Here is a 57,671-nt window from a genome sequence, read left to right as displayed (position 1 = left end):
AATATATTGGACAAAAGGGTGATCCTGATACCTTAGCTCCTGAGTGGGAAAGTCTGCTTAAAGCTTATAAATGTAAAATTAAAAAGAAGAAAAAGAAAAGTTCTGAATATATACACTATTTGGAGCATGAAATAAAAAAATATTTAATTCCCAAAATAGCTAATGAAACATTTCAATTATTATTTGGCGATAGAATGTTTTGTCTTTCATTTAATAAGTTAATTGCAGATTATATTAAAGATCTTAAAACAGAAGATTTTCCAGCTTATTTAAAAAGTGATGGAAAAGTAAAACGTTGCAGTTATTTCCCAACTTGGGTGCAAAAAGCAGTTTTTTTAAGAGATCGAGGATGTTGTGCTATTTGTTTGAATGATTTGAGCGGACTCCTAAAAACTGATTTTAATAAAGAATTAGATCATATTGTTCCTTTAAATTTAGGTGGAGTTAATGATATATCTAATCTGCAATTGCTTTGTAAAAAATGCAATAATAAAAAGTTAGGTAATAAGATTATTACTTCAAAATTTTATCCGGTATATTTTCCTGTTGAGATTTAGAGTTACTAATGTTTGGATTATAAATGATTCTATTAAAGATTCTCACCTATTAACTAACCTACCGTCAATTGCTGACTTTGGAATATTATAATATATCAGACTATAAATTCAAAGGAGAAATCGTGGCAGATCCTGATTTCTTTAATTGGAATACTTGGAAAAATTCTTTTATTTAATTTGTAAGCAATTTTCAATACTTGTTTTTTTTAACATCTATACATTTTGAAAATGGAAGTCAATTGCGTGTTTTATACGGAGATAATTTTACTTCAAAATTTATAATTTAGTCTAGTAAATAATTAAAGTTAAATCTAAATATTATGAACTTAAATCAAACTATACAATGTTCTGTATGTATTGGACCTATAACTTTAATGTCCAGGAACTAATTGCTGGTGTTAGTTTCGAATGTCGAGACTGTAAAGCAGTAATTAAAATTTCCCCATCAAGTATGAACCAAGTAAAACAATTCTATGAAAATTTTATCAATCTGAAAGATAAAAAGGCGAAAAAAGTTGATACATTCTCAAGCAGTGAATTTCTTGAAGTTGTTGATAAAATATAGTATCCGCAGTAAGCTCTGATGGATTCTTTATATTTATGAACGTTATATTTTAGCTCATCTTTTTTCTCGGTGATCCAATTTCATATCCTGTGGGTATTGTTACCTAAACAATAATAGATAAATTAGTAAATTAACGGTTCACCTTTTAACTATTTTATTAAATGAGAATGTCAAAAAGAAATAAACATAATATTCGTAAAACGGCTTCATCAAAGCAAACTAGTGGAGGAGGATTTGTTTTTGAAGATAAGGCTTCTGCTTGGTTTATATCACATTTTTTATCAAATAGGCCTATTTTTGATAGCGAGATCGGATATATTAATAAGATCAGTTATCAAGTGCGATCTGATGGATGGTTATTGGACGATTTCTTAATTAGTACTAATTATAAAGGTATTGGAAGAAAAATTGCAGTTTCGTGTAAAAGTAATGCTCAAATAAGTGGGGCAGGTCCAAACAAAGAGTTATTAGCTGATCTCTGGAATCAATATCTGAATATTGAAGAGAGAGTTTTTTGTGCTGATACCGACTACTTATGCATTATCAATGCGCGGCTATCTATAGAAAATTCATCCAATCTAAATAATTTATTGAGACTTGTAAAAGAATGTGATCCTCATGATTTACATGAAAGAATTAATTCTGATGACAGGTCGATTTCACAGAGTGTCAAAAGAATTTATCACGGATTTCATTGTCCTTTGGTAATTGGAACTAAACAAAATATTACTACAATTGATACGATAATGCTACTTAGCCGAATTTTGTTTATTGAATTTGACTTTGAAAATGATCATTCTAAAGACGAAAGTAATATTGTTGAAATCTGTAAGGGTTGTCTGGTTAGCTCTTCTCAAATTGAAGCAGAGAGTCTATTTAAAGCCCTATGTGCTTTAAGAAGCGAGCAGGGGCCATTATCAGGCTTTCTTGATTATGATAAAGTAATATTAAAACTAAAAGACTATTTTAACCTCAAAGGCTTTCCTGATCATTACGATGATTGGGGGAAAATTATCAGGCAAAGTAAATCCAAAATGGATTTAATTCCAGATAAAATTGGAAATAAAATTTCTTTTGCTACTGAAAAAGAGATTCAAGAAATAGACGAATTGTTTGCAGATATAAATAATATTTTCATTTTAGGAAAATCCGGCTATGGGAAATCAGTTTTAGCAAAAAAATATATTCTTGAAAAGTTAAAAGAAAATGACAAACTCATTTGGATTGATTCTGAAGTTGTCCAAAACAAAAGTATAGAAGACTTTTTTGGACTAAAGCATAATATTGTTGATATTGTAAATAATATACAATCGAAAGGATATCTGATTATTGATGGTGTAGACAGGTTTTTTAAAGATACAGAATTTGATTTAATAGTCCCTATTTTATCGTCAATTAAAACGTCAGGTAAATGGAAAATATTTTTTACTTGCCAAATGGAGGACTATGAGAGTGTACTGGATAAAATTCGAAGAAAAAATCTTGTCATAACCGGAGCAGATTTAAAATTAAATATTGACGTACAAAAATATATTCCAAAGCTTATTAAATCTTTTCCGGAAATATCAGATTTATTTAGACATCAGCATCTAATACCTATTTTAAGCAACTTAAAATATTTGGATTTACTAGCCCATAATGTTTCGGGAAATTCAAACCTTACCGGATTAGAATTTATTGGAGAGTCAACAATAATCGATTGGATATGGAAGTATGAAATAGAGCCTAACGGGACGAAAGGTTCTAGGTTTATTCAGGATTTCTCTGAAAAGCAGGCGCAAAGACTAACCTCGGGTGTTCCTATTTCAGATTTCGGAGTTGCCGAAGTAGAACCTGTAGATGACTTCAAAAAATCGAAAATTCTATATGAATCTCAAGATAGATTATATCTTATCCATGACTTGTTCGGAGATTGGGCAAGGTATAAACTAATCAGAGCCAATAAAGATCAGATAAAACCTTTTCTTCTATCGAAAGATATTATCTCACCGTTATGGTGTAAAGCTATACGTCTATATGGAATCTTTTTACTTGAAGGCAATAATAATTCTTCTAAATGGGTCAATCTTTTTACTTTAATGGATTCTGCTGAACCTAAAGAAAAGATAATTCAGGATCTTCTTTTAGAATCTGTTATTTTTTCTGCAAACCCATACAAATATTTAGATTCCCTCTGGGATTTCTTTAGTGAGAACGATGGTGCTCTGCTTCATAGGTTTCTGGATCGATTTCTTCTTAAAGCTACTGTTCCTAATAAGACTATTATGAATTATGTACAAGAAAATGGTAAATTTAGCATTGCAGAAGCATCTTCTTACTACAGAACGCCGAACCATCAGTACTGGTTTGATGTTCTTGAATTTATAATTTCTAAAAAAAATGATTTTATTACTCTCGCTAAAGAGAAAACTATAAAAATTGTAAAACTTTGGCTTGAGTACACTGCAAATAAAGTTCAATACAGAAAAGAGTGCTCTGAAATAGCTTTGGAAGTTGCCAATTGGATGTTTGAGTTTAAGCATAATGGAGGTTATGTTGGAAGACATGTAGATCAGGAAATTTACAAAGCATTTCTACTAGCCGTTGACGATTATCCTGATGAAGTAATAGAACTGGCGTTAAAACTTTGTAAGAGAATAAGGGTTGAGAGAGAAATAAAAAGTAAATCATCTTTGCAAGAGGAAAAAAATACTCGAAAATCCTTTTTCGAGTATGAAATTGTAAGGGATAAGCAGCACTGGCCTGACGGACCGTATGAAAGTGTTGATGATGCTTTTGAAAAAGTTTGCAAGTATGACTCTGCTTTTTTTCCGATGATAGTCAAGTATCCCCACGTAGCTTCCGAAATTTTGCTAGCTCTTTTTATTGACGAACCTAAAAACTTGCGTTTTGGATACGAATCGAATTATAATCTCGATATTAATACTTCCGGACGGTGGTTTCCTCCTTTTTACGACCGCGGTCCTTTTTTAGAATTTTTAAAATACAGGCCTGAGGCAGGTCTTTCGTTTATTATTAAGCTTATTAATTTTGCTACAGTTCAATGGTCTAATAAGTTTAATAAAGAGGAGGTAGAAATACCGAAGATCAAATTAGATATCGAAGGTGAGATTAAGGAATTTATTGGAGATCATAACGTATATTATTGGTTTCGAAATAACACAAGCGCTCCCGATACTATTGTCAGTGCTCTAATGGCTTTAGAGAAATTTTTGTATGACAGTAGTGACAATGATACTAATGTTGAAAAATATGCCGAATTAATTTTAAAAGAAGGCAACTCTATAGCCTTACTGAGTATTTTGATAACGACTGGAAAATATAATCCACCACTATTTTCAACAGTATTACAACCATTACTTGAAGTATATGATTTTTACCGTTGGGAAAATAGTTACGGTGGTGCCTTGAATTCATCAGGTATGCAAATGATGGGATCTTTTGATCACGATACATTTGAAAAAGCAAAAGAATGGAATAATATGGTTCATAGAAAATATTCTCTTCTAGATGTCTCAGTATTTTTATTTTTAAATAACCATATTGTTAGGAAAGAGTTTGAGAATATAAAATTACAGTGGAAAGCGTTATTACAAGAGTTCTATTCGAAGGGGTATTGGGAAGTTTTTCTTGAAAGGCTCATTTCTTTTTTTAATATAGATAACTATATTTTAGTTGAGAGTCCTCAAGGTGACTACTACAACTATATTGAACCTGAAGAGGAAGTTCAAAGATATAAAGAGATTAGAGAAGAGTCGGATAATTCAAATGCTGATCGTGTATTTCCTTTTGTATGCTTTCAGGAGCTGGAAAAATCTGATGAATACTCCACTGAAGAATGTATGGAGCTATGGCATAAAGTCCAACAGTATGCATTGATAGATGATGAAACTCCTTACAGCTTTTCATCCGGAAAACATCAGATGGTTTTAGGTGGATGTGCATTGCTTTTGAGGCATAAAAAAGTTTGGGAGGAGAATTATCCTCAAGTCATGCAGTGGATTATCGATTATACTCAAGAAACAATTAATAATTATAAATTTGACTATAATCACATTAGTCATAATTATGGTGGGTATTCCTGGTCAGATTTTGCTGCAATCATTATATCAATGCTGTGGTTGTCTGAAACTTCAGAGGCAAAAATTCGCCTTATGACCGCAACTTTACTTTTGAATAGTCCTTATGAGGCTATTTCAGCATTTATTAAGGAGTTTGAAAAGAATTTTAAATGGTCTGATCCGAAGTTCGTACAAGTACAAAATCTCTTAATATCTTGGAGCGCTGTTCTATACAAAGATGCAAAAATATCAAAGCAAAATTTTTTATCGCAGACAAAGTCAAAAAGCAACTTAAAAGCCGAAAAAAATAATTTGATAAATGATTTTAAAAATAATAAAATGAACACTACTTTAATTGAGTGGTCAAATTTAAGAATAATTGAACTAAAGTCTAAAAATCGCTATTGGGATAATGATTATGATGTTTCAAACGGACATAATCCTGGAATCGATACTCAAATGTTATGGCATATTTTTCTAAAATTGCCTGACATTAATGAATGTAAGGGGAGAGAAAGAGATCACTTGTTAAAGATTTGGAAACAGCTGTTTGATCAAGTTATTTATGAATTGGGAGAAGTGCCCGAAGATCTAAAACAATTTGACAATTATCCTTCTCAATTTCATCTGTGGGTTATTGAGAGTATTGCAATCATAATTTTGAAAACCAATGAAAAGGACGAGGTGCAAGCAGAATATTTTTCCGATGGCATCATGCAGTACGGTTTTCTTGCAGCAGATCTGGTAGAACACTTTTGCAGCTCTTTCTTTGTCCATCACTTGGCACATAGCGATTTGCATAGTAGCTTTTTAAAGCAATGGGAAGTAATGCTTGATTTTGCTACTAAGTCTCCCGCTTGGAAACTCAAACGTCATTATCGAAAAGATAATTTATGGGAAACTTTAATGGGAGTTTCTGCTCTGGTTTTGTCATATTGGAATGATGATAAATATTTCAGTTTCTTTAAAAAAATTGCGGCTCGGGATATAAAGATTATGCAAAAGAAAGCATTGAATCCTCATATTATTTTCAGATTAACTCAAATTTTAAAAACTAAGCCCGGATTAACTGTTTTAAATGAAGGTCTTGAGATTATTAATAAATATATAAATTTTTGCAATGAGGAAGAAAAGACAGAACTACCGGAAGGTTTGATTAGAGTTCCTTTTGAATATAAAAACGAACTTGCACAAATGGCGAGTCACTTATGGGAAAAGAATAAGCCCACGATTATTAATAACCCTGAAGCTCTTAACAATTTTAAAAAAATAGTTTTGTATTTAGTTGCTAAGCAAAATCCGATAGGATTAGAATTACAAAACAGAATTATTGAGTAAGATTTACTTTTTCATAAATTAGCTAAAACTAGTAGCTTTAAATATTATGAACATTAGTGTTAAGGCATATCCTGCAAAAGATGGAGATTGTCTGTTAGTATGCTTTGGTATCGATGATACGAACCAAACTTATCTCCTGATCGACAGTGGATATAATGATACTGTTACAAATCATCTAATTAAAGACTTGGAAAGAATTAATAGAGAAGGTCACGTATTAGAAAAGTTTATTATTACACATATCGACAAAGATCATATACAGGGAGCAGTTGAATTTCTCAAGTGTAATAATTCTTCTAAAATCATTGATATTAAACAAATTTGGCATAATACCTATCGACATCTCTTCAATGGGGAACCTGATCCTTCAGAGAAAAGTAATGATAAGATTCTTCAGCAAATTATCAGACGAGGATATCCAAAAGACAAGGTCAACAAAGAATCTAAAGTTATCAGTGCATCGCAAGGTACAACGGTTGGTGCTTTAATTTTAAAAGGAGGATATCATTGGAATACGGACTTTAATCAGCTTGCAGTATCTGTAAACAATGGAAAACGAATTAAAGTCAATGATGATGCATCAATCTATCTTCTATCACCGGATAATGATAAGTTGGACAAACTCAAAAAATTGTGGGCTGGCGAATTGAAAAAATTTGGTGTCAATTATATACAAGGAGGTTCATCATTTTATGATGATGCATTCGAGATGCTTTTATCTTGGGAAAAAGAACAGCCAAAGTTATTTCCGAAGCAGATTTCAAGAAAAAAACAGACAATTGAAGAACTGCTTGAGAAAAATTATCATGATGATAACACGGCTACCAATGGCAGTTCTATTGCCTTCGTACTCCAAATTAGAGAAAGAAAATTGTTGTTTTTAGCCGATGCTCATCCTGATATAGTTGTCAGGTCTTTGGAAGAGTTTCAGAGCGAAGGTATCATCATATTCGATTTAATTAAAGTTTCACATCATGGTAGTTTTAGAAATATTAGCAGTGAGTTGCTAAATAAAATAGACTCAGAATCATATTTAATATCTACGAACGGAGGACGACATAATCATCCTGATAAAGAAACACTTGCCCATATCGTTACACGAAAAACAAAATTTAAAAGACAATTATTTTTCAATTATAAAACTGAGAATTCGATTTTTTTCGAAAATGAAGATTGGATGCTTAAATATAATTATTCAATCCATTACCTTGAAAACACATTTTATACAATTACTTTATGATAGAAAGAATTTTACATCCTCAAGAAATAGAAGCAGCAACGGTTCAAATCAATTCTGAAAGTAGTTCAAGCTCTGCATTTTTTGTAAGAACAACTGGTGCAGAAAAAGTATTAATCACCTGTAATCACTCTCTCCCGGAAAACGAAAATATTAATGTTACAATTAATGAATCAGAAATTTCTGCGAGCATAATTGAAAGAATTCCGGAATGTGATGTCGCTTTAATAAAGCTTAATTCAGAAGTAACAAATATTAGTTTTATTCCAATAAAGAGTATTGATATACCTTATAATCAAAGCTGGCAGTCTTATGGGTTTCCAAAAATAAGAGTTAACACTGGAGGAAGTTATAACGGAATTGTTTCCAGAATTGATAATTCCAAACAAAATGCGTGGGATATTGATCTTCAATGTGACCAGTATAAAGATTTAGAAGATTTTGAAGGTCTATCAGGTTCTCCTCTGGTTATGGATGGCTACGTTACAGGAGTTATAGGTTACGACAATGTAGGAACGTTAGGTGCTACCAGTATTAAAAGAATTACCGAATGTTTAGAGAGAAATAATGTTTTATTTATTACTGTCAACGAAATATCAATACCTCAATCGTTAGAAAGTGATATTGCTAAAAGTAAACCTAACGTTAATGTAATTGATAGTATTAATGAAGTTATTCAAAATGGGCCAAAACAAAATTTTTATTTATTAACCGGAAGTCCTGGATCTGGAAAAACGACGATTGCAGCCCAATTGAATTTACAAGATGATAATTACATTATACTTGATCGATATTTTGTAAAGGTTCCTGAAAATGAAGAGTATCCTACACAGATAAGAGCAACGCCTGATTTTTTTATGAGATGGATTGAGGAAGTTTGCTATCGTTCCCTATATAATACTATTCCTCCAAAACCCTCAAACGATGATTCGCCAAGTAACAGAATATTTAATATTCATCAAGCTATAAAAAAACTATCTGATAATTTTCAGCAACAAGGAAAGACTGCATTCTTAATTATAGATGGCTTAGATGATGTAGGCTCAGATAAAATGGAAGAATATCTGTCTGTATTGCCTCAGCCGCTTCCTCTAAATTTTAAGATTATATTTTCTTGCGTATCAAGTAAGACTCTTCCAAATTCTTACCAAGCACTAATAAATACAAATAATGAAATAAAGATTACTCCACTGCCAATTGATGATACAGAAAAGTTCTTGTCGGAAGAATTAAAAGGCAAAAATTTATCAACAACTCAGATAAATGAACTTGCGGAAAAGTCAGAAGGTCATCCACTATACCTCAGATATTTGATTAATTATATTTTGCAGACAGATGACCTTACTGAGATTGATGATTGGATTAATAAAATTCCGGTAATTAGTGGTGAGATTGAAAATTACTACAGCAGGGTATGGCAGGATATCGATGACCAAACAGACGAAGTGTGGCTTGCAGCAACTTTGGCGAGGCTGAGGGTTTCTGTTGACAGACAATTGCTAAAGGAAATTGTACCTGATGCGACTAGACATCATTTTTTGAAGAGTTTCCAAAAAATTCAACATTTACTGCGGAATGAAGAGTCAATAAGTATTTACCATACTTCTTTTTCAGATTACGTCAATGAAAGAACTAAAGATATTGAAGTAAAAATACATGAAAATATAGGAAATTTTATAATTAAAAATCCTCATACTCACTTTGGAATTTCTGAAAGAGTATATCACTTAGGCAATGCAGGCGATGACAGTAAAATAGATGCGATTGAACAATGTAGCCAAGATTGGATTGATGAATGTGCTGTAAACAGCATCAATCCGGATGTAGTGTTATCTGATGTTAAAAAAATCGTTGGAATTGCTGCCGATTTTGGGCTAACACATAAAGTTATTTCCTTATTGCTATTGTCACAGAGGTTAAACTTCAGATACAATACATTATTCCGTGAGAATGCTATATTTCTTGTAAACGCTTTATTGGCTCTCGGTAAACCGGAAGAAGCTATTCGCTATGTTGTCAGAAATAAAACCTTAACTGTATCAGATGGTGACGGTCTTTATTTACTGCAAAAATTTTTTGAATACGACGCATATGACGAAGGAGAAATTTTGCTGAATACAATCAAGCGGACTTGTGATAATATTATTGCAAAAGAATTTGATACTGAATCATTTAATCGCTACTTAAGATTGAGATTTCCTGCCACTACTTTATCTTCCAACTTAGATACGGAGGAGGCATTTCATGAATTTGGACATATTCAGAAAGCTGCTATTAATTTAATCGAAGAATCAGGGAATTCAAAAGAATTGATCCACTCGTTTAAAGACGAAGTCGGCTCTTACAATACAGGATATTTTATTTGGAGATTTAATATGGAGCCTTATTCGAAAAAGTTGGAAGCGAACGGGTTTAATTTTAATGATAAAGTCAGTGGCTTTTTAGCACTTAGTATTTTTCATGCTTTGGAGTTTCAGGAAAAAAGCCCTGATAGAATAGAAATGGAGAATCTTCCACTATGGATAGAAGATTTGGAATATGTAACAGAAAAATATGGTTTTCACTCTGATTATCATTTTTATTTATTATATACTTTGGTAGGAAGATCTAATAAGTTAGAACTTATCGAAAGAATTCACACTGAATTATTTTCAAGTTCATATTTTTTAAATATAAGAGAAGAAAATGGAGTAGATCTAGCTCCTCGAAATATCCATCACTTTATGATTTACCAAGAAAGTCTTGGTTTTTTAGATAATGACAATAAATTTCCTAAGTTATCGGCGTATGGATTTTATCGTGACTGGGAAGAAAGCTTGAAATCAGTATTTGGATATTTATGCTTTCTATCAGGTAAAGTTAAACGCTCTTTGATAGAAAAGAAAAAAGATGAAATTAAATCACTGGAAGAAAAGCTGAATGAGCTAATATATAGCTTAATTCCGGACTTACGAAATAGAGTTTTTTGGCAGAGGAGCTACTCTTTGCCTGAAAAACTTTTTCCTACAATATTTAAAAAATTTACAAATCTATTAATCGACGCATTTCCTCATAAAATCGAAGAATTTGTTGAGAAAATATTGCAAAAAAAACATTATCAGTTAGGTTTATACACCGAAGGGTACATTGAAAGTTTATTTGTTATTTCTCGTGAGTTAGCAAGAGATGGGAATCATAATGTATCCTCATTTAAAGTAGCAAAAATACTTGAAAAACATATTTTAACGACGGTTGAAAATCGATGGGAACGAAATGAATATCTGTTAAGACTTATTGAATTATACGCTATTTTAGAAAATGAGGATAGGGCAAAATCTGTTTTTAAAGAAATGATAAATACATCAATGGGACCTACTTGGTATAAAGAAGATCAATTGGGCATCATTAATACTGCGGTATCCAATATTATTCCTCAGAATGGAGATCTGTCATATTTGAAAAATTTTGCCGCGCACCTTGATTATGCATCGGGGGAGATGACTTTTCAAAGATATATTAAGCAGCAACAGGAGCAATTTGTAGGTGATTTGACTAAAATTGGACTTTTAAAACAAGCTGTAGAATACCTTCAATATCTAATATTACCAGATTATGGTACTGTTATCAATAATGCCGAATCATTTAATGTAGATATGCCGGAAAAAGGGGAAGGTTATATATTGGGTGCAAACGCAATCGAGGAACAGAGTGCGGTATTAGCATTAATAAAAAATTCAAATCCTGAAAATTCCTTAGTTGTTTGGGCACTTAGTGAGTTATGTATTTTAGGAGCAGACTATCATTTGACGGATTATGCAAAAGAGCATGCGAAGATTATAAACAATTTTGAGAACTCTGACCCTTCCAAATTGGAAACTATTTTTAGAAGATGGTCTAAATTCATTGTGTCTGAGTTTAATGATGAATATCGTAGAGAATATCTATTAGAATTTTTTGACAATATAAATTCATCGAACCATGTGCTCGCTGAAAAATATTTGGAGGAAGTAGGGATGACGAACCTAGAGTTAAATGTAGGAGGTCTTGATCCAGATGTACACCGAAAGGAAAAAACTGACGATCCTCTGAACGCTTTAGTTGTTGCTAAAAAAAATGCACAACAAAAACTTGATACAGAAAATAAAAGTGAGGCTAGAAAATTAATCACTAATGCATTAGAGGAAATTCAAAACAAAAAATATGGTGTTTGGGCATATAATTATTCTCATAAAATAACCGATCTAAGAAATCTTTACACACAGAGTTATAACAGTTCTTCTGAACTGATTAAAAGTTTGAAAAACCTTATTCTTAACGAACCTTACTATGACGAATGGATTATTGTTGACCATATAATAAAATTTCTTCAAAACAGTAATGATGAAAATGAGAAAACCTTAGTACTTCAGGCAGTTGATGAACACCTTAGTTTGATGATAAAAACTCCGCAACAGTACTATGATAAATATAATTGGATAACTAAATTATCTCAAGACGACTCCGATCTACGGGAGGGAAAAATATTATTAGGCTTATTAATTTGGTTTTTAAATCATCCATCATTAACTGTGAAAAATCGAGTGATTGAGATTTTAACTTGGCTGGGAACTGTTATTCCTAAAAATGTGGTTGAAGGGTTGATTGAAGAAATACTATCTAACGGGTATAAAGTTTCGAGAGAACTTTCAGCTTCTATAATTCATCAACTGTCAAATTTAAATCCAATCGGATTTTCTCAAGAATTTAAATTATTGATAGAGAGTAACTTAAATAAACTCTTGCAACAGGAGCATTTTATGATAAAAAATTCACTGTTGGATGCTATGATTGAACAACAAAATTTGGGCATTTCGGACTTTGATAATATGATTAAGTTGTTTGAGGACTCTTTTGTCAAGGGTCCTGCCAACAGTGGAGAAATATTTTTTGATGAAACTTATTTGCACCCTATAGATGAATTTTTATACGCTCTTAATGATTTAGGAATATTGAATAAAGAGTTTGCTAAGAAACTTATTTCAAATATTGAAAATCTTTTACCTTTATCTATAGAAGATTGCCAAAAAGCCAGTGAATATATTGATAGAAGCTTTAATGACCATAATAATATTCCATTAGTATCTGACCTTGAAACTTTATTAAAGTATGCCCTGAATACCGCGTTAGGCTCTTGTACAAGTTTGGAATCAAGAAAAGAGGTTGCAAATATCTTAAGATTCTATCAACCTACATTTCCAGAGAATCGATTAAGTGCAGATTTCAGAAATTATAATGAGTCTTTTGAAAATGAGATAAAGCATTTATTTGAAACAGGTAAACTTAATTTTGGAAAATTAAAAATCAATGGGGAAATCCCTTTAAGTTACTTTAGTGTAATCAACGATGAAATAAAAAGAAATAAGCAAGAAATAATTGATATCGTAGGGTATCTGGTGCCTTTGTCAGATACTAATAGAAGAAGCTCATCATATCCTTGGCCCTCTTTTTTTGAGAACGAATATCCGATAGATATGCCGGAAAGTGAAAATGGACAAATAGTCCCATTGTTCATTAAATGCGATAATGTAGTCGATGTTACGGGAAGTGACTTAGTTCCGGCAGTTTTAAATAAAAAGGTGATGGATATCTTACCAGACCTGCAGAATGATATAAATTCGAAATTTTGGAGAGTTGGAAGAAATTGGGGAAATAATAACAGAGGAACTTCTTCTAATATCGGGTATTTCTCAACTATACCACTCAATAAAATTGATAGTATAAAATCAGAATATAAACTTGTACTGAGAATATTTTATGGATATAATTCCTATATCGTCGATATATTCGATCAAAAAATATCAAATTTATGATTACACCAGATAATAGAAAACAATTTGAGAGACATATTCACATTTTAGCTGAATCCATTGAAAAGGGAACATTTAAATCAATTCCAGATCATAGAATAATAATGAGTTTGCTGAAGACTAAAAAACTTCCTAATAAGAGAGTAAATTTTATAACTGTAGATGAGCGGTCAAGATTATTGGCAAACTCCTTAGCTAATTTTGACAGACCTGAATTTAAAAATAATAAAGATGCCGGATAATAGAAGAGAATTGGAAAGAAACTTAAGCTTGCTTTTAGAAAAGAACATGAATGTAACTAATTTTAAGATGTTAAATGCAGCTGAAAAAGCAAGGTATTCTCCTAACGGAAGAATGAACCTTCGAACAATTACACAAACTATAGCATTGACAGCAAACACAGCAGCAAAAATATTAGAAGATAAGAAGCATAGTAGAGAAGAGTTATAATGTAATGTCAATTATGATCTTCCATCACTATTAATTATCCACTTTGACGGTTAATTTCTTGCATTTTCCTTTACAGGTTTAAATTGGGTTTTACAATTTTTTTAAAACTGCAGGCAACTGTAAATAAGAGATTTAAGTTTTTGTTATATTTGTTAGAACAGTAATATTTTAATTTTACTGTTTTCATATATTATTAATAACCATTATAGTTTATGCCCTTCAACCTTATAGATACAGATTGTTCCCCGTTAGTCATCGATTACGAATATGAGATAGATAATAAAGATTTATTGGCGGAATACGTAGGGGAACTGCTACTAGGACACCACCTCCATATTAACCGCATTATAAATTCATTGAGTACTGTTTTACCTGTGCATCCGAATGACTCTATTGATAAGGTGATTAACAAAATTACATCAGCCACTATTGAAAAACGAGATGGATGGATTTTTCAGATGATATCCTGGATCGTTTTAGCAAAGAGGTATACTGGTGAAAAATTTTTTTCTAATTATCCACATTTTGCACCAGCCCAACATGGAATTGATGGTTTAGCTCTGATTCTAAATGAAAATGATGGTTTGAGAAATATAATTATAACCGAAGATAAGTGTACTACTGGACCAAGAGGTAAAATTACTCAGCAGGTTTTTCCTGAATTTAGAGAGTTTGAAAATGGGGAGAAAAATAATGCTTTGGTATCAATAATTTCTATTTTAATTGGTCAACTTGATGCAGGAAATATATTACAAAATGTTCAGAACGATATTTTTGATAATAAGTATCGAATTTATCGTATAGGGATAACCAGAGAAGGGAGGCATAATGATAATGAAGGTAGAAAAGCTTTATTCAATAATTACGATGATTGTGTTTCTGGGAATACTTCTGAACGTAGAAGTGGAGCAACTATTTATCTTGATGATATGAGAAATTGGATGCAGGACTTTTCAGATAAAGTTATTAATTATTTACAGTCTAAAAAGTCTTGATATGTATAATAGTACTACTGAAAGAAAGATAAAAGATATACCTGATATTGCAGATATTGACATTAATAGGCTGCCGCAGGAATTAACAAAGATATATGCTCAGATTGTCAGCTTGAAACGTCAAGTAGCAGATGGAACGCTTAATTTTCAAAGTGAAATTTTGATTTCTGGACTAAAACTATTGAGAAAGTTAGCAAATAATCTTGAAACTATTTTGTTAACGATTCCTGATCATGAGCAAAAAGAATCTATAGCTTTTGTTGCTGCTACGGCAAATAATCTTATCCATAAGATGGGGTTAGACAATGAAGAGCATGAAAACTTGTTAGAGACCGATTCTATATCTGCTTATATAGCATCGATAATTCTTTTTTTAATTGGCAATAGCCAGGCAGACGCTGCAGAAACAGCTTTGTCATTAAGAAGAAGTGACGCGGAAGGCCCAACGCACAGGAAATTGATTTCATGTATCATCTGTTTAGCTACCGGGAAAGTAGCCGAAATAGCTGAAAATACTCTCATTGAAGAAGAGATATTTAATGCTGATGATTTGGAAGAAACTGCTCTAAACTATTTATGGAGAGAAATAGGGCTTGGTATGGTACAAATCGGCCAACGATTAGCACTTCAATCTACAGGAGAACGGCAAAATCATTTTGACAAGGTAATAGAGCTTTCAATATCAGACATTGGCCGTTTTGAGCAAAGAAGTACTTTTTCAGGACCTTATCGTCTTGCAAAATTATTAAAGCTATTAGAAGAAGATATATTAACGAGAGCGGTCATTAACATTCCGCCTCCATTTGGTGTCAATCCAGTACTTTGGACTAATTTTTTGGAAAACCTGGCAAAAGAGCGTCCATATTTGTGGGAGAATCATAAAGATGTAATAAGTACTGATTTTCTAGATCCTGGCCAATCTGCTGTATTAACATTACCTACCGGAGCTGGAAAGTCAACTCTATCGGAATTAAAAATAGCATCGTGTTTATATTCTGGAAGAAAGGTAATCTATTTAGTTCCTACCCATGCTTTAGAAGATCAGGTAAATAAGAATTTAAGACCATTATTTAGTGAATTTGAATCAGTTAATATTGAATTTGGAAGTGAGTTTACTGATTTTGAGGAGGTAGTCGGCTTTCCAATTGTCGTTATGACACCTGAAAGATGTCTAACTTTTCTCAACATCAATCCTGATTTTTTTAGTAGAGTAGGATTGGTGGTTTTTGATGAATTTCATTTAATACATGGCACAAATATAAATAAGGATAGAAGATCTGTTGATGCAATGTACTGTCTTTTGTCTATATTCAATCTAGCTCCTCAAGCTGATTATTTATTAATATCAGCTATGGTTGAAAATGGTAGTGAAATTGCTTCATGGATTTCGGAAGTTACGTTAAGAAAATGCCATGTTTTTAGTTCTACATGGAAACCTACTCGTCAACTTCATGGATGCCTGATATTTGAGGAACGAAAAATAAAGGAGCTGAATGGCATTATTAATGAACATAGAAAAACTGCTACAACCAAAGCTCCTCCTGCTAAACTAAAAAATAGGATGATTATTGATCCTTTTTGTTTTTTTAGTCTAAAAAATATTTGGGAAACAGAAGATGATAATGATTATCTAAAATCTCAAATTCTTTCTCATAGTACATTGTTGGGTATTGGTGGTAGATGGCAACTCACAAGTAATAGAAATTTCATTGCAGCCGACCTAGCAGTACATTTTTCTAGTTTAGGGCTCAAAACACTTGTATTCGTAGATGATCCGAGAATAACCAACTCCACATCACGTAAAATTGCTGAAGCTCTAACTGACAGGCATAATTCATATCATGATTATATTAAAATCAATCAAAAGTTGGTGGATGGTATTACCCTTGAGCTAGGTGATTTTAGACATTCGTATTTTTACGATTGTAAAAATGTTGGAGTGCATCATGGTTTGCTGTTACCTACCGAGAGATCTTTAATCGAAGGATATTTTAAATCCACTGAAGGTTCTGTAGTTCTTGTAGCAACAGCTACTCTTGCCCAGGGAATTAATTTACCTGCAGAAATAGTTATAATTGCTGGCGATGACCGATACGATGAAGATGGTGAAAATAGACAGCAGGTCGATCCTCACGAATTGTTAAATGCAGCAGGGAGAGCGGGAAGAGCAGGACTTTCCTCACAAGGCGCTGTTATTTTGATTCCAGGTAAGATTGTTACAATTCAGGATTCCACTATTTCTGAAAGATGGTGGCAGTTAAAGGATGATGTGTTTTCAAAAGGAGATCAATGCCTTACGATAAAAGATCCTTTGGAATACTTTTTAGATACAATCCAAGAGAATAAAGATGATTTAAGTGTTGATCAAAAGAATATATTGTATAGGTTTGTACCAGAAAATGTATCCCATACTGCCAGTAAAGATTTGTTAGAAAAATCATTGTATGCTTATAAGGCGACTATACAAGGAAATAAAGCGCAGTTTGATGAACAGGTTAGAAAATTACTAGATAGGCGAAATGAACTGGATAGTTTAACAGATGAGTATTTATGGCAAAAAGAGATAGCAATTAAGACGGGAGTTGAGCCATTGATTATTCACGAGTTGGGAAATGCCATTGATCGGGGAGGTCTCGAAAATCTATTATCTAGATCAGTAATAGAATTAATAGAGTGGTTTTTTACATGGATAAAGGATAATCCATCTTTCTTGTTAAAGATATTTAGCAAACATACTACATTAGAACAAATTAAGAAAGTTCTTGGATTAAAACCGGAAGCAGAAATCTCTGATATAACAAATCGGATTGATTTAATGAAAGATATTCTTCAGCATTACGTACTAGGAATTCCTTTAAATGAGTTGGATGCCAAAATTCCAAATGTGAATAGACCTGATAGAAGCGCTTATTTAGGTAAGGCCCGCAAGTTTGTTAATCGACTGGTTCCTGAACTAAGTTTTGGATTGGGATTATTATCAATGGTATTACTGGAAAAAGCAAAACAAAATAGCATTGAAAATGCAAACATTTCGTGGGATGTAAGAATCTTAGCGAGTTGCGTTAGGGAAGGATTTGACTCTGCTTCTAAATTATTTTATAAGAAAGACAATAATTTGTTAATGAGAGTAGAAACACATTTAGCTTTTAGTCAATCATTAAGATTGTAGCTTTATGATATTAGCCATGTTAAAACTAGATGACATTTTTGCATTTTGAGAGAATTCTACTGTGAACAGCAATAAAAAAAATAACTAATACCAGAATAAGAAACACATAAACGTAATGAATCAATTTCAAATTACCTCTCAACCAAGACATCTTCGATATATGTTTTTTGTCGATATCGATTATCCCTATGAAAAACTTATTAAGCTAATACATCATAACCAAAAGCAGTGGGGCGGAAGATATAACCCTATCATACCTGTTAAAGAAGGGGCCATAGTTCAAAACTATTTGGATATGATAAAGCACTACGATCCAGATTATATTTTTTATTCGAATAGTGTAGATCCCGATGTCGTACGGAAGCTTGGATATTTTAATCCAACAGGATACTTTAATTTGGAAAAAGAGCCAAGAGAATTAGATACTTTAGGAGTGGATGCATTATATCTGGTGTCTCAGTTCGAGCATGGCTACAGTATTCTTTTATCGGAGGGAATTGACAAAACCGAAAGTCCTCTTCTAGACTTTTTTCATACAAACTTTGGTTTACATTCTAATGCTTCAATAGGAGAAGAAAAAATAACAAAAAGACTTAACCAAATAAGGATTACTAAAGATAATTTTGATGAGCTTAATCAGATTATTTATTTGCACAAACCAATTATCCAATCATTTTTATCGAGACGACATCTAAACACAAAAATACTCCGGAGCTTTGGACATACATCATATGAGTCTTCTGAGATTGTAATAACCAAAGATAAATCGAGTACTATAGATCTACTATATTATTGGAACCGACAGCTTTTTCAATGTTATAATGTATTTTACTTTACAATTGAAGAGTTACAGTTAGTGACTCAAGACCAATATTTTGGTGGCGTTTTAAGTAATTTGACGAGTAGTAACACCATTGAGGTTATTTCTTTTACACTAAAAAAGGAAGAAGTAGAAGATTTAATGCAAAAACATTTAAGACCACTTGTCCCACATAAAACCATCAGGTATAAGGAAGTGCAAAATTTTCCATTTACAGTGTCGGATAGTAAGGGATTACATGAATATCAATACGAAGAGCGGCAAAGTATTCAAACTTTGGTGTCTGAAGAAAATCTCCTTTTTATTCCACCGTTGAGTTTTGCAGATAAAATTGGTTTCTACCCGCAAAAATGGGCAATTGACATTGAAATTTATCAAATCAATAAGCCTAATCGAAATTTACTTAGATTTCCATTAACTACCAATACCCAATACATTGTTAAAGCAATGGATGGCAGAATTAGTAAAAACAGGAATATATCTTATTATGTTCAAAATTCTGCTGCTGATTCGGGATCTGTTAAAATAGATATCCCAGAGTTTTCGGTACTTTTACAACAGCTAATACTAAGTCCTGTCTTTCAAGGCACTACCTCCAATACTAAGTATGTAGCTATAGGGCCACATGATAGCAGTAATAGATTGCTTTCTTTTATCCGGACATTTAAAGATGATTTTCATGTGATCGACGATTTTTTTAAAGATAAATTTTGGGTAGATGTTTTTGTAGAACTATGTACTAGTGAAAAGCCAGCAGGAGATGCCATTTCTTTTCTAGATATTTTTAGGAAATGTACTAAGGTATATGAAGATCATGTTGGATTACTTGGAACTAGAGAACAGACTTTTGCTAATTCGGAAAATTTGAGTTTAGGTTTAAAGCAATTGTTAAAAACACTTTGTGAACTTTCTATTTTCCTTCAGGGATTTAAATTGAAATGTACTAAATGTTCTTCAATTTTTTGGTATCATTTGAGGGATACGAGCAATACGGTAAATTGTAAAGGATGTTTAAAAGATTTTAATATACCTATTGAAGCTGAATTTTCTTATAAATTAAATGACCTAATAAAAAATAATATCTTTCAATCTAAGACACAAAGAGACGGAAATCTAACTGTTATCAGAACACTTGTTAATTTTGCAATCAGAAAAAGCAACAGGTCTTTTTCATATAGCCCTCAGTTGAACCTTTATGCCGATGTTCACTCGAGAAAGCCAGCAAATGAAATAGATGTTGTTGCTTTAGTAGATGGTAAATTTATCATTGGCGAGGCGAAACACAGCAGTAAAGAATTTAGTGCTAATAGTAATAAATCGTTAGATTCACTTATTGAAATAGCGAAAGATATACGGCCTGATAAGATTGTACTTTCATGCTATAAAAATGAATATGGAAAACTCGAGAAAGCTAGAAAGTACTTACAACATAGTTTTAGCAAAGAGGACTACATTCCAGATATTGAAGAATTATTGCTACATGAACCTGATTATTTTGATCTGCGTGGATCAAAATATTTTTATTATTAAAAATTATTATAAAGATATTAATGATAATATTTGAATAATTTATCATTAATAAACTGCGGTAATATTTTATCTGAAAAAACTTTATTAGATTTTAAGAAATTAGTTTAATTTGTATCATATTTGTACCATTGAAATTTAAATAATTGATTTTCAATATATTTTATTTTTGAAGAAGTAAAATAAGTAGATTGTAAGGAGACCCTTACATTTGATATACAACCGCAGCAAACTTGTTTGCTGCGGTTTTTTATTGTGGTAAATCTTTTTACATTAAAATGATTAATTGGTTGTTAATAAGCATAGACATTGAATTTTGACTATAAATTCACCTTATCTACTACGTACTCAATGAACCAGTTAGGAAACAGTTCCTGATCAACATTAATGGTAAGCTCCCCGGTATCTATTTCAGCAATCATCAGCATTTCATCCGAGTTGTCAAACAAGTATGCACGATCAACGAGTTTTAGCGCAGGATAAAGATTTTGCAGCGTGTTCAAATATCTGGTTTTTATTTTTTCAGGATCTACTCTATGACCTCCCTTTCTTACCCTGTCATTAACCCTGGATACATTTAGATTGGCTTCATCCAGACAGATAAAGTACAGGTAAATTTTATAGCCATGCTTCCTGGCTTCAATAATTTCATCGAGCTTTGAAGGATGACTCATCACAGTTTCAAATGCGAAGGAAATACCTTTTTCAAGAAGATTTTCCCTTATAAAGGATGTAATTAATGAGGCTTCGTAGCTATGCGTATCCCGGGATCGATCTACAATAATATTTTCTCTTATTTCAATATCTATTGTATGCCCCGATGCATGGGATTTTTCCAGAAGCGTTTTTGCATTTGGGGTTTGATAGAATTTAAGAAGATCATCCTGAGTGAGTTCGAGACCATACGGCAATAAATCAAGAAATCCTTTTTCAAGGATTTCTTTTTCTACAACATCGGAATTGATGAAAATTCCGGGTTTATATTTTTCTTGCTGAAAGACTTCAAATAGAGTAGACTTACCGGAGCCATTTGGTCCTGCAAAAATTCTCAGTCTTTTTACTTTAGACATATTTTACTCCCTTTAGTAAGTCCGGTTTTATCAGATATTATTTTTTTTAATGTAGCTGTTTTAATCATTTTTCCTTTCTGAAATTGGTAAACAGCCCCATCTTTAATAATTTCAAATGGAATGTCTAAAGCAATGGAAGATCTTTTAGCATTTCTTGATGCAGTAAGAGCAAAGCTCGCAAGTTCTCGTCTGGCATTATTTCGGCGAGCTGTTCTTATCCTGCTTCTTAAATTACTTCTACTTTTGCTCATTTCTATACAATTTACTGAGCTAAAATACAAAAATTATTCCTCCTTTTATTGTTTTAACGAATTAAAAAAGAGATCACTAAAATATCATTCTTCGATGAATATCATAAGCATATGTAAATGGAAGCTACTGAAATAAATACTTGAATTTTATCAATAAAATAAATTGGTTTGCATTTAATCTGTATATTTGTTTTTATTTAGAATAAATAAATATTTAATTAAAAAAGATAACCTTTTACACTTACAGATCGGTTGCCGGATCATTTCAGTAGCTTCCAGCATTACGTTTTGTAGGCTTTTAAAACTTAAAAAAACTATGGAACACCAAAGTAAAAGAATTGCAGCACTTGACCTGATAAAAGGAATGAGTGTGGTGGGAATGATCATTATCCACACTCTGCTTATCTATGCGAATGTAAAATCACAATCCGAATCAGTTATTGGGAGTTTTATTGTCTTTCTGGGGAGAGGAACTTCTATTTTCCTGATTTGTATGGGCATTACGTTTATGACTTCCAGTCATCAGAGTCTTAAAAGTTCTATAAAACGCGGCGGGTTACTTCTGCTGGCTGCTTTTTTTATGAATTTTATGAAGTTCATTGTTCCTGCAGTGTTGGGCTTTGCTCCCGATAATTTTATTCAGAAATATGGATGGCATGGGCCGATAGAGCAGCAGTATATGTATCTGGTGATGCTGGGAGATATCTTACAACTGGCAGGGATCTCATTGCTTTTTGTAGGTTTTATCAGGGAGTATGTGAAGAACAAATATGGTATTCTGGCTATCGGATTACTGATAGCACTCGTATCGCGTGAATTGAGTGGGACTATTATTGATTACCCTGTGGTCAATTATATTTCAGACCTTTTCTTCAGTAACGATTATCCGGCCTATATCTATTTCCCTGTTTTCCCGTGGATGGCTTTTATTATCATCGGGATGTTTTTCGGAAAATGGTTTCTGGAGCTTAATTATAACAGCCAAGAACTATTTAGAAAGATGCTGTACTTCGGGCTTGTGTTCATCGCAGTAGGCGCTCCTCTGGTTTTCCTGTTTGATGCCTATAATTATAATGGATTTTACCATATGGGACCGGGAGGAGTTATTTATTTTGCCGGCTGGACACTGATCTTTTTATGGGCTATTTCCAGATTGACTTCCAATATGAAGGAAAATAAATTCACCGGAATTTTAAAATACTGCAGTAAAAACCTGACCTCAATGTATATGATCCAATGGATTTTAATCTCCTGGGGTAAAGGTATTTTTGGTTACAGACAGCACGGAATAGGATTCGTGTTGATGCTTATTGTACTTTACATTATCCTCACATTCTCTGTGCAGAAATTACTGGATCTCTTAAAAAAGAAAAAGCCGGGAATTGTTCTTGAACAACCTGTTTCAGTGGATGATACTGTCCTGAAGTGATAGGTTGCCTGTTACAGGGACAAAAAACAGAAATTTTTTTTCAATTCGATTAAATTATTTTCATTCACCTTTTTTGTCATATAAGTTTGGCTTGTTTTATGTTATATCTATCAAAATAACTTAAAAAAAAGACAATGAAAAAGAATGTATTAGCCGTATTAGCGTTCGGTTTATTTGCAACAACTGTTAATGCTCAGGAAACGGTAAAGCAGGAAGCAAAAAATGTTGGTACTGCCATTGAAAAAGGAGCAAAAGCAACAGAAAAAGGAGTTAAAAACGGTGCTGAATGGGTGGGAGACAAAGCTAAAAAAGGAGCAAAAGCTACAAAAAAAGGCGTTAAAAAAGGCACAAAATGGGTAGGTAAAACAGCAACAAAAGGCGCGAAAAGTGTTAAAAAGACCGCTGAAAAAGGGGCAGATGCAGTTGCAGATGGGTATAAAGATGTAAAATCAGACTTAAAAAAATAATTTTTCCTGAAAACACAGAAAAACGGCTTCAATAATAGAGGTCGTTTTTTTATACAAAGTATTGATCATAAAAACCTGGAATTGTTTATGAATAATAAGGAGTGCTAAGTGCAAATTAAATTTCTAAATTCGTAGAGTAAACCAAAAACAAAAAATTTAATGAGATCTTTTAAAATTATCCTGGTGCTTTCCTTATTTCTGTTTCAGCTGAATGCTGCACAGGAAAAGGCAGACGCAGCACTGAAAAAATCCCTTACAGAAGCTAAAGCCCAAAAGAAAAATGTCCTGCTGATATTCCATGCTTCCTGGTGCGGATGGTGTAAACTGATGGAGAAAAATATGAACCTTCCTGAAACGAAACCTATTTTTGATCAGAAATTTGTAACTACTTATATAGATGTTCAGGAAGTAGGAGAAAAGAAAAAGCTTGAAAACCCCGGAGGACAGGAGCTGATGAACAAGTACAATGGAGAAGATGCAGGACTTCCTTTCTGGCTGATCTTAAATCCCCAGGGAGAAGTTCTGGCCGACTCTTTTGACAGTAAAGGAGAAAATCTGGGATCTCCGGCAACACCTGAAGAAGTTTCCGCATTTATAGCCAAACTTGAAAAAAGCTCGAAAATGGACAAACAGGAACTCGATGTGATCCAGAAAGTATTTTTAAAAAGAGATGAATAATCTGAGTTTGGGATGAAACATTCTTGTAAATAATGGCTGGGAGCCGGAAGAGGGAAGCTGGAAGTTATTGAGGCCCAAAAAAGAATGTTAATACATTTCATTAAGCTTTTACGTTGTTAAGTTTTATGAAACAGGTGAAAATTATTGACTAGAAGTAACTTCTATCTTCCCTCTTCTGCTTCCAGCCGCATAATTAATCTTCTTAACCCATACCCGGATTAAATAATAAACTCCCCGGATCAGTTCCGGGGAGCTTTGTTCAGATTAAAATCCCAAAAAATATTTTATAATCTGATACATCTGTAAAGTATTAATTAATTACAATATAATTGTATTTGTCACTCGGGGCTAAGGTGTATTCCACATCTTCCTGGTAGATGGGAACCACTTCACACCCGAATCTTCCCCTTGGCACACAGGGTCCGTTCTCACGGGACAGGACCTGATTGGGAAGGCTCATATTGATATTCATTCCGGCATTCTGAAGAACAATAGGTTCATTCGTAGTGGTGAAGGTCCAGGGTCCATACATGCCGCTGTTTTTTCTTCCTACTTTTGATACTTTATTGATCACAAAGCGGATGCTCGGGTGGGCAATGGTATTCGTCTGGCTCTTGCTGGAATAGAAATGCAGCTTTAAATCCACATTTCTGTTACGACCGCTGGTCACATTTTCTTTCACAAGCTTCACATAGACCGGTGGATTTTTAATATCAAACTTAAAGGTGGTTTTCACCGGTGAATTATCCTTCAGGTAAGAATAAGAGCAGAAAATAGGAACTCCCGGCTGGCTCTTGGAAAAGGTTCCTTTCGAAATATGATTCACAAAAGCTGCATATCCTTTGAAAGACTGGGCTGCCGTTACACCGCTTCCGCCGATCAGATAAAGGTTGAAATCCGCTCCGTTCAGGAAATTTTTTTCGTCCTGTGTCAGGTAGCTTTCCCCTTTTACAAACAGTTTGCTGAAAGATTCATTAATCGTTGTTCTTGCTGTCTCTGCCAGTTCATTCGTTTCAATCGTCAGTACGCCCATTCTTCCGTACGATATAGAGTTCACATACACAGGTTCTACACCTCCGGTGTCCAGATTCGTGTCATTAACCAGTGATCCTGCAGGAATATCCATATCCAGGGTGAAAGAAGTCTGGTAAAATTTCACATAAAATCCCGTTCTTTTGGCAATCATTCCTTCCTCAATATTCGTGGAAGAAGAATTTTTTCCAAACAGGGACCTGGTATTCACATTAGACCCGAAGGCCACTTTAAGTTCATCATAAGAAGTGAATTGCTCCACACTGTAGCTCAGCGTTCCGTTTTGGGTAAAATCCGCCGACTGGATATAATCCTGTACCAGCTGTCTGGTTTTGGATAAAGAAGGCTGGTCAATGGTAAAAGCCGTTTTTTTATTCAGGGCCGGAATAGACATAGAAACCGTAACAGGCTTTACCGAAGCAGTAATCGGCTTGAAATTCATATCCTGTATAGAATTTCCCTTGAGAAGAGATCCCGGGAAAATATACATCTGCAGGTGAGGAAGAACAATAGATTCCGAAGATTCAAATTCTTTCGTCTCCGTAAATTCTTCAGCATTGCCGCCTTTCGCCAGCATACTTCTGTTTTTGCCGGATAATACCGAAGGATATGTTCCGAATGAAGTGATATTCACCACCTGAGAAGCACGGGTCATTTCCTGGGTTTCAGGTCTGTCCAGGTCGTTTGCACAACTTGATAAAGCAGCCATAGAGATGGCTGCCATTATATAAATCAGTTTCTTCATTATTTTTCTACAGTAAACGTTGTATAGTATACAGAGTTGTCTCCTGCATGAGCGGCTGTAAAGTTGATCGGAACTCCCGGAGAATTAGCAGTAAACTGACCTCCGTTAACAATAAAGTTGATGAAACCGGTATATCCCTGTACTACCTGTACAGCATCAGAACCAATCCCTCCCAGGATGTATACTTTCAGGTCAGATTCTTCAAGGATTTTCTTACTCTGAACATCAATGCTGATGGATCCGTTCACCATTTTAGCATTCAAAGCCGCTTTTAAAGCGAAAGCCGTTTCGTTGTAAGAATAATCAGATTCCAGAGAAATAATTCCCAGTCTTCCGTAGGTAATAGAGTTGATGTAAACCGGGTTTTTAGAAGCAGCCAGATTCAGGTCAGATTCATTTTTGAAAATATTTCCGTTATCCGGAATATCCATGTCGATGGTAAAATTCTTCTGGGTAAACTTAGCAAAGATCCCTGTATTCTTTTTCACCTTATTGTTGCTTCCGCTGATATCAATACTGAAAATACTTCCGATATTCACATTCGCTCCGAATGCAATCTTAAGTTCACTGTAATACGAGAACTGCTTGATATTATAATCGAAAGCCAAAGACTGCTGACCGCTGAAATTAGCACTCTGCATCGCTTTGAATATCGAAGATCTCATGCTGGAAAGGGTAGGCTTTTCAATAGTGTCCACGATAAAATCAGACGGGAATGAATAAGAAACCGTGATAGGCTTCACCGGATAAGTGATAGGCGTATATGAAAGATTGTCCAGCGTAGTGGAATTGTAAACACCTCCGATAAAAGTTTTGTTGGGAGATGTTACCACCATCTGATCGCTATTCAGGGTAACGGTAGTCGTTTTTTGGCTTGCGGTTACGTCCTTTCCTCCTACAGATACTTCATCATAGTTTAAGTACTTTGAAGGTAATGCCACCACAGGGTTGACCCCTTTAAAAGATTTTGCTCCCTCTGAAACGGTTGTTGTTTCTTCATTGATATCCTGACTGCAGGAAATTGTAGTAATAGTTGCTGCAACGATTAATGCAACGGGTAAAATGATTCTTTTCATGTATTTAATTTGAGCTCCAAAAGTATAGTTTTGACACCATTTGGTGAAATATTTTCAGGTTAAATATTCGTTAAGCTCCATTAACAGAAGATTAATTAAACATAAGTATTTGATTTTGTTTTTAATACTTCTCTTAATAGTGATAAATATCATGTAAAACTCCCCCAATAAGTTGTTGGGGGAGGCTGCTTTCAAATCAAAACTGATCTGATTACACATCGTCAAAATAATTTATCAATTCTTATAGTAATAATCTACATTCGTCCATACGATATCATCTCCGGTTTCAGTCATTTCCGCAGGACTGTTGAAAATACCGTTCCCGAAAATATCCTGATCACCAGTGTTTCCAAAAACCGCTTTCTGAGAAATCATAAGAGCATTCACATTTTCCCGCGGCATCTTTTTAATATAACGGAATGATCTTTTTAAGGTAAACGAAGCCTCATTTTTGCTAAAAATTCCAATAAAACTCATCCCGTTGTTTTCATTGATAAATACGGAGTCTTTTTCAATCTTTATGCTGTACGTATGACCAGCGGAAGCTTCTGATACCAGTTGCAGGGAGTTATTTTTCAGATCAAGATTGATTTTCTTCCATGCAGGCTCCTGGTAAGTTGTCCAGTACTGTTTGAGATACGATTCCTGTGGATGGGTCTTTTGGCCGGAAGGTCCCCTGTAGGCTGAAATACTTTGTACGGCATAGTTTTTATAGTCAAACGCATACACCTGTTTTTCTGCAGGTTTACTATTTTCAATTGTTGATTCCTCATTCCCGCTGCATGATATCATCGGCAGGGCAGTAAGAATAAGTAAAGGAAAATACTTCATTAAGGATTTTTTTGCAAAAATATATATTTTACACCATGTGGTGAAATATATTGCAATGAAATTTTATAACCTAAAATCACAAACAGTTTTCAATATAAGTATTCAAAAGAATTAAATTTTCATTACGCATATTATCTGAATACTATTAAATTTTATCGGAGATAAAATCTTTGCGTCTTAATACAAGGATCAAACCATATATTGCGCCTTCGCGATTTTCCAACAAAAACAGGAATAGTAAATAAAAAAGCTCTCCAGACAAAAAACGCCTGAAGAGCCTATTTACAAATTAAATTATTTCTTACTTACCGAAAAAAATCTCGTCCTGCTTTTGCTGCTCATGGTAAACGAACTGGAAACTTTCAGGCATATACTGGTAAAGAAGCCTCCAATGCTGGATTTTGGCATGCTTTTTAAAACTTTCAAAAGACCTTACAAACAGGTTTTCGATCACGGTTCTCACATAAGAATCCCCGTTTCTGTAGATCCAGTCCATCAGTTTGATGTGATGGGCTATAATGTAGATCTTCGATTCCTGGAGCATGTTCTTCAGATAGTTGATGGTAGCCTGAATGACCCCGGCAAAGTTTTCCTGAACAGATAACTGAGTGATTTCATTTCGAAGTGGTGGATAGAAAAATTTTAAGTATTCAACAGCTATTTTTTGATTAATAGTTTGCATTTGTACTTTCTTCATAATTAATATTTTTCAGTATTTACTTTGCAGCGAAATGTGTACCAAAACCTACAGCATCGCAGCAAAAATAAAAACGCCTACGATCACCGCTATGTGAGTGATCAGAATCTCTGTATTGTGCCTGCTGGTCGTGGTTTTCCATGATTTCCAGTCGGAGATTCTTCTGATTTTTGATTTCATAATTTATTGATTTTAAGTAACTTTGATTTTTGAAGGAAAGGTGCTTTTGTAATGAAACAGATGAAAAATGTAATGAAAAGCTTAGGTGCCGTGGCAGTAAATCTGTCTGGAATGGCCTTCTTGCAGCTCTTTTGACAGATGGCTGAATATTATTTTTCTGTACTCGCCGGTGCAGAAGGCTGTAAAATTATCCAGGGAGTAGATAAAAATACTGTCAACAGCATTTTTTAAGGAAATATCTCCATCCGTATAAATTTTACCCATTTTATAAAGACTTTTAAATAAAATATTCCGGTCATTCTGTCGGATCATCCCTTTAATACGTTCTGAAAAAATTCGGATCACACTGTAGGAATTTTGGGAATTGGCTTCTGCCAGTTCATGTTCAAAGTCAGGAATAATTTCTGTGATTTCCTGAACGGCTTCTGAATAGGTCATAGGATTAATGATTTTGTTCTAGAAATTTGATGAAGGCTCCAAAGACAAAAACAGTCAGAAAAGCCAGGAACAGCAGATGATAAGGTTTCAGCCATTTTGGCGTTTTAGGTCCTCTGCTTTTTAATCTTCGTAACTTGTCAATGCGGTTTAAGGTTTTTAGATCCATTGTATAGGTTTTGTAGTTCCTGATGCCAATGGCATTCCTTTAAAATAGTTTTTAATTCAACTATTTGAAAATGAGTGTTTTATTTGATTTTTGAAAGACGGATTGCTTGGAAAAGCCTGTCAAAATGATAAGGTTTTTATCAAAATGAGCCAGAGACTTCTTTTTTACAGGGGTCGTTAATAATAATAAATGGAATATTTGCAGCGTAGAAATAACAAAGCTGCCTACAATAATAAGACAGCTTTCTTTTGTGTTTTTACCTTCCTGAAGGCTCATTGCTGCTGGTTATAGTCAGCTTTTTTTGTATTTTTTTACATCCCGGTACTGTACCGTAGTTGATTTGTGTTTTGAATCTGAAAATAATTTATTGATGGTACAGAGTACAAAGATGTATCATTCAGGTGGGTTTTAAAAGGTTTAAAGCAGACAAAGAATGGTAAAAATCGGACAGTTTTAGCCTTTGTATGAAGTGGGCGTTTCACCCGTATGCTTTTTAAAATATTTGACAAGATTGGTCGGTTCATTAAAATGTAATGAATAAGCGATCTCTTTTATACTTAATTTTTCAAACAATAAAAGTCTTTTGATCTCCATGACCACCCGGCTATCAATGAATTCTTTTGCAGACTTCTGAATCGTGGCCCGGGTAATTCTGCACAGTGTTTTCGGAGTGATGGCCATCAGGGAAGCATAAAATTCTACACTGCGTTCCCTTCTAAAATGTTGTTCCAGTAATTGTTTAAAGTGATAATATTGGGACAAATAGTGGTCGTTGGAAATACTGTTGTTGTCCCTCTGTTTTTCCCGTTCGGCATAAATAAGGAACAGGCTGGTGAGCTTCTGCAGACTTTCCTCTTTAGAAAATCCATGAGGAGATGAAAACTCAGCCTGCAAAAAAAGCAGCAGCTGTACCATTTTAGAAAATGTTTCTGGATCAGGCTTTATCAGGGCATTGGGCAGGGTAGTATCAAATATGGATGACTGACTGAGTAAAGTAAGTTCATGAATCTGCCTGCGGAAAAAATATTCCGTAAATATCAGCATGTATCCTTTGTAGTAAGGACTGTTTTCATATTGCTGGATCTGGCCGGGCGCTACAAATAAAATGTCTCCTTTTTCAAGGTGATATTCCTTAAAATCTACGAAATGTCTGCCTTCTCCCTCCGTAACCACGATGACACAAAAAAAATGAACCCGTTCTGTTTTACCAAAATACGTCCACGTGGCCAGTCTTTTGAAGAATTCTTCCAGCTCAAGCACCTCACAGCCGAAAGGAGCCTTCTTCAGATCGAATCTTATATTTTTAATATTTTTTTTCAAGCAGATTATAATTGGTCTATAATGTAATAAAAAAAGCTAAATATATTAACTGAAAGTTAGTATTCTCCTATATTTTGCAAAGATACAACGTCCCGGCAAATATACTTTTCACGTATTTTTTATTTGTAGTTTCAAACAGTATCTTTGCAGTTCAAAATGATACAATGTTTTCAAAAATTATAGTACACAGAGTCGGAAATAAAATTAACGGCGAATCTTTAACGCTCTCCCAGGAAGAGCTGAAGCTGGAAGAAGGAATGGCAGATCTTCTTGAAGATTACTTTTTAGGTTCTTTTAAATCAGAAGAAACTTTCCATTTTTACAGTGACACCTATCTGGTCAATAATCCGGTCTACAGCTCCGTGTCCGAGATTTTTGAAGATAAGGCGAAGTTCCTTTGGGAATCTGAAAATATAGCCAAACATCTTTTCGAAGCAGCTGAAAACCCAAGGGTACAGAGCGGAGAATTGTTTATTGTCCTTTTTGAGGAAGAAAGTGACCGTCCTGACAAAGTGGATAAAATCGGGATCTTTAAAACGGAAAAAAGAGAATCTTTCCTTAAAATTTCTCCTCAGGCAGAAACGTTTGACATTGAAAAAGACCAGGGAATCGGTTTGTCTAAAATTGACAAGGCCGCATTGATCTACAATAATAATAAAGATACCGGATATGTACTTTCCGTAGTGGATAATAACAAAAACGGGGATATGTACTACTGGTTCGAAGATTTCCTGAAAGTAAAACAGCGCGACGACGAATATTTCCACACCCAGGAAGCCCTGATGGTATACAAAGATTATATCACCAAACAGCTTCCGCAGGAATTTGAAGTTTCAAAAGCAGACCAGGCAGATTTCCTGAATAAATCTATTAATTTCTTCAAAGAAAAAGAAGAATTCAAACTGGATGATTTTGCCAATGAAGTTTTGGGAGATCAGCACGTTATTGAAAGCTTCGTCAATTTCAAAACAGACTACGAGCAGGACATGCAGGTGAATATTGCAGAAGAATTCCCGATCAGTGAGGCTGCGGTAAAGAAAACCCAGCGTCATTTTAAAAGCATTATTAAGCTGGACAAAAATTTCCATATCTACATCCACGGCGACAGACAAAAAATTGAAATGGGAGAGGACGATAAAGGGAAATATTACAGGCTTTATTTCGAGAAAGAAGTTTAGTATATAAGGCAGAGAGAGCTAAGGAAGCGAATAAGGCAAAATGGCAAAATGGCAAAACGGCAAAACCGCGAAAGGCAAATTCACCTATTTGCTTTCTCCGCTTTCTTAGCTTCCTTAGCCTTTTCGCCCTTTCGCGGTTTCGCTTTTTTACATAAAAATTATGAAAACAAAAATCATCGATCTCTCAAAACCCATCCAATATAATGCAGGTGATCCCTGGTTCATGAGGGTGAAGATTAAGCATAAAGCACATAAAAAGTCCCACTGGCTGATCAGGCTGGCGCTCAATCTTCCGTTCAGACTTTTTCCCAAAAACTGGACTGGATGGGCTGATGATTCCATTAAAAATATGGGACTTCATGCGACCACTCATATTGATGCTCCGTGGCATTATGGTCCTGTAGTAGAGGGGAAACCGGCTAAAACCATTGACCAGATTCCTCTGGAATGGTGCTATGGAGACGGCATTGTTATCGATTGTACCCACAAAGAAGATTTTGTAGCCATCACGATAGATGATCTGAAAAAAGATCTTGATAAAAACGGAATTACCATTCAGGAAGGAAATATTGTCCTGATCAGAACGGACCGCGACAAAATGATGGGAACCCAGGATTTTGTAGAAAAAGGAACCGGAATGAGCAAAGAAGCCACCGAATGGCTGATTGATCAGGGCGTAAAAGTAATGGGCATAGATCAGTGGGGATGGGATCTTCCCTTAAAATACATGGCCAGAAAAGCAAGAGAACTCAATGACCCCGAATACTTCTGGGAAGGCCACCGCGTAGGTATAGAAAAGGAATACCTCCATATTGAACAGCTTACCAACCTCGGAGCACTTCCTCCTTCCGGATTTAAAATAAGTGTATTTCCTCTGAAAATAGTAGGCGGTTCCGCAGCTCCGGCGAGAGTAGTAGCTATTATGAATCCTTAAAAGGCTAAATCGCGAAAAGGCAAAATGGTAAAACTGCTAAATGGCTAGTAGGCAAATTTGCAAATTCGCTTATTTGCCTTTTTAGCTTTCTAGGCTTCCTTCGCCATTTTGCCTTTTCGCCTTTCAGCCCTTCCTAAAAAACACCGCCCTCCCATACTCATAGTTCATCCTGGCAATATTCAGTACGGAAATTCCCTGCGGGCATTCCACTTCACAGGCTTCGGTATTGGAGCAGTGCCCGAATAATTCTTTATCCATCTGGGTGACCATGTTTAATACACGCAGGCTTCTTTCTTCCCTGCCTTGTGGAAGAAGTACCATATGAGTGATTTTTGCCGAAGTGAATAAAGCAGCGCTTCCGTTCTTGCAGGTGGCCACACAAGCTCCGCAACCTATGCAGGCTGCCGAATCAAATGCTTCTTCTGCGATCTGGTGGGTGACAGCAATGGCCGTGGCATCAGGAGCCTGGCCTGTATTAACTGAGACAAATCCCCCTGAAGAAATAATCCGGTCAAAAGCTGAACGGTCTACTTTAAGGTCTTTTTTTACCAGGAAAGCTCCGGCCCGGAAAGGTTCTATTAAAATGGTCTCTCCGTTTTTAAAAGACCTTAGGTGAAGCTGGCAGGTGGTTGTATTTTTTAGTGGGCCATGGGCAATTCCGTTGATCATCATACCGCATTGGCCACAGATGCCTTCACGGCAGTCGTGATCAAATTCTACAGGCTCATCACCTTCAGTAATGAGTTTTTCATTTAAAGTATCCAGCATTTCCAGGAAAGACATGTGGGGATTGAGGTCTTTCAGATCATAACTGACCAGTTTCCCTTCACTTTGGCTGTCTTTCTGTCTCCATATTTTAAGATGTAAATCCATAATTTTTGTGTTTAATTGAGGCGAAGAAGGCTGAGAGGGCTTATGAGGCAAATAAGCCAATTTGCCCTTTTGTAATTTTGTGATTTCGCCTTTTTGCCCTTTAGCCTTCTTAGCTTTCTTCGCCATTTATACTATTTATAACTTCTCACCGTCGGTTGTATTTCCTCAAAAACGAGCGGTTCCCTGATCAGTTCGGGTTCATTGTTTTCCCCTTTCCATGCCCATGCGGAGATAAACTGGAATTCCGTATCATTTCTGAGGGCTTCTCCGTCCGGGGTTTGAAATTCTTCCCGGAAGTGAGCCCCGCAGGATTCATTCCGGGTTAAAGCATCGTAGCACATCAGCTCTCCGATCTCGAAATAATCGGCTACGCGGCCGGCTTTTTCAAGTTCTGAATTCATTGTGTTGCCGTGTCCGGAAACTCTGACATCTTTATAAAACTCTTTTTTCAGTTTTCTGATTTCTTCAATGGCATATTGCAACCCCTTTTCATTTCTGGCCAATCCGCAATAATCGTATAAAAGTTTTCCCAGGGTTTTATGAAAGTAATCAACCGTTTTAGTTCCTTTGATATTCATAAAGTCCTCGATTTGCTGCTTAACTGCCTGTTCTGCCGCTTCAAATTCCGGCGCATCCGGAGAAATTTTCCCGGTATGAATTTCATCGGCTAAATAATTGGCAATGGTATAAGGCGCAATAAAATATCCGTCCACCGAAGCCTGCAAAAGAGAATTAGCACCCAGTCTGTTGGCTCCGTGGTCAGCAAAATTCGCCTCACCTAAGGCAAAAAGCCCCGGAATAGTGGTCATCAGCTCATAATCTACCCAGAGGCCACCCATCGAAAAGTGGGCGGAAGGTGAGATCATCATCGGTTCATTGTAGGCATTATACCCTGTAATTTTAAGGTACATATCAAATAAATTCCCGTATTTCTCCTGAATCTTTTCTTTTCCCTGCTCTCTTATGGCTTTGGAAAAATCGAGATATACTGCATTTTTTAAAGGCCCGATTCCAAAACCGGCGTCTATGCGTTCTTTGGCAGCGCGGGATGATATATCTCTCGGTGCCAGATTTCCAAAAGCCGGATACCTACGTTCCAGATAATAATCTCTGTCATTTTCAGGAATATCATTAGGCTGTCTTTGGTCGTCAGCTTTTGAAGGCACCCAGATCCTTCCGTCATTCCGTAATGATTCTGACATCAGCGTTAATTTCGACTGATAATCGCCGGATTGCGGAAGAGAGGTAGGATGCACCTGGATCCAGCTTGGGGAAGCCATCAGGGCCCCTTTTTTATGAGCTCTCCAAATGGCAGAACCATTGCAACCCATCGCCAAAGTTGAGAGATAATAGATCTTTCCGTAACCGCCTGTCGCGAGAACGACCGTATGAGCGGCATGTCTCTCCATTTCCCCGGTATCGAGATTTCTTACGATAATTCCTCTTGCTTTGCCGTCAATCACCACAAGATCCAGCATTTCATGTCTTGAATACAGCTGTACCGTTCCTTTTCCCACCTGTCTCATCAATGCCTGATAAGCACCAAGAAGCAGCTGCTGTCCAGTCTGTCCTCTGGCATAAAATGTCCTGCTTACCTGAACCCCTCCGAAGGAACGGTTGTTAAGGTAGCCGCCATATTCACGGCCAAAAGGAACGCCCTGAGCTACCGCCTGATCGATAAGGTTTAATGAACATTCAGCCATACGGTAGACATTGGCTTCACGGGCCCGGAAATCTCCGCCTTTTAAAGTATCGACGAACATTCTGTAGACGCTGTCACCGTCATTTTTATAATTTTTAGCTGCATTTACTCCTCCCTGTGCCGCTACGGAATGCGCTCTTCTTGGACTGTCCTGGAAGCAGAATGACTTTACATTGTAGCCCATTTCGCCCAGGGATGCCGCAATTGAGCTTCCTGCCAGTCCTGTTCCCACAACAATCACATCCAGTTTTTTGCGGTTGGCTGGATTCACGAGCTTTGCTTTCTTTTTATAATTATCCCATTTTTGCTCTAAAGGGCCTTGAGGTATTTTTGAATCTAACATGATGATTTTGTGTTATTTGGCAGTGAAGAATACGTAAACCGGCATCAGTGCAAAACCGATACTGATGATTACTGAATAAATGATCCCTGCGGTTTTGAACCATTGCACAAATTTGGGATGATACAGTCCGAGTGTTCTGGCAGCGCTGTGAATCCCGTGAATCAGATGATAGCATAAAGCAACCATTGAAAGAATATAGATCATCACATACCACCATTCCTTGAAAACGGTTACTACTAAAATGTACAGGTCTTTATTTCCGTTGTCATCCAGCGGCGGATTTCCGAATTTGTACACATACCAGAAATTCTGAAAGTGAATCACAAGAAAAATCAGGATCAAGGTTCCGAGTATACCCATGTTCCGGGACTGCCATGTGCTGGCTCTTCTGCGGTTTTCCGACTGATAATGACCTCCCGATTTTTTATTTTTAATGGTGATGAGTAATCCATCCAGAGCATGCAGAATAATACTTCCATACAGAACATAGGAAACGATTTTGATCAGAATATTTCCTGACAGAAAATGAGAATAGGCATTGAATTGCAGATGAGCCTGTTCCGCCGGAAGGAATAATTGAAGATTCCCCAGAAAATGAATCAGCAGGAAAAAGCTCAGGAACAGTCCGGTAAGGCACATCAGTAATTTCCTTGACAGTGTTGACAGCATATTTTTGATTTAATCATTAATAATATCCTAAGACTTTCATCCAGAGTCCTCCGACTACCATATAGATGATGAGTAATACAATTCCTATTTCGAGACCCCTGAGCCACCAGGCTTTCAGTTCCACATAACCGCTTCCGTAAAATACCGGTGCAGGGCCATGGCCATAATGGGTAAGGACCCCATAAATAGACCCCAGGAAACCGAGCATCATCGCCAGTAACATCGGAGGAATCCCCAAAGACACCCCAACACCCAATAAAGCGGCATACATGGCTGCCACATGGGCGGTGGCGCTCGCAAAAATATAATGACTGAAGAAGTAAACCACAATAATCACCGGAAAGGCCACCTGCCAGCTTAATCCGCCTATTTTTACTTTAATAAGATCACTGAACCAGCTGATAAAACCGAGCTCGTTCAGAGAACTGGCCATCATTACCAGTACAGCGAACCAAACGATGGTATCCCATGCTCCTTTTTCACCTTTAATATCTTCCCAGGTTAATACTGAGGTCAATAAGAGCATAGTAAGACCAATGAAGGCCGTAGTGGTGGCGTCAATGGACAGAGCTCCTCCAAAAATCCAAAGGGCTAAAAGGATAAAAAAAGCCAACAGCATTAACCATTCGTTTCTGGAGATGGGTCCCATCTCTTTTAATTTCTGAGCGGCCATTTTGGGGGCGTCGCCCGTTTTTTTCAATTCTGGTGGGTATAATTTGTACAGAACCAATGGCACCACAAAGAAGGCTACCAGTCCCGGAACAAATCCGGCCGCTGCCCATGACATCCAGGTGATATTAATACCGAGATTGGCTGCAAATTTCTGACACATCGGGTTACTCGCGGTTCCGGTAAGAAACATGGAAGAAGCGATGAGATTCATATAATAGCTGTTCAGGGTAAGGAAAGAGCCCAGTTTTCTGTGGGTTTCCGGTTTTTCAGGAACGGAATCAAAGCTGATGGCCATTGATTTCATGATGGGGTAGATAATTCCGCCACCTCTTGCCGTATTACTAGGAATAGCCGGTGCCAGGCATACATCTGCAAGCCCAAGTCCGTAAGCCAATCCTAAAGAGCTCTTACCGAAAATCCTGATGAATAAAAAAGCAATACGGTTTCCCAGACCTGTTTTGATAAATCCTCTGGCAATAAAGAATGAGATCCCGATCAGCCAGATAACTTTATCCCCGAATCCGGAAAGTGCCTTTGTAATGGATTTTCCCGCATCTCCGGGTGCTACTACCTGGGTAAGGGCGGTAAACGCAATAGCCATCATACACATGGTACCCATAGGTGCTGCTTTAAGGATAATTCCTAAAATGGTTGCTGCAAAAATCGCGAAGAGATGCCATGCGTTCTCCGCAACACCTTCGGGGGCCGGGATAAACCATATGATCAGCGCAACAGCAAACGTTATCGCAATATTGGTGATATTAATTTCTTTCATGATCTATATTATTTAAGCGGTTAGAATCTACTCTGTACCTGGACGATGAACAGATTATTATTGTATTGTGATGTATTTTCCACCTGATGTTTATAGCGGTCGAACTGGACACCCAGCTGAATTCTGGCGCCGTAGTTTTTCAGGAACTCAAGCCCGAACATCGGGGTAATGGTCTGTCTGGGGTTTGAATTCACCCTGAAGTTGGTATCCAGATATTCATACCTGCAGGAAAGTTCGAAAGCGCTGAGGTTTTTATGATTGATCTCATACCTCAGATTGGGAAGAAAATAAGCCCCACGGATCAGGTATTGATCAGGATTGGAAGGCCTGAACTCAGGATTAATAGCATTGTACAGTACGTGGTTTGTAGCCTGTTTCGCTTCCAGCTGCATATCCAGGCTCCATTTCGGGTCAAACTGAATCATGGAACTGAGGTCAATTCCCACGGCATATACTTTTTTGCTGAAAACTTCGCCGATACCGCCATTCAGGCCTACATTGAAATTGTATTTTTTAGACAGCCCGAAAACAAGGCGGGTAGAATATTGTTTTCCGTTGTCATTGTCATTGATCTGGTTCTTTCCGTTTCCGTTGACCACTGAAACTGCATATTGAAAAGGAATATTGCCCAACTGCAGCTGTCCTGTGGCAGAAAGCCCGATCTGGAAGCTTGTCCAGCCCAGTTTTCCGAATTCCGTGTACTGATTGGACCAGTCCAGTGATTTGATAATGTCGATGGGATAGGTTTCTTCAATCCCGAACCATGGTCTGAATTGTCCAACTGTAAAGGCGAGCTTCGGATTGAAGGTGTATTTCAGATAAGCATTTTCAAGAACTCTGCTTTTCGGATCATTCTTGAAGTCGGCAAGATTCGCCAGGGCTACTACTTCCGTCCGTTTGCTGATCTGAGCCCGGACCTGAACCCTCATGTATTTAAGCATGAAATTATTGCTGGTACCTGATCCGTCGGCATGGTGAAGTCCGTTCACATCAACATCTTTGGCCATTCCTACAAGATAACGGGCCTGAAACAGACCTTTGATCTGGAGTACTGGATATTTTACATTATCTTCTTCCGGCTTGCTGGGCTGCAGGGAATCCTGAATCTGCGCACTGACGGATAAACCGGCGAGTAGTGCACAAAATATCATGCTTCTCTTTTTTTGTGAAAAAAAGGTCATAGTATTTGTGTTTAGAATGAATGAATTATTTTAAAAACCTCGGATTTTAGAGAAACTATTCTTTCAATATTCGCTGAGGTCCGGACTGTGTACCGGTTGTAAATAGTATTTGTTTTTCAAATATTTTACATTGTGAATCGGGAAGTGATGAAATGCTGATCATCATAAAAGGGAACTTGTTCATAGTATATTATTATTTGAATTTAAATGAGGAATTTATTGGGAATAATGCAAAAAAATTCAACAATCCTTAACCGTATTCATTATTTGGTGATATAAATTTAGTAAAATTTGTTTAATAATTGTGATTTTTTAAGATTTAATATAAAATTCATGTGATGAATCATGATCGGGAAATAAAACTTGATTGGCCTGAAAAATTTCACTATATTAAAAATAGAGTCCGTTATCAATGATGGAAAGACAAGTAATTGTTCTGAAATTCAAGGATTTGAATGTTTGAGATTATTAATGTTACGGCTTTTTTTTCATACTTCCCCGTTTTCGTACCACAAAGTAATATGTCGTTAAAAAAAGCGTTATATTTGATAGATCAAAGATAGATATGAATTTTATAGAATGCCATGAGGAGCCCATCCATATTCCCGGGTACATACAAAGTTTCGGATACCTGATCGGCATTGACGCAGAATCTCACTCCATCACTTTTTTCAGCAGGAATATTACAGATTTGTTTAAGATTGAAAATGCAGAGCCGCTTTTTAACAGACAGCTTATGGATTTTTCTGAAGTTTTCCGCCCAGTTATGGATTCGGATCTTTATGTTTCTTTGAAAAGCTTTACCAAAAGGGAAAATGAAACCCATTTCGATAAAATATTTGTCGACGGTAAGGAATATCATTTTTCTGTTTTCAGAGGAGGGAAGTACATCTTCCTTGAATTTGAAGCCGTACAGGAAAACCCTAATAAGCGTATTTCTAATAAGTATGACAATTTTTATGTCATTGACAATGAACAGGACATTTGGGAGCAGCTGTTGGGTACGCTAGCCAAAATCGTAAATTATGACCGGATGATGGTGTATAAATTTATGATGGACGGTTCGGGAAAAGTAATTGCAGAACGCAGAAGCGATAATATGGACAGCTATCTGGGACTTCACTACCCGGAATCTGATATTCCGAGACAGGCCAGGGAGCTTTATCTGAAAAAAAGAAAAAGAATATTCAGCAATGTATATGCTGAGACGGTTCCGCTGATGAGCAGGACAGAAGAAAATATAGACTTGACTTTTGTAGCTTCGCGGGGAATGTCTCCCGTTCATGGGCAGTACATTAAAAACTCAGGCGCATCTTCCAGCTTCAGTATATCCATTATTCTTGATAATCATCTGTGGGGTTTGGTGACCTGCCAGAATTCGGAGCCTAAACATATTGACCTTGAGGATAGGGTACAGGCCGGTATTTTTACAGCGCTGGCTTCCAATGCCTATTCTTCATTCAAATCCAAGAAAGAGCTTAACTACCGTCTTGAGCTGAATGAAAAAGCAGCACAGTTGAAAGCGGAATTTCTGAAACACAATCATCTTTTTGATTCTCTTGCGGAAAATAAAGAAAAACTCCGGAAACTGCCTGAAGCAGACGGTCTTGTAATTATTTCCGAAAACGACAGGGTGAGTTCAGGAAATGTTCCGGATCGCGAAATGATTGACAGGATTGCTCATTGGGCCCCGGAACAAACGGAAGAAAGCATCTATATGAACCGTAGTTTTCTCAAGGATTTTGGACAGGAACTTAACCTGGATGAAACGGCTGCCGGCATCATTATTTATTTCATAGAAAGAAGTAAAAAAGAAATGCTGATCTGGTTCCGCAGGGAATTTGATGAACATATCAACTGGGCCGGAAATCCTGAAAAGAATATAGATGTTCTTCTGCAGAACGGGGAGGAAAAGCATATTGTTTCCCCAAGGACTTCTTTCCATATTTTTACTGAAAGTATTAAGGGAAATTCAAAAAGATGGAATTCCAGAGATATCAGTTCGGTCAAAGCTGTCCGTGATGTCATCCTTGAAACTTCACATAAACAGTACAATGCTATTAAGTCATTGAATAATGAACTGAGAAAGGTGAATGAAGAACTGGATAGTTTTTCCTACACGATTTCACATGATCTGGGAACTCCCCTGACGGTCATGAAGCTGAATGCACAAATGCTGCTTTCCAATTTTGAGGAAACAGAAAAAAATAAGAACAAACTGAGCTCCATTATTGAGGAAATTGATAATATGGCTGAAATGATGCATGATGTATTGCAACTCAGCCGTGCAAAATACAGCGAAATAGAGCTGGAACGTTTACAGCCTTCCCAAACCCTGCTCAAGATCTCTGAAAATGCAAAGATTACGTTTGAGAGTCAGAAAACAGAGATTATTATCGGGGAATGCCCTGATGTTCTGGCGGACAAGACCATGCTTCATCAGGTGTTTTTAAATATTATTAATAATGCCGTAAAGTATTCTTCCTATCAGGATGAGCCCAAAGTGAAAATCTGGGGTGGTGAAGAAGAGGGAAGTATAGTATACAGGATCTCGGATAACGGTATCGGAATTCCTGAAGAAGAAAAGCATAAAATGTTTAAGATTTTCAACAGGATGGATAATGCGAAAAAATTTAAAGGAAACGGAGTGGGATTGTCCATTGTCCATCGGATTATGCAACGAATTGGGGGAAATGTGGATTATGAGAGCGATAAAGAAGGCACTTGTTTCATTTTAACGTTCAAAAAACCTTAAATTTGGGAAACTTTAAAAACCTTATTTATGGTATCAGAGTATCTTAAGCAAAATACAGCGGAATATCATGACGCTGCGGAGAAACTTTTCAGTTCTGAAAAAATTTTTAACAAAACCTTCACCCTGGAAGATTACAAAAAAATCATCAATACCAATTATCTGATGCTTCTTCACAGTGAAGATAAAATATTCGGAAGCCTTTCTGATAAATATTCGGAAAAGCTTCAACTTAATGACAGAAAGAAACTTTCCCTTATTGAAAAGGATCTTAAAAGTCTTTCATTGGAAAGCCGGACTGCCTCCCATCACCTTCAGTTTGATAATGAACATGAAGCGCTGGGAGCCATGTATGTGATTGAAGGTTCTACTTTAGGTGGAAACGTAATAGCCAAGCAGCTTTCTAAAACGGAAGGTTTTGATGATGTAACCTTCAATTTCTTCGGATGTTATCAGGAAAACACAGGACCGATGTGGAAAAATTTCAAGGAGGTTCTGGATACTGAAGTGACGGAAGAAAACTACAACGATGTACTGTCCGGAGCCAAAAAACTCTATACATTCTTACTGAACGTCAATTAACATTATTGAAGCTTAATTAAATTCCTGAAAAATTGCCTAATTTTTCAGGAAGTATTAAATTTGGGAGTTTCAATTTTTAGACTGAACAAAAAAATAATTTTAAAAAAAGTATACAATATGAAAGTAACTGTAGTAGGTGCAGGCGCTGTAGGAGCAAGCTGTGCAGAATACATCGCAATGAAAAACTTCTGTTCTGAGGTAGTTTTAGTAGACATTAAAGAAGGATTTGCTGAAGGTAAAGCAATGGATTTGATGCAGACTGCATCGCTTAACGGATTCGATACGAAAATTACCGGAACAACAGGAGACTACAGCAAAACTGCAGGTTCTCATGTAGCAGTAATCACTTCAGGTATTCCAAGAAAACCTGGAATGACAAGAGAAGAGCTTATTGGTATCAACGCCGGTATCGTAAAAGAAGTTACTGAAAACTTAGTAAAACATTCTCCGGAAGTAATCATCATCGTAGTATCTAATCCTATGGACACTATGGCTTATCTGGTACACAAAACTTCAGGTCTTCCTAAGCATAAGATCATCGGAATGGGTGGTGCACTGGACTCAGCAAGATTCAAATACAGATTGGCTGAAGCATTGGAAGCTCCAATTTCCGATGTAGACGGTATGGTAATCGCTGCACACAGTGATACGGGAATGCTTCCATTATTGAGCAAAGCAACAAGAAACGGTGTTCCTGTAACTGAATTCCTAAGCGATGAGCAGCAAAAATATGTAATCGAGGAAACAAAAGTAGGAGGGGCTACGTTAACTAAATTATTAGGAACTTCAGCGTGGTATGCGCCAGGTGCAGCAGTTTCTGTAATGGTTCAGGCTATCGCTTGCGACCAAAAGAAAATGATCCCTTGTTCTTTAATGCTTGAAGGTGAATACGGACAAAATGATATCTGTCTGGGAGTTCCTGCTATTATCGGAGCTAACGGAGTGGAAAAAATCGTTAATGTAACACTTACAGCTGATGAGCAGTTGAAGTTTGCTGAAGCAGCAAATGCTGTGAGAGAAGTGAACGGAGATCTTAAGTTTTAATTCGGATTGAATTTTTATATATAGCTCAGCGCGGCCTCCGGCCGCGCTGAGCGTTTTTTATCCAGAGGTTTTGTTGGTTTGTGTGTTTCGGCGCGGCCTCCGGCCGCGCCGAAACACACAAACCAACAAATACTACTTTACTTTTTCATAAATCGTTCAACCGCATCCACAAACTCCCTGTTTTTCTCATAATACAGAAGATGCCCGCCATTAATGATGGCAACTTTCTGTTTCGGAAACTGAAATGTTTTGTAATGCTGGGTTCCTACGGCTTTATCTTTTTTTCCGGTGATGACCAATACGGGAACGTGAATATCTTTTGTAATCGGAGCATAATCAGCATAGTATTCCGGAAATTCTTTTGGCCTTGAAATTACGGCCATGCCGAAATCGATGATTCTTGGATGAAGGGAGTCTATTTTGTCTGTTTGCTTAATGGTTTCAATATCTTCGGTGAGGAATTTATATCCGATTCTTTTCTTTCTCATGGCAGCACTTATTTTTGAAAGCTCGGAAGAAAGACTGTCTTTGGATACTGCTTTATTGGGCTGTCCGAGAAGGCTGTTTCCGTATTCTATCTGTTCTTTTAGCGTTTCGTTGTTGAGGAAATGGAGCGTGATATTGGCAAGGATTAGTCCTTTGGTGTACTGTGGATATTTTTTAGCATAGTTGACGGCAATAATTCCCCCGAAAGAATGGGCCAGCAGAAAAACTTTGTCAAGTTTCAGGTGTTGTCTCAGTTCTTCAATATCCTGAACCATCGCTTCCAGATGATAATTATCCGATTTTCCGGATTCTCCTGATCCCCGCTGATCCATGTAAATCATCTGCATGTTTTTTTCCAGGCTGTTTCCGCCCAGAAGTTCAAAAGACGGATATCCCTGTCCCGGACCGCCAGGAACATAAATGCAGGCTTCTCCTTTTCCGGAGACTTTATATTTTATTTTGACATGATCTGAGGTTTCAAAAAAATGTTCGTTACCAGTCTTCTGTGCTGAAAAAGAAGTTGAAGACAAAAGAAAAAAGATAAATAATTGAATCGCTTTCATATATTCATAACAGTTGAAATGATCAATTTATTACTTTCATTTGATGCATTGCAGTTGTTTTTAGCAAAAAAACAGACTCAAAAAAAATTGAGCCTGCCTTCCTAATTTATTTTAACTACTGAATCTTTTAATTGATAAAAACCACTACATTATTTCCTAAATAATTCCAGGTAGCAGTTATGCCGCTCGGTGTAGAGCCGTTGAAAGCGCCGTGATGGCTGTTAACATAGCCGCAGTCTCTTCCGAGCTGCATATATTCGCCGTTCGCAAAATTAAGGTCTAAAGACTGCCATGATGTAGGGGAGGTGATCACAGATGGGATAGTCACTCCGGCAGATACATTGTAAGTCTGACCCGGAATACCAATAGCATCCGAAATCACAGCCCACTGATTGATGGGTGGGGTCACCAGGTGACTTGTATTGTATTGAGTATAGGTTACGGTTGATGCGGGAGCTAGTGAAACGGCAGGATAGCCTTCCAGTATAGGCTGGCAATCTATAGGCTGGGTATTGTCATTAGTTCCTACGAGTCTGTAAGTAACACTCTGTGTTGAAAAATTATAGATGGTCATGTTTCCTGACTGAGCATAGGCGAAAGTTCCGATTAATAATAAAAGGAATAATGAAATATTTTTCATAAGAATTTAAGGATTAAAGCTTTAAGATTATAAAGAAGAATTGGTGTAATTGTCCTGGAAGATCTCCATGGCCCAAAGGATGATTTTAGTTTTATCCCCCTGAGTAGCTTTCTCAATCTGTTCGTCTTTTACTCCTGTAGACTTGATCAGGGATTTTGCTGCAGGAAGCAGGATGTCTTTTCTTTTTTCGCTTAATTGAGGGAATTGATATTCGGAATTTTGTTTTTCTTCGCTCAGGGGAAGATTTTTAGACGTGTTTATGGTGGTGATTGCACGTTTGAAATTTTGAACCGCTTCTGTTTTCAGGTTGTCCTGAGCTGCAACTGGGATAGTCTCATTATTACACGATGTCAGGAACAAGAAACTTGCAATAGCAAACAAGAATGTTTTTGTCATAGTAATTAGTATTGTTTTTTAGCTGATGATAAATATATAAACTATATTTTAATTATTAATGATAAAAATACTAATTATTTTAAAAATTAATTATTTTAATTAACTAATAACTAATTTTTATTGAATTTAATTAATTTAAATGTATATGTCACTTAAAAAAGACTTTGCGATAATGCAAAGCCTCTCACAAAGCTGTGGTACAAAAAAGAGCGGTAAAAAAACCGCCCCTTCCTTTATCTAACAATAATTTCTTTTAAAAATAAACGCATCCGCATCCTGTTTCCCATGGCTGGCATAGGCGTTGTGGCTCATTGCAGCCTCCTCCTGGACCGCCGCCGCCAGGATTTCCACCACCATCAGATCTGTAGCAGGTTCCGCCGCTGCAATAATAGGAACCGAATGTAGGAGGACAGTTTCCGTCCATATCGCACAAAGCATAAGCAGTATCACCTCCGCTGATAATTCCCAGCTGCTTTCTGGTTAGTTTCTTTAAATTTTTCATAATACTATTGTTTTTAATTTGTTGATCACTAATATATGAATTTTTAACACACGATATGGTGATTTAAAGAATATTATTCAAATTTATAGTTTAGATTGTTTATATTATTTTGCACAAACAAAACAACGGGAGAAAAGCAAAGCCTTCTCCCGCAGAAACAATGGGTATGTTGAAAAATTATGCATTCATCATACTGAAAGCACCTTCTGAATGGGCAAAGAAATTAGTGTATAAAACTTCAGTATTTCCCACGCGGATTTCATACCTGTTTTCAAGCAGACCTTTTATCAGGCTTTCTGAAACCTCTGAAGGCGGAATACCATTTTCCCTGCCTCCGATTTCAACGGAGAAATCTGTGTTCACAAGAGGAGGCATGAGTTCAAAAACTTTGACAGCAGTATTTTTAGCAAGCTCATGTCTCAGTATTTGAGTGTAAGAATGAAGGGCTGCCTTAGAATCCGAATACGTAGGAACATGCGAACCTGGAGCAAAGGCTACAATAGAAGAAACATTGACAATAGCAGCATTTTCCTGTTGTTTTAATAAAGGCAGTAATTTTTCTGTCAGACGGATAGGAGCGAAATAATTGGTTTCAAACTCGGCAGCTGCCTTGGTGTAGGTATCCGATATATCAGAAAGGGTATAGGCATAAGCGTGTCCGGCATTGTTGATCAGGATATTCAGTCCGCCGAAATTCACTTTAATTTCTTCCACCAGACGATTTACATCTTTTTCCTGGGTGATGTCAGCCTGTATGGTGAATACATTGTCCAGACCCTGTGCTGCCGCATCAAGTTTAGCTTTGTTCCTTCCTGCAATAATTACGGTGTTTGTAGTATTCAATGCTTTTGCAATTTCTAATCCGATTCCTGAGCCTCCGCCGGTAATCAGGATAATGTTGTTGGTAATGTTCATGATGTTTTTTAGTATTAAATTAATCAATATTTTAATTTGTACTATTTGGTACAAAATTGTGTAAAAATTTTTAATCCAGTATTTTAAGATTCATTTCAATAATGCTTTTCAGGATTTCAGGAGAAGCTTCCATTCTTCTGGTTACGTGAATACCGTTCCAAAGATTGCTCAGGTGCCATCCCATAATTTCAGGATCTTCAGTACTTTTCATCTGTCCTTTTTCCTGTGCTTCCCTTATGGTGGCTGCAAAAATAGTTTGAAGGTTTCTCAGTAACCGGGCCGTTACTTTTTTCAATTCCTGATCTTTTTCAGAAAGCTGAACCAAAGCATTTCCCAGATAACATCCCCGTTCTTTGTCACAATCAGAGGCATATGCCAGATTGAGAAAAAAGGCTTTCAGGAATTCTATTTTATCATCAGCCTCCGCAAGACTCTGTGAAATTTTTTGAGAAAAACGTTCCGAAAACTGAGTGATTGAGCGCGTATATAACTCTTGCTTCCCTCCTTTAAAGGCCAGATAAAAACTTCCTTTACCGATTCCCATGGCTCCCAGCAATTCGTCGGCAGAAGCTGTATCATAGCCTTTGCTTCTGAAAACTTCAGTTGCTTTTTCTATCGCTTCACATTCATCAAATATTTTAGGTCTTCCTGCCATTGGGATTAATTTCTGAGACAAAGGTATATAATTGTACTAATTAGTACAAAATAAAAATTTCAATAAGTTTTATAGTTTTTGTCAATTATTTTCTAAACCGGGTCGAGATGCTTCATCTATAAATCCAGGGTCATAAAAACGGCTGTTTCTTCAGCATTCTCATATAATCTTGTATTCAGTCCTGTGATACTGAAACCCAATCTTCTGTAAAACTGTATCGCAGGAAAATTAGTGTTCTGTGTTTCAAGTTCAAGAATCCTGCAGTTCAGTTGCCTGGCTTCTCGTACCGCATTTTTAATCAGCAGGGCTCCGGCACCTTTTCTTCTCATTTTTTCACTCACCAGGATATTCTCTATATAAAAACTGTTGTTCCAGGTCCTGTGCTCACAGATGATCCAGCCCATAAGCTCTTCATTTTCAAAAACCCCGAATGAATGTCCATGCTCTATAATTTCATTAAGCTCATCAATATCATCAGCATCTGTATTCCACACTTTGGTATAGCTGATCTGCTTTTCTTTTAATACAAACTCAAAAGATCCGGCATATTCAACGAAAGAAACAGATAGTATTTTGTCCGTCTCATACCCGTTAAGTCCCCAGTCTGATGTAGGATTGGCCGTTAATTTTTCTAGCTTTTTTATCTCCATGAAAAATGTGAATATGATTTTTAACTTACTGAATTTCTGTGCAGATTTCTACCAGATAATTATCCGGATCTTTGATATATGCTACTTTTTGGCCCCAGGGCTTTACAGCAACCTCTTCATATAAAGTCGCTCCGTTTTCAAGAGCTTTTTCCAAAAGGCTTTCTACGTCATCCGTTGTGAATCCAAGTTCAATCCCAAAAGGTTTTTCCATTGATTTAGAATAAAGAAATCCCTCCTTTAAATTCGAACCGGCCAGGCTTAAAGAAGCAAAGGAAATAGTGGTCTCACCGGTAATCAGTTCTCCGTAATCCTTATCAGGAGTAATAAACTTGATTGGCATATCGAATGTATTATGGTAAAAGTTCATTGATTGTTCAACATCTTCAATATAGAGGATGACGTATTTGAATTTGATCATGATGGATAATTGAGCTTTTGTTTAAGGTGTATTATTGATGTATGTGCCAGCTTCGGAAAACTTGAAATATCTGGAATCATAGCTATACTCATAAGTTTAGTGAATAGTTATCAAATTTAAATAAAATTTCACACTCCAAAACTTTCAAAACCCGTAAATTTGTCGTCAACAAAAATTTACCAGATGCTTAGGAAAATTTCAATTGCGGCGGCGGCCCTTTTGTCCGTAATGACAATCAATGCTCAGAAGAACAGAAATTCTCAAATAGAAAGACCGAAATTAGTCGTAGGACTAGTAGTAGATCAAATGAGGTGGGACTATCTGTACCGATTTTATGGAAAGTATGGGAATGACGGTTTCAAAAGACTGCTGAATACAGGATATTCTTTAAATAACGTTCATATCAACTACGTCCCTACCATTACCGCTCTTGGACATACCTGCATCTATACGGGTTCTGTACCTGCCATCCATGGTATTGCCGGAAATGACTGGAATGATAAGGAAACCGGGAAAAATGTATATTGTACCACGGATGAAAGCGTTCAGCCGGTAGGAACCACCAATGCGAAAATAGGAAGTCATTCTCCTAAAAACCTTTGGTCTACCACCGTAACAGACGAATTGAGACTGGCAACTAATTTCCAGGGAAAAGTAATTGGTGTTTCACTGAAAGACCGTGCATCCATCCTGCCTGCAGGACATACACCCAATGGAGCTTTCTGGTTTGATGACAGTTCTGGAAATTTCATCACAAGCTCATGGTATATGAACGATCTTCCACAATGGCTGAAATCTTTCAACGCACAGAATCTGCCGGAAAAGTTAGTCGCAAACGGCTGGAATACCTTACTCCCGATCAATCAGTATACAGAAAGTTCACCGGACAATTCTTCATGGGAAGGACTGCTGGGAAGTGCAAAAACACCTGTTTTTCCTTACAGCAATTTAGCACAGGATTATCAGGCTAAAAAAGATAATATCAGATATACCCCGTTTGGAAATACACTGACATTGAAACTGGCTGAAGCCTCTGTGGAAGGAGAAAAGTTAGGGGGTGATGAGATCACAGACTTTTTAGCGATCAACCTGGCTTCTACAGATTACGCAGGCCATAAATTCGGTCCGAATTCCATTGAAGTGGAAGATGTGTATTTAAGACTGGACCAGGATCTTGCCCAGTTTTTCAACTATCTGGATTCAAAAGTAGGAAAAGGAGAGTATACCGTTTTCCTTTCTGCTGACCATGGGGGAGCCCACTCAGTAGGATTCCTGAAAGAACATAAAATTACTACCGGATTCTTCGGGGAAGGAATGGAAAAAGATATCAACCAGAAGCTGAAGGATAAATTCGGGGTGGATAAGCTGATCAATGCTGTAGATAATTACCAGATCTATTTTGACAGAAAGCTGATGCAGGATAACAAAATTGAACTGGATGACCTGAGAGATTTCACCATCAGGGAACTGCAGAAAGATCCTACCGTTTTGTATGCGGTATCCGTAGATGAAGTTCAGGAAGCTACAATTCCGGAACCGATCAAAGAGAGAATTATCAACGGAATCAACAGACAGAGAAGCGGTGATATCCAGCTGATCTCCCACGATTCCATGCTTCCTCCATACTCCAAAACAGGAACCACACACAGCGTATGGAATTCTTACGATTCCCACATTCCATTGATCTTTATGGGCTGGGGGATCCAGAAAGGAGAGAGCAATAAAGCGTATAATATGACTGATATTGCTCCTACTGTTTCATCACTGCTGAAGATTCAGTTCCCAAGCGGAAACGTAGGAAACCCAATTACAGAGGTGATTGGAAGATAACTGAAGTGTATCATAAAATAAGAAACATTCCTTTCGGGGAATGTTTTTTTTATGTCTGCGATGATGATTGTACATGAAATGTTTTTTAATTCTATGCGTAGAGAAATATAACTATATTTGGAATACAAATCAAAATATATAATCATGAAAAAATTATCAAGAACAGATCTTAAAACGATCAAAGGAAGCAACGGAGGTATTGGATGCTCGGCTGATCTGAAGTGTCCGCCTTTTCACATCTGCTGTAATCAGATTTGCCTGAACACAAGGGAACTCCTGCATTTACCCACCTGCGACTAAGCTAACCCGCGACAAAACAAAAAATACCCGGAGCATTCCGTCAGGAATGCTCCGGGTATTTTCCATTACAGATTACTTATTACTTATTGCTCATAACTTAATCAACTCCTGTATCTCTTTCCTGTACCTCAAATTCTGCTTCCTTGTTTTGAAAATCAAATAAAGCAATAAGGAAATGAATAATATGCAGAAACCTGTAATAATTCCTCTCAGATAGCGGTAACGGGTTTTCATTTCGCTGCTTTTTTTTAAGGTTTCTTTATTATGATTGTTAATGGAATGGTTAATCGAACTTAATTCATTCTGCTCCCGCCGGAAACGCATTTCAAAATATTTCTTGCTGTAGTTCTGGTATAAAGCAGGTTTTCCCAGTGCCAGATAGTTTTCGGACATTTCCTTATAAATTCCTTCATTGAGAATCAGGTCGCCGGTATTTTTGCTCAGATCTTCAGCATTGATGAGTAATTGTAAAGCTTTTTCATTCTCTTTTTTCTGTTTGTACATCTCGGACATACCTTTCAATGCAAATGCTTCCAGACTTTTTGCTTTATTCCTGCGTGCATATTCCATAGACTGAAGAAAGGCGTGATGCGCTTTTTCAAATTGATTAAGGTTAAGATAACAGTAGCCGATATTGTAATACACCACACTCATATTCGAATAGGTGGTCTGCTTATGCTGTATTTTTTCAAAATTCTGAATAGAGATCAGGAATTTTTTGAGGGCAATTTCAGGATTCGATTGACTTTTATAAATCATACCGCGGATGGCAAAGCTCCTGGCGGTTTCAATGTGCTTTTCAGGCAGATCGTCAGGAAGTTTTATCAAAAGACGGTCTGCTTCGTTAAGGGTTTCCAGGCTTTTGCTGAACAATTCCATCTGCTGGTATTGGATAGCCGCCGAGATCAGGATGCTGGTGCGGATTTTCAGATCATTGGTCTTTTCCGCAGTTTCCTTTGCTTTTAAAAGATACTGCAATGACCGGTCAAAATCCCTTTTTGCAATATGGGCAGTAGACAGAAGCTGGTAGATTTTGATTTGATCATGGATATCGTGATTTTTTTTCAGAAGATCTTTCCCGATTATGATGGCACGTTCCGGGTTATCATAAATTTCGAGGCGTGCTTTTTTCATCAGGGAATCCAGCGAAGTTTTCTGTCCTGAAACTAACACGCTGAACAAAAGAACCATCACCGGAATTATTTTTAAGATCAATTTCATACTGTCTTGTTTTTACTGATTTCCTGGATATAAACATTGGGAGACATACCGGTCACGGATTTAAATACGGTGGTAAATGCACTGTGTGAAGAAAACCCTGAATATTCAGCCAGATAGCTTACTTTATAATTTAGATAAACAGAATCTGTTCTTAAAAGACGGGCAATATGGTTGATCCTCAATTCATTGATGTAGCTGTTGAAATTCTTTCCTTTGCTGTTATTGATGACTTCTGAAAGATATTTTGTATTCACACCCATTTGTGAAGACAGTACGGAAAGTGTCATACTTTTATCAAGGAAGCGCTGTTGTTTTTCCCATTCTTCAAGCTTACCGAGGATTTCATCTTCCTTTTCCTTTGAAATCTTATTTGAATCTTTTTCAGGAGTTACATGAATATTTTCCGGCGGTTTTTGTTCCTGTTTCTTTTGCCTTTCAAAAAAATCATATTGTTTTTTAAGATCTTTATTCGTGTTTTTCAGGATCAGAAAACAGATGACAAGCCCTGCTATAATGACGATAAAGCCGGAAGAAAGCAGAGCCGTTTTTTTCAGTTGTTTCTGGTTTTGAAATTCAAGGGTATTATTTTGGTTGGTTTCTACCAGTTTTACGATATATCTTATTCCTTCTTTGGTATTGGAATCGAGTTTTGTACGGAGTTCGGTGTAAAGCTTATTGTATTGATGGTATTTTTCGTCATTATGAAGTGCGAAATAGTTTTTGGAAAGAGATTCGTAGATCTTCGCCTTTAAACTGTTGTAGGGAAGGTTTTCTATTTTCGAAAGTCCTTTTTCAAGAAATTCCACACCCATTTGATAGTCTTCTTTTAAAAAATAATAGCGCGACAGGTTTTCGGCCGCCAATGCCTGAAGAAAATAATAGTCTGTATTTTTTTCAACTAAAACAAACGTGGCCTCCAGCAGATGCCTGGCCTCTTCTGATTTATTTTGTCTCATCAAAAAAGAAGCTCTGAATATGCTGTTTTCCAATTTCAGAATCTGATTTTCCTGATTGCTGAAACCGAGATACTGATCACTTTTGCTAAGGCTTTCCAGAGCGCAGGGATAATTTCTGTTAATTCCGAGATTGAGCGCCTCCAGCTGATAAAGTTTTGCTGTAATGACAGGCATTCCAGGGTGATCTTCTTTCAATAATTTCGGATCAGATAAAAGACCGGAAATGATCCGTTGTGACTGGCCGTAAAGGTCAAGGTTCTGATACTGGTCTGCAAGATTATAATCCCCGGCCGCCTGCAGGAAATATGAAAGCTGTTCATTTTCTTTCGAATTTTCCTTCTGACTGTAAATATTAACGGACTGTACATAATCTCCCTTCATGGCATACGCCTGAGAAATAATGTTCTGAAGCACAATCCTGTGTTCAGGATTCTGATCGCTGATGAGAAGTGCTTGTGAGTAACTGATACAGTCATCCGGATTCTGATACAGTTTCTGAAAAGCTTTGTCCGCCAAAATACTGAAATCCGGACCAGATTGTGCTTTGATGAAAACTGAACACAGAAGAATCAATAGAAATCTCATGTTCCGGACCAGAATATTCTGGCAAAAAAAAGATTTTTTTTCGGTTTTTCTTACCGATTCCTGATCATCTGTCCTCAAAGTATATTTTTGTTATATGGTTGGATTTTAACGATTTATATTTTATATTCTTTTGAATTTCACGAATTATATAAGTCAAATTCTTTTGAAAAGGTAAATATAATATTAATATTGTTTCAGCCAATCCAAAATATTAAACTTAACTATTTATGAAAAAGATTTACAAAATTTCAATAAAAGCTTTATATGCTTGCTTTTTGTTTGGGTTTTCTCTCGCAGAAGCCCAGCTGACTGTTATGGCAGTCGGAAATTATACTGTAGGCGGTATTTCTGATGGTGGAATTGTCAGCATGCATACCAGTGCCGGCCAGATCTATAAATGGGATGAACTGACTGGTTTGGTGCAGATAGGTTCTATCTCCAATGGATATCCCGCAGCCGGAAGAACACTGATCACTGCGGACGGAACCAAAATAGGTTCTTCCACCACCAATACCGCGACCGGTTTTAATGAAATTTCCACCTACGACACTGCTTCTACATCCTGGACCAACCATGGAGGACTGGTTCCTACCGGTTGGGACGGACACGTAAGTTCCACATGGGGAATGACCTCCGACGGGAATACCATCGTGGGGCTCGGATGGCTCACTGCAGGAAGTGCACATGCAGTAAAATGGAATGCCACCACCGGAGTAACGGATCTTGGAAGTATAGTTCCCAACAGGAGTTCCAGGGCCAATGCCATCAATTCAGACGGATCTGTAATTGTCGGCTGGCAGGATCAGGATAACGGAACAAGAAGCGGTGCCAAATGGGTAGACGGAGTAGAAAGTTTTATTACAGATGCCAACGGCGATTATGTGGGCGAAGCAGGAGATGTTTCAGCGGACGGAACCACCATCATAGGTGCTTCAATGCCCAATCCATACGTATGGAACAGCGTGAATGGCCTTACTTATATAACACATCCAAATTCCTCGGTCTTCTTCAGAGGGGGAGCAACCGGAATCTCTGCCGACGGTAAGACAGTAGTCGGGTTTTTCAGGGCTTTTGCGTCACCTCCCATGTCTGGAGAAGGCTTTATATGGACTTCCGCAGGAGGACGCGTCAACCTGAATGATCATGCGACAGGTCTTGGAATCAATACCCAAGGCGTGAATATGGCGCTTCCTTTGGCGATTTCACAGGACGGGAAAAAAATTGCCGGAGTGGGAACCAATGCATCCAACCAGATCGTAGCCTTTTTCCTCGATCTTTCAAAAATACAGCTTGCTACCGCTGAAAGCATAAAGAATAACAGCACAATATCCGTATATCCCAATCCGGTAAAGGACATTCTGTATATCAGAGGAATCAAAAATATTGAGAAAGTGGATATCTACAATATGGTCGGTCAGAAAATAAAAACAAATAATGCTGTGGACGGCAGAATTGATGTTTCTTCTTTATCCAGAGGAAATTATATACTGCAGATTTTCGTGAAGGGGGAAACTTCACAAAGTGTTAAATTCATCAGACAGTAAAGTAAAATTAGAAACATTTAAAAGACTTGACCAAAAAAACTCGCAGAATGTTCTGCGAGTTTTATGTATGATCTGTAATAGTCATTAATTGATATAGGAAGCGTTAAAAGACATGGAAATAGGCCTGCACGGAGCATTGGCACCGGATGTTGTTCCGTTATTAACCACTCTTCTCATTCTTACATCCATCGTATGGCTTCCGGCGGTAAGAAATTTTACGGTATTGATGGTAAACTGTGTATTTGTTCCGGCCGATGTTTCCTGAGTACGCAGATAACAGTCAGTAGCAACGCCGTCAATATACAATCTGGCTTCATAAGTTGCCTGTCCACCTCCGGCCGGGAACCCTACATAATCTATTCCCAGCATAAAATTGATGAATAAAGCCTTACCACCTGCCGGGATAGTGATAGACTGTGATGTTCCCGTAACTATGGTGGCTGCAAGATCATTGACGTTATAATCCGCACCAGTAGTACTGTTTACAGTCGCTGTATTGATACTTGCCGGGGTAGGATTGGCTACCGTTATGATATTTCCTGATGCATCCACCCCTATAGACTGTCCTGCAGCAATAGGAGAAGCTGAGGTCAGATTGGTTAATCTTAACCCTGAAGCATTTGCAGTTCCGGACGATACTTCTAAACGGGTGTTGGGGGCAGCAGTTCCTATGCCCACGTTTCCGTTGCTGATCATGGTAAGTCTTTCTGCACCGTTGGCTTTCAGGGCTACAGGAGACGTGTTGGCTGTACCAATACTTAGCTTTGTTGAATTTCCTGAAGTATTGATCTGTGCGGCATTGGCGTTATCCACGTACATATCCAGATTCGCAGATCCGCCGGTGAAGGTCATCGATCCTCTTGTGGAACCGGTTGCCGAAACAATTCCCTGGGTGGTAGCGGTTGCAATTCCCACGTTACTGGTTCCGTTCACAAAACTTAAAGAATTTCCGTTGGTTGTCACGGTTCTTGCTCCTGCCAGGGTTCCGTTTGTATTATAGATATTTAAAGACGGATCTATTTTGACCCAGGCTGTTCCATTGAAATAATAATAGCCTGTGGCATCAATGTTGACCGCGGTGCCGGCTAAGGTTCCGGTTGCAATACTGTTGACATAAATAAGGGTGGAAGTGGGAACGGCCGTCATGCTTTGCGCCCTTTGTCTGTCCAGTCTCGGGATCAGAAGTCCGTCTACGTTAGTAGTGGTTCCTGTGGGATTTTTTGCGACGATATCCAGTGTGGAAGCCGGGGCATTGGTATTAATTCCCGTCTGTGCTGTGGCAAGTGAAACACCTGCGAACAAAAATATGGTGGAGAGTTGAAATATTTTCATGAGATATGTTTTAAGACCATTATTGATTTTTTTGCAATACTTATACTGGCGCATCTTTAGTTCAGATAAGAAGCATTAAATGACATAGAGTTTGGGGCACAGACCATATTGGCTCCTGAAGTAGTACCATTATTAAATGTTCTCTGCATTCTTACGTCAATGGTGTGGTTTCCGGCAGCCAGAAACTTGATCGTGCTGATGGTAAAAGTAGCCGTGCCGGCAGTTCCAACTTCCTGGGTCCGCATATAACAGTCTGTTGCCACCCCATCTATATATAATCTTGCTTCATAATAAGCGGTACCGCCACCGGCAGGATTGTTGGTATAATCCACTCCCAGCATGAAATTAATAAACAGAGCCTTTCCACCTGTGGGAACAGTAATTGACTGTGATGTTCCGGATACGATAGTGGCCGCAAGATCATTAACGTTAAAGCTGGCACCGGTAGTACTGTTCACTGATGATATGCTTACATTCGTCGGGCTCGGATTGGCTACGGTCACTAAATTACCGCTTGCATCTACTCCCAATGCCTGGCCTGTACCTACAGGAGTTGCAGACGTAAGATTAGTAAATCTTAAACCGGATGTGTTGGCAGTTCCTGAGCTGAGTTCCAGGGTAGTGTTTGGATTAACAGTGCCTATCCCTACATTTCCGTTACTGAGAACTGCCATTTTTTCTGTTCCGTTGGTTCTTATGGTTAGGGGTGTGGCATTAGTGGTTCCAATACTTAATTTTGTGGAAGTTCCTGAAGAGTTTATTTGAGCTGCGCCTGCATTATCAACCAATATATCAGAAGTTGAAGACCCGGATGACAAAGCTAATGAGCCTCTCGTGGAACCGTTGGCCGAAATTCTTCCTTCAGTTGCACTTGTAGTAACGCCTACATTGCTGGTTCCGTTTACAAAATTCAGAAAATTTCCATTGGTGGTTACGGTTCGTGCCCCGCTTAAACTGCCATCTGAGGTATAAATATTAATGTTTGGGTTTAGCTTGATCCACGAAGTACCGTCATAATAGTAATAGCCGGCTGTATCTATATTGACGGC

Annotated in this window: 46 protein-coding genes (2 of these 46 only partly in view); 20 read left to right on the top strand and 26 right to left on the bottom strand. The window is 36.9% G+C overall.

What is annotated here, in order from left to right; genetic code table 11:
* The 9 genes from B7E04_RS19540 to B7E04_RS19495 form a co-directional block, all read left to right on the top strand.
* Positions 1–557, top strand: partial view of an HNH endonuclease gene (locus tag B7E04_RS19540; RefSeq protein ID WP_080780215.1) — the 3' portion only. Its footprint begins 193 nt before the window's first position; only the last 557 of its 750 coding nucleotides appear in the window; its start codon lies off the left edge, out of view; it ends in the stop codon at positions 555–557.
* 732 nt (positions 558–1,289) lie between these two features.
* A complete protein-coding gene (locus tag B7E04_RS19530) occupies positions 1,290–6,521 on the top strand; it encodes a hypothetical protein (RefSeq protein ID WP_139785455.1) in 5,232 nt (1,743 codons plus the stop codon).
* Between the two features lie 46 nt (positions 6,522–6,567).
* A complete protein-coding gene (gene avs1a / locus B7E04_RS19525) occupies positions 6,568–7,761 on the top strand; it encodes an AVAST type 1 anti-phage system MBL fold metallo-hydrolase Avs1a (protein ID WP_080780212.1) in 1,194 nt (397 codons plus the stop codon).
* Positions 7,758–13,586, top strand: a complete 5,829-nt coding sequence (locus B7E04_RS19520; RefSeq protein WP_080780211.1) for a serine protease — start codon at positions 7,758–7,760, stop codon at positions 13,584–13,586. Before avs1a ends, B7E04_RS19520 begins: the two co-directional genes overlap by 4 nt.
* On the top strand, positions 13,583–13,825 hold the full coding sequence (gene avs1c / locus B7E04_RS19515) for an AVAST type 1 anti-phage system protein Avs1c (RefSeq protein ID WP_080780210.1): 243 nt from the start codon (positions 13,583–13,585) through the stop codon (positions 13,823–13,825). The genes B7E04_RS19520 and avs1c overlap by 4 nt, the downstream gene beginning before the upstream one ends.
* Positions 13,815–14,033 (top strand): hypothetical protein, encoded by a 219-nt coding sequence (locus B7E04_RS19510; protein WP_080780209.1) that lies wholly within the window; start codon positions 13,815–13,817, stop codon positions 14,031–14,033. The genes avs1c and B7E04_RS19510 overlap by 11 nt, the downstream gene beginning before the upstream one ends.
* A gap of 212 nt (positions 14,034–14,245) precedes the next feature.
* Complete coding sequence (locus B7E04_RS19505; RefSeq protein WP_080780208.1) at positions 14,246–15,028, top strand: hypothetical protein; 783 nt, start codon at positions 14,246–14,248, stop codon at positions 15,026–15,028.
* 1 nt (position 15,029) lies between these two features.
* Positions 15,030–18,197, top strand: coding sequence for a DEAD/DEAH box helicase (locus tag B7E04_RS19500; protein ID WP_080780207.1), 3,168 nt, complete (start codon positions 15,030–15,032; stop codon positions 18,195–18,197).
* A gap of 115 nt (positions 18,198–18,312) precedes the next feature.
* Positions 18,313–20,547 (top strand): hypothetical protein, encoded by a 2,235-nt coding sequence (locus B7E04_RS19495; protein WP_139785454.1) that lies wholly within the window; start codon positions 18,313–18,315, stop codon positions 20,545–20,547.
* 317 nt (positions 20,548–20,864) lie between these two features.
* Here B7E04_RS19495 and B7E04_RS19490 read toward each other — a convergent pair whose 3' ends face one another.
* The gene (locus B7E04_RS19490; RefSeq protein WP_080780205.1) at positions 20,865–21,614 is read right to left on the bottom strand and encodes a zeta toxin family protein; all 750 of its coding nucleotides are present in this window, start codon (positions 21,612–21,614) and stop codon (positions 20,865–20,867) included.
* Positions 21,602–21,865 carry a hypothetical protein gene (locus tag B7E04_RS19485; RefSeq protein ID WP_080780204.1) on the bottom strand — a complete coding sequence of 88 codons (264 nt, stop codon included), beginning with the start codon at positions 21,863–21,865 and terminating at the stop codon, positions 21,602–21,604. Before B7E04_RS19485 ends, B7E04_RS19490 begins: the two co-directional genes overlap by 13 nt.
* Positions 21,866–22,181: 316 nt before the next feature.
* Between B7E04_RS19485 and B7E04_RS19480 the strand changes: the two genes are divergently transcribed.
* The 3 genes from B7E04_RS19480 (at position 22,182) to B7E04_RS19470 (ending at position 24,439) form a co-directional block, all read left to right on the top strand.
* Positions 22,182–23,294 carry a heparan-alpha-glucosaminide N-acetyltransferase domain-containing protein gene (locus B7E04_RS19480; RefSeq protein ID WP_080780203.1) on the top strand — a complete coding sequence of 371 codons (1,113 nt, stop codon included), beginning with the start codon at positions 22,182–22,184 and terminating at the stop codon, positions 23,292–23,294.
* Positions 23,295–23,428: 134 nt separating this feature from the next.
* Positions 23,429–23,761 carry a hypothetical protein gene (locus B7E04_RS19475; protein ID WP_080780202.1) on the top strand — a complete coding sequence of 111 codons (333 nt, stop codon included), beginning with the start codon at positions 23,429–23,431 and terminating at the stop codon, positions 23,759–23,761.
* A 159-nt stretch (positions 23,762–23,920) separates the two neighbouring features.
* Positions 23,921–24,439 carry a thioredoxin family protein gene (locus B7E04_RS19470; protein ID WP_080780201.1) on the top strand — a complete coding sequence of 173 codons (519 nt, stop codon included), beginning with the start codon at positions 23,921–23,923 and terminating at the stop codon, positions 24,437–24,439.
* A 310-nt stretch (positions 24,440–24,749) separates the two neighbouring features.
* Here the strand turns inward: B7E04_RS19470 and B7E04_RS19465 are convergent, their stop codons facing one another.
* The 7 genes from B7E04_RS19465 to B7E04_RS19435 form a co-directional block, all read right to left on the bottom strand.
* A complete protein-coding gene (locus tag B7E04_RS19465; RefSeq protein ID WP_080780200.1) occupies positions 24,750–26,216 on the bottom strand; it encodes a thiol-activated cytolysin family protein in 1,467 nt (488 codons plus the stop codon).
* A complete protein-coding gene (locus B7E04_RS19460) occupies positions 26,216–27,292 on the bottom strand; it encodes a thiol-activated cytolysin family protein (protein ID WP_080780199.1) in 1,077 nt (358 codons plus the stop codon). The genes B7E04_RS19465 and B7E04_RS19460 overlap by 1 nt, the downstream gene beginning before the upstream one ends.
* Before the next feature lie 234 nt (positions 27,293–27,526).
* Complete coding sequence (locus B7E04_RS19455; RefSeq protein ID WP_080780198.1) at positions 27,527–28,123, bottom strand: hypothetical protein; 597 nt, start codon at positions 28,121–28,123, stop codon at positions 27,527–27,529.
* A gap of 301 nt (positions 28,124–28,424) precedes the next feature.
* The gene (locus B7E04_RS19450; RefSeq protein WP_062649173.1) at positions 28,425–28,820 is read right to left on the bottom strand and encodes a DUF7674 family protein; all 396 of its coding nucleotides are present in this window, start codon (positions 28,818–28,820) and stop codon (positions 28,425–28,427) included.
* A 48-nt stretch (positions 28,821–28,868) separates the two neighbouring features.
* Positions 28,869–29,000 (bottom strand): hypothetical protein, encoded by a 132-nt coding sequence (locus tag B7E04_RS22565; RefSeq protein ID WP_262484665.1) that lies wholly within the window; start codon positions 28,998–29,000, stop codon positions 28,869–28,871.
* An 81-nt stretch (positions 29,001–29,081) separates the two neighbouring features.
* The gene (locus tag B7E04_RS19445; RefSeq protein WP_080780197.1) at positions 29,082–29,438 is read right to left on the bottom strand and encodes a DUF7674 family protein; all 357 of its coding nucleotides are present in this window, start codon (positions 29,436–29,438) and stop codon (positions 29,082–29,084) included.
* Positions 29,439–30,057: 619 nt separating this feature from the next.
* Entirely contained in the window at positions 30,058–30,924 is an 867-nt protein-coding gene (locus B7E04_RS19435) for an AraC family transcriptional regulator (RefSeq protein ID WP_080780195.1), read from the bottom strand.
* A gap of 164 nt (positions 30,925–31,088) precedes the next feature.
* Between B7E04_RS19435 and B7E04_RS19430 the strand changes: the two genes are divergently transcribed.
* Both B7E04_RS19430 and B7E04_RS19425 read left to right on the top strand, forming a co-directional pair.
* Positions 31,089–32,102: a nucleoid-associated protein gene (locus tag B7E04_RS19430; protein ID WP_062649168.1), complete on the top strand. Its 1,014-nt coding sequence runs from the start codon at positions 31,089–31,091 to the stop codon at positions 32,100–32,102.
* A gap of 160 nt (positions 32,103–32,262) precedes the next feature.
* The gene (locus B7E04_RS19425; protein ID WP_080780194.1) at positions 32,263–33,036 is read left to right on the top strand and encodes a cyclase family protein; all 774 of its coding nucleotides are present in this window, start codon (positions 32,263–32,265) and stop codon (positions 33,034–33,036) included.
* A 123-nt stretch (positions 33,037–33,159) separates the two neighbouring features.
* Here the strand turns inward: B7E04_RS19425 and B7E04_RS19420 are convergent, their stop codons facing one another.
* The 5 genes from B7E04_RS19420 to B7E04_RS19400 form a co-directional block, all read right to left on the bottom strand.
* Complete coding sequence (locus tag B7E04_RS19420) at positions 33,160–33,909, bottom strand: succinate dehydrogenase/fumarate reductase iron-sulfur subunit (RefSeq protein ID WP_080780193.1); 750 nt, start codon at positions 33,907–33,909, stop codon at positions 33,160–33,162.
* A gap of 131 nt (positions 33,910–34,040) precedes the next feature.
* Complete coding sequence (locus B7E04_RS19415) at positions 34,041–35,957, bottom strand: fumarate reductase/succinate dehydrogenase flavoprotein subunit (protein WP_080780192.1); 1,917 nt, start codon at positions 35,955–35,957, stop codon at positions 34,041–34,043.
* A 9-nt stretch (positions 35,958–35,966) separates the two neighbouring features.
* A complete protein-coding gene (locus B7E04_RS19410; RefSeq protein ID WP_080780191.1) occupies positions 35,967–36,623 on the bottom strand; it encodes a succinate dehydrogenase cytochrome b subunit in 657 nt (218 codons plus the stop codon).
* A gap of 16 nt (positions 36,624–36,639) precedes the next feature.
* Entirely contained in the window at positions 36,640–38,070 is a 1,431-nt protein-coding gene (locus tag B7E04_RS19405) for an anion permease (RefSeq protein WP_080780190.1), read from the bottom strand.
* A gap of 20 nt (positions 38,071–38,090) precedes the next feature.
* A complete protein-coding gene (locus tag B7E04_RS19400; protein ID WP_139785453.1) occupies positions 38,091–39,251 on the bottom strand; it encodes a porin in 1,161 nt (386 codons plus the stop codon).
* A gap of 565 nt (positions 39,252–39,816) precedes the next feature.
* Between B7E04_RS19400 and B7E04_RS19395 the strand changes: the two genes are divergently transcribed.
* The 3 genes from B7E04_RS19395 to B7E04_RS19385 all read left to right on the top strand — a co-directional run bounded on the left by B7E04_RS19395 (position 39,817) and on the right by B7E04_RS19385 (position 43,629).
* Positions 39,817–42,006, top strand: coding sequence for an ATP-binding protein (locus B7E04_RS19395; RefSeq protein WP_080780189.1), 2,190 nt, complete (start codon positions 39,817–39,819; stop codon positions 42,004–42,006).
* Positions 42,007–42,033: 27 nt separating this feature from the next.
* Positions 42,034–42,585 (top strand): biliverdin-producing heme oxygenase, encoded by a 552-nt coding sequence (locus B7E04_RS19390; RefSeq protein ID WP_080780188.1) that lies wholly within the window; start codon positions 42,034–42,036, stop codon positions 42,583–42,585.
* A 117-nt stretch (positions 42,586–42,702) separates the two neighbouring features.
* Positions 42,703–43,629, top strand: a complete 927-nt coding sequence (locus tag B7E04_RS19385) for a malate dehydrogenase (protein WP_062650445.1) — start codon at positions 42,703–42,705, stop codon at positions 43,627–43,629.
* Positions 43,630–43,766: 137 nt separating this feature from the next.
* Here B7E04_RS19385 and B7E04_RS19380 read toward each other — a convergent pair whose 3' ends face one another.
* From B7E04_RS19380 to B7E04_RS19345, 8 genes are all read right to left on the bottom strand, one after another.
* Positions 43,767–44,678, bottom strand: coding sequence for an alpha/beta fold hydrolase (locus B7E04_RS19380; protein ID WP_080780187.1), 912 nt, complete (start codon positions 44,676–44,678; stop codon positions 43,767–43,769).
* 127 nt (positions 44,679–44,805) lie between these two features.
* Positions 44,806–45,318 (bottom strand): hypothetical protein, encoded by a 513-nt coding sequence (locus B7E04_RS19375; protein WP_080780186.1) that lies wholly within the window; start codon positions 45,316–45,318, stop codon positions 44,806–44,808.
* 27 nt (positions 45,319–45,345) lie between these two features.
* Positions 45,346–45,714: a hypothetical protein gene (locus B7E04_RS19370; protein WP_080780185.1), complete on the bottom strand. Its 369-nt coding sequence runs from the start codon at positions 45,712–45,714 to the stop codon at positions 45,346–45,348.
* A 253-nt stretch (positions 45,715–45,967) separates the two neighbouring features.
* Positions 45,968–46,216, bottom strand: a complete 249-nt coding sequence (locus tag B7E04_RS19365) for a bacteriocin-like protein (RefSeq protein WP_080780184.1) — start codon at positions 46,214–46,216, stop codon at positions 45,968–45,970.
* Between the two features lie 177 nt (positions 46,217–46,393).
* Positions 46,394–47,131, bottom strand: coding sequence for an SDR family oxidoreductase (locus B7E04_RS19360; protein ID WP_080780183.1), 738 nt, complete (start codon positions 47,129–47,131; stop codon positions 46,394–46,396).
* A gap of 70 nt (positions 47,132–47,201) precedes the next feature.
* Entirely contained in the window at positions 47,202–47,786 is a 585-nt protein-coding gene (locus tag B7E04_RS19355; RefSeq protein ID WP_080780182.1) for a TetR/AcrR family transcriptional regulator, read from the bottom strand.
* A 116-nt stretch (positions 47,787–47,902) separates the two neighbouring features.
* Complete coding sequence (locus B7E04_RS19350) at positions 47,903–48,436, bottom strand: GNAT family N-acetyltransferase (protein ID WP_080780181.1); 534 nt, start codon at positions 48,434–48,436, stop codon at positions 47,903–47,905.
* Between the two features lie 25 nt (positions 48,437–48,461).
* Positions 48,462–48,854, bottom strand: a complete 393-nt coding sequence (locus B7E04_RS19345; RefSeq protein WP_080780180.1) for a VOC family protein — start codon at positions 48,852–48,854, stop codon at positions 48,462–48,464.
* A gap of 183 nt (positions 48,855–49,037) precedes the next feature.
* Between B7E04_RS19345 and pafA the strand changes: the two genes are divergently transcribed.
* Both pafA and B7E04_RS22265 read left to right on the top strand, forming a co-directional pair.
* Positions 49,038–50,684: an alkaline phosphatase PafA gene (pafA, locus tag B7E04_RS19340; RefSeq protein ID WP_080780179.1), complete on the top strand. Its 1,647-nt coding sequence runs from the start codon at positions 49,038–49,040 to the stop codon at positions 50,682–50,684.
* A gap of 144 nt (positions 50,685–50,828) precedes the next feature.
* Complete coding sequence (locus tag B7E04_RS22265) at positions 50,829–50,984, top strand: bacteriocin-like protein (protein ID WP_165439476.1); 156 nt, start codon at positions 50,829–50,831, stop codon at positions 50,982–50,984.
* A 90-nt stretch (positions 50,985–51,074) separates the two neighbouring features.
* On the opposite strand, the gene B7E04_RS19335 is transcribed toward B7E04_RS22265, so the two are convergent.
* Complete coding sequence (locus B7E04_RS19335) at positions 51,075–52,205, bottom strand: tetratricopeptide repeat protein (RefSeq protein ID WP_080780178.1); 1,131 nt, start codon at positions 52,203–52,205, stop codon at positions 51,075–51,077.
* On the bottom strand, positions 52,202–53,746 hold the full coding sequence (locus tag B7E04_RS19330) for a helix-turn-helix domain-containing protein (RefSeq protein WP_139785452.1): 1,545 nt from the start codon (positions 53,744–53,746) through the stop codon (positions 52,202–52,204). Before B7E04_RS19330 ends, B7E04_RS19335 begins: the two co-directional genes overlap by 4 nt.
* 227 nt (positions 53,747–53,973) lie before the next feature.
* Here B7E04_RS19330 and B7E04_RS19325 point away from each other — a divergent pair, with 227 nt between their 5' ends.
* On the top strand, positions 53,974–55,290 hold the full coding sequence (locus B7E04_RS19325; RefSeq protein ID WP_080780176.1) for a T9SS type A sorting domain-containing protein: 1,317 nt from the start codon (positions 53,974–53,976) through the stop codon (positions 55,288–55,290).
* An 84-nt stretch (positions 55,291–55,374) separates the two neighbouring features.
* Here the strand turns inward: B7E04_RS19325 and B7E04_RS19320 are convergent, their stop codons facing one another.
* Complete coding sequence (locus B7E04_RS19320) at positions 55,375–56,622, bottom strand: hypothetical protein (protein WP_139785451.1); 1,248 nt, start codon at positions 56,620–56,622, stop codon at positions 55,375–55,377.
* Between the two features lie 56 nt (positions 56,623–56,678).
* A protein-coding gene (locus B7E04_RS19315; RefSeq protein ID WP_139785450.1) for a hypothetical protein crosses the window boundary here: on the bottom strand, positions 56,679–57,671 show its 3' portion. It continues 255 nt past the right edge of the window; 993 of the gene's 1,248 nt are visible here — the last part of the coding sequence; its start codon lies off the right edge, out of view; the stop codon is at positions 56,679–56,681.

It is taken from the genome of Chryseobacterium phocaeense, assembly GCF_900169075.1.
GTDB classification, from domain to species: Bacteria; Bacteroidota; Bacteroidia; order Flavobacteriales; family Weeksellaceae; genus Chryseobacterium; species Chryseobacterium phocaeense.
This window is presented reverse-complemented; position numbering and strand designations above follow the sequence as displayed.

Excerpts from the sequence above, each read along its gene's own strand:
- B7E04_RS19530 (WP_139785455.1), top strand. The coding sequence starts at position 1,290 with ATGTCAAAAAGAAATAAACATAATATTCGTAAAACGGCTTCATCAAAG.
- avs1a (WP_080780212.1), top strand. The coding sequence starts at position 6,568 with ATGAACATTAGTGTTAAGGCATATCCTGCAAAAGATGGAGATTGTCTG.
- B7E04_RS19520 (WP_080780211.1), top strand. The coding sequence starts at position 7,758 with ATGATAGAAAGAATTTTACATCCTCAAGAAATAGAAGCAGCAACGGTT.
- avs1c (WP_080780210.1), top strand. The coding sequence starts at position 13,583 with ATGATTACACCAGATAATAGAAAACAATTTGAGAGACATATTCACATT.
- B7E04_RS19510 (WP_080780209.1), top strand. The coding sequence starts at position 13,815 with ATGCCGGATAATAGAAGAGAATTGGAAAGAAACTTAAGCTTGCTTTTA.
- B7E04_RS19505 (WP_080780208.1), top strand. The coding sequence starts at position 14,246 with ATGCCCTTCAACCTTATAGATACAGATTGTTCCCCGTTAGTCATCGAT.
- B7E04_RS19500 (WP_080780207.1), top strand. The coding sequence starts at position 15,030 with ATGTATAATAGTACTACTGAAAGAAAGATAAAAGATATACCTGATATT.
- B7E04_RS19495 (WP_139785454.1), top strand. The coding sequence starts at position 18,313 with ATGAATCAATTTCAAATTACCTCTCAACCAAGACATCTTCGATATATG.
- B7E04_RS19490 (WP_080780205.1), bottom strand. The coding sequence starts at position 21,614 with ATGTCTAAAGTAAAAAGACTGAGAATTTTTGCAGGACCAAATGGCTCC.
- B7E04_RS19485 (WP_080780204.1), bottom strand. The coding sequence starts at position 21,865 with ATGAGCAAAAGTAGAAGTAATTTAAGAAGCAGGATAAGAACAGCTCGC.
- B7E04_RS19480 (WP_080780203.1), top strand. The coding sequence starts at position 22,182 with ATGGAACACCAAAGTAAAAGAATTGCAGCACTTGACCTGATAAAAGGA.
- B7E04_RS19475 (WP_080780202.1), top strand. The coding sequence starts at position 23,429 with ATGAAAAAGAATGTATTAGCCGTATTAGCGTTCGGTTTATTTGCAACA.
- B7E04_RS19470 (WP_080780201.1), top strand. The coding sequence starts at position 23,921 with ATGAGATCTTTTAAAATTATCCTGGTGCTTTCCTTATTTCTGTTTCAG.
- B7E04_RS19465 (WP_080780200.1), bottom strand. The coding sequence starts at position 26,216 with ATGAAGAAACTGATTTATATAATGGCAGCCATCTCTATGGCTGCTTTA.
- B7E04_RS19460 (WP_080780199.1), bottom strand. The coding sequence starts at position 27,292 with ATGAAAAGAATCATTTTACCCGTTGCATTAATCGTTGCAGCAACTATT.
- B7E04_RS19455 (WP_080780198.1), bottom strand. The coding sequence starts at position 28,123 with ATGAAGTATTTTCCTTTACTTATTCTTACTGCCCTGCCGATGATATCA.
- B7E04_RS19450 (WP_062649173.1), bottom strand. The coding sequence starts at position 28,820 with ATGAAGAAAGTACAAATGCAAACTATTAATCAAAAAATAGCTGTTGAA.
- B7E04_RS22565 (WP_262484665.1), bottom strand. The coding sequence starts at position 29,000 with ATGAAATCAAAAATCAGAAGAATCTCCGACTGGAAATCATGGAAAACC.
- B7E04_RS19445 (WP_080780197.1), bottom strand. The coding sequence starts at position 29,438 with ATGACCTATTCAGAAGCCGTTCAGGAAATCACAGAAATTATTCCTGAC.
- B7E04_RS19430 (WP_062649168.1), top strand. The coding sequence starts at position 31,089 with ATGTTTTCAAAAATTATAGTACACAGAGTCGGAAATAAAATTAACGGC.
- B7E04_RS19425 (WP_080780194.1), top strand. The coding sequence starts at position 32,263 with ATGAAAACAAAAATCATCGATCTCTCAAAACCCATCCAATATAATGCA.
- B7E04_RS19420 (WP_080780193.1), bottom strand. The coding sequence starts at position 33,909 with ATGGATTTACATCTTAAAATATGGAGACAGAAAGACAGCCAAAGTGAA.
- B7E04_RS19410 (WP_080780191.1), bottom strand. The coding sequence starts at position 36,623 with ATGCTGTCAACACTGTCAAGGAAATTACTGATGTGCCTTACCGGACTG.
- B7E04_RS19405 (WP_080780190.1), bottom strand. The coding sequence starts at position 38,070 with ATGAAAGAAATTAATATCACCAATATTGCGATAACGTTTGCTGTTGCG.
- B7E04_RS19400 (WP_139785453.1), bottom strand. The coding sequence starts at position 39,251 with ATGACCTTTTTTTCACAAAAAAAGAGAAGCATGATATTTTGTGCACTA.
- B7E04_RS19395 (WP_080780189.1), top strand. The coding sequence starts at position 39,817 with ATGAATTTTATAGAATGCCATGAGGAGCCCATCCATATTCCCGGGTAC.
- B7E04_RS19390 (WP_080780188.1), top strand. The coding sequence starts at position 42,034 with ATGGTATCAGAGTATCTTAAGCAAAATACAGCGGAATATCATGACGCT.
- B7E04_RS19385 (WP_062650445.1), top strand. The coding sequence starts at position 42,703 with ATGAAAGTAACTGTAGTAGGTGCAGGCGCTGTAGGAGCAAGCTGTGCA.
- B7E04_RS19380 (WP_080780187.1), bottom strand. The coding sequence starts at position 44,678 with ATGAAAGCGATTCAATTATTTATCTTTTTTCTTTTGTCTTCAACTTCT.
- B7E04_RS19375 (WP_080780186.1), bottom strand. The coding sequence starts at position 45,318 with ATGAAAAATATTTCATTATTCCTTTTATTATTAATCGGAACTTTCGCC.
- B7E04_RS19370 (WP_080780185.1), bottom strand. The coding sequence starts at position 45,714 with ATGACAAAAACATTCTTGTTTGCTATTGCAAGTTTCTTGTTCCTGACA.
- B7E04_RS19365 (WP_080780184.1), bottom strand. The coding sequence starts at position 46,216 with ATGAAAAATTTAAAGAAACTAACCAGAAAGCAGCTGGGAATTATCAGC.
- B7E04_RS19360 (WP_080780183.1), bottom strand. The coding sequence starts at position 47,131 with ATGAACATTACCAACAACATTATCCTGATTACCGGCGGAGGCTCAGGA.
- B7E04_RS19355 (WP_080780182.1), bottom strand. The coding sequence starts at position 47,786 with ATGGCAGGAAGACCTAAAATATTTGATGAATGTGAAGCGATAGAAAAA.
- B7E04_RS19350 (WP_080780181.1), bottom strand. The coding sequence starts at position 48,436 with ATGGAGATAAAAAAGCTAGAAAAATTAACGGCCAATCCTACATCAGAC.
- B7E04_RS19345 (WP_080780180.1), bottom strand. The coding sequence starts at position 48,854 with ATGATCAAATTCAAATACGTCATCCTCTATATTGAAGATGTTGAACAA.
- pafA (WP_080780179.1), top strand. The coding sequence starts at position 49,038 with ATGCTTAGGAAAATTTCAATTGCGGCGGCGGCCCTTTTGTCCGTAATG.
- B7E04_RS22265 (WP_165439476.1), top strand. The coding sequence starts at position 50,829 with ATGAAAAAATTATCAAGAACAGATCTTAAAACGATCAAAGGAAGCAAC.
- B7E04_RS19335 (WP_080780178.1), bottom strand. The coding sequence starts at position 52,205 with ATGAAATTGATCTTAAAAATAATTCCGGTGATGGTTCTTTTGTTCAGC.
- B7E04_RS19330 (WP_139785452.1), bottom strand. The coding sequence starts at position 53,746 with ATGAGATTTCTATTGATTCTTCTGTGTTCAGTTTTCATCAAAGCACAA.
- B7E04_RS19325 (WP_080780176.1), top strand. The coding sequence starts at position 53,974 with ATGAAAAAGATTTACAAAATTTCAATAAAAGCTTTATATGCTTGCTTT.
- B7E04_RS19320 (WP_139785451.1), bottom strand. The coding sequence starts at position 56,622 with ATGAAAATATTTCAACTCTCCACCATATTTTTGTTCGCAGGTGTTTCA.